At 69.2% G+C, this 47,909-nt stretch carries 44 protein-coding genes, 1 tRNA gene, 1 other RNA gene and 3 pseudogenes; 32 read left to right on the top strand and 17 right to left on the bottom strand.

The features are described from left to right. Positions 1-109 precede the first annotated feature (109 nt). Positions 110-793, bottom strand: a complete 684-nt coding sequence (locus tag ABZV40_RS01615; RefSeq protein WP_355434081.1) for a 3-keto-5-aminohexanoate cleavage protein — start codon at positions 791-793, stop codon at positions 110-112. Positions 794-921: 128 nt separating this feature from the next. On the opposite strand from ABZV40_RS01615, the gene ABZV40_RS01610 reads away from it, so the two are divergent. Then, positions 922-1,146 (top strand): hypothetical protein, encoded by a 225-nt coding sequence (locus ABZV40_RS01610; protein ID WP_355434079.1) that lies wholly within the window; start codon positions 922-924, stop codon positions 1,144-1,146. Here the strand turns inward: ABZV40_RS01610 and ABZV40_RS01605 are convergent. After that, positions 1,143-1,577, bottom strand: coding sequence for a GNAT family N-acetyltransferase (locus ABZV40_RS01605; protein WP_355434076.1), 435 nt, complete (start codon positions 1,575-1,577; stop codon positions 1,143-1,145). The two genes, ABZV40_RS01610 and ABZV40_RS01605, sit on opposite strands and share 4 nt — an antisense overlap. A 50-nt stretch (positions 1,578-1,627) precedes the next feature. Here ABZV40_RS01605 and ABZV40_RS01600 point away from each other — a divergent pair, with 50 nt between their 5' ends. Beyond that, complete coding sequence (locus ABZV40_RS01600; protein WP_355434073.1) at positions 1,628-2,047, top strand: hypothetical protein; 420 nt, start codon at positions 1,628-1,630, stop codon at positions 2,045-2,047. Positions 2,048-2,137: 90 nt separating this feature from the next. Here the strand turns inward: ABZV40_RS01600 and ABZV40_RS01595 are convergent, their stop codons facing one another. From ABZV40_RS01595 to ABZV40_RS01585, 3 genes are all read right to left on the bottom strand, one after another. Then, entirely contained in the window at positions 2,138-2,512 is a 375-nt protein-coding gene (locus tag ABZV40_RS01595; RefSeq protein WP_355434070.1) for a hypothetical protein, read from the bottom strand. 81 nt (positions 2,513-2,593) lie between these two features. Next, on the bottom strand, positions 2,594-3,364 hold the full coding sequence (locus tag ABZV40_RS01590; protein ID WP_355434067.1) for a maleylpyruvate isomerase family mycothiol-dependent enzyme: 771 nt from the start codon (positions 3,362-3,364) through the stop codon (positions 2,594-2,596). 2 nt (positions 3,365-3,366) lie between these two features. Next, positions 3,367-4,140 (bottom strand): maleylpyruvate isomerase family mycothiol-dependent enzyme, encoded by a 774-nt coding sequence (locus tag ABZV40_RS01585; protein ID WP_355434064.1) that lies wholly within the window; start codon positions 4,138-4,140, stop codon positions 3,367-3,369. Positions 4,141-4,340: 200 nt separating this feature from the next. Here ABZV40_RS01585 and ABZV40_RS01580 point away from each other — a divergent pair, with 200 nt between their 5' ends. Then, positions 4,341-6,770, top strand: coding sequence for an endonuclease/exonuclease/phosphatase family protein (locus ABZV40_RS01580; RefSeq protein ID WP_355434061.1), 2,430 nt, complete (start codon positions 4,341-4,343; stop codon positions 6,768-6,770). A gap of 18 nt (positions 6,771-6,788) precedes the next feature. Here the strand turns inward: ABZV40_RS01580 and ABZV40_RS01575 are convergent, their stop codons facing one another. From ABZV40_RS01575 to ABZV40_RS01565, 3 genes are all read right to left on the bottom strand, one after another. After that, positions 6,789-7,433, bottom strand: a complete 645-nt coding sequence (locus ABZV40_RS01575) for a GPP34 family phosphoprotein (protein ID WP_355434058.1) — start codon at positions 7,431-7,433, stop codon at positions 6,789-6,791. Position 7,434: 1 nt separating this feature from the next. Then, entirely contained in the window at positions 7,435-8,097 is a 663-nt protein-coding gene (locus ABZV40_RS01570) for a GPP34 family phosphoprotein (protein ID WP_355434055.1), read from the bottom strand. A gap of 56 nt (positions 8,098-8,153) precedes the next feature. Further along, positions 8,154-8,238: transfer RNA gene (locus ABZV40_RS01565), tRNA-Ser, on the bottom strand. A gap of 127 nt (positions 8,239-8,365) precedes the next feature. On the opposite strand from ABZV40_RS01565, the gene ffs reads away from it, so the two are divergent. From ffs to ABZV40_RS01540, 5 genes are all read left to right on the top strand, one after another. Continuing rightward, positions 8,366-8,460: signal recognition particle sRNA small type (gene ffs, locus ABZV40_RS01560), an RNA gene on the top strand. Positions 8,461-8,491: 31 nt separating this feature from the next. Further along, entirely contained in the window at positions 8,492-10,501 is a 2,010-nt protein-coding gene (locus tag ABZV40_RS01555; RefSeq protein ID WP_355434052.1) for a DNA polymerase III subunit gamma and tau, read from the top strand. A gap of 76 nt (positions 10,502-10,577) precedes the next feature. Then, positions 10,578-10,880 carry a YbaB/EbfC family nucleoid-associated protein gene (locus ABZV40_RS01550; protein WP_355434139.1) on the top strand — a complete coding sequence of 101 codons (303 nt, stop codon included), beginning with the start codon at positions 10,578-10,580 and terminating at the stop codon, positions 10,878-10,880. Positions 10,881-10,927: 47 nt separating this feature from the next. After that, complete coding sequence (gene recR / locus ABZV40_RS01545; RefSeq protein ID WP_355434049.1) at positions 10,928-11,536, top strand: recombination mediator RecR; 609 nt, start codon at positions 10,928-10,930, stop codon at positions 11,534-11,536. 41 nt (positions 11,537-11,577) lie between these two features. Next, positions 11,578-12,054, top strand: coding sequence for a hypothetical protein (locus ABZV40_RS01540; protein WP_355434046.1), 477 nt, complete (start codon positions 11,578-11,580; stop codon positions 12,052-12,054). Here ABZV40_RS01540 and ABZV40_RS01535 read toward each other — a convergent pair. After that, positions 12,033-15,311 carry a BTAD domain-containing putative transcriptional regulator gene (locus ABZV40_RS01535; protein ID WP_355434044.1) on the bottom strand — a complete coding sequence of 1,093 codons (3,279 nt, stop codon included), beginning with the start codon at positions 15,309-15,311 and terminating at the stop codon, positions 12,033-12,035. The two genes, ABZV40_RS01540 and ABZV40_RS01535, sit on opposite strands and share 22 nt — an antisense overlap. A 216-nt stretch (positions 15,312-15,527) precedes the next feature. Between ABZV40_RS01535 and ABZV40_RS01530 the strand changes: the two genes are divergently transcribed. The 6 genes from ABZV40_RS01530 to ABZV40_RS01505 all read left to right on the top strand — a co-directional run bounded on the left by ABZV40_RS01530 (position 15,528) and on the right by ABZV40_RS01505 (position 21,999). Beyond that, entirely contained in the window at positions 15,528-17,207 is a 1,680-nt protein-coding gene (locus ABZV40_RS01530; RefSeq protein ID WP_355434041.1) for an ABC transporter substrate-binding protein, read from the top strand. 43 nt (positions 17,208-17,250) lie between these two features. Then, entirely contained in the window at positions 17,251-18,255 is a 1,005-nt protein-coding gene (locus tag ABZV40_RS01525) for an ABC transporter permease (protein WP_355434038.1), read from the top strand. 5 nt (positions 18,256-18,260) lie between these two features. Next, positions 18,261-19,187 carry an ABC transporter permease gene (locus ABZV40_RS01520; RefSeq protein ID WP_355434037.1) on the top strand — a complete coding sequence of 309 codons (927 nt, stop codon included), beginning with the start codon at positions 18,261-18,263 and terminating at the stop codon, positions 19,185-19,187. 6 nt (positions 19,188-19,193) lie between these two features. Beyond that, a complete protein-coding gene (locus ABZV40_RS01515) occupies positions 19,194-20,192 on the top strand; it encodes an ABC transporter ATP-binding protein (RefSeq protein ID WP_355434035.1) in 999 nt (332 codons plus the stop codon). Between the two features lie 26 nt (positions 20,193-20,218). Beyond that, positions 20,219-21,292: an oligopeptide/dipeptide ABC transporter ATP-binding protein gene (locus tag ABZV40_RS01510; protein ID WP_355434136.1), complete on the top strand. Its 1,074-nt coding sequence runs from the start codon at positions 20,219-20,221 to the stop codon at positions 21,290-21,292. Between the two features lie 113 nt (positions 21,293-21,405). Next, positions 21,406-21,999 (top strand): helix-turn-helix domain-containing protein, encoded by a 594-nt coding sequence (locus ABZV40_RS01505; RefSeq protein ID WP_355434033.1) that lies wholly within the window; start codon positions 21,406-21,408, stop codon positions 21,997-21,999. A gap of 56 nt (positions 22,000-22,055) precedes the next feature. On the opposite strand, the pseudogene ABZV40_RS01500 reads toward ABZV40_RS01505, so the two are convergent. Next, positions 22,056-22,430 (bottom strand): annotated as a pseudogene (locus tag ABZV40_RS01500) (VTT domain-containing protein); the annotation flags it as partial. A gap of 24 nt (positions 22,431-22,454) precedes the next feature. Here ABZV40_RS01500 and ABZV40_RS01495 point away from each other — a divergent pair. The 4 genes and pseudogenes from ABZV40_RS01495 to ABZV40_RS01480 all read left to right on the top strand — a co-directional run bounded on the left by ABZV40_RS01495 (position 22,455) and on the right by ABZV40_RS01480 (position 27,000). After that, entirely contained in the window at positions 22,455-23,216 is a 762-nt protein-coding gene (locus ABZV40_RS01495) for a DUF4184 family protein (protein WP_355434132.1), read from the top strand. A 110-nt stretch (positions 23,217-23,326) separates the two neighbouring features. Next, the gene (locus ABZV40_RS01490; protein ID WP_355434031.1) at positions 23,327-24,895 is read left to right on the top strand and encodes a discoidin domain-containing protein; all 1,569 of its coding nucleotides are present in this window, start codon (positions 23,327-23,329) and stop codon (positions 24,893-24,895) included. 27 nt (positions 24,896-24,922) lie between these two features. Next, positions 24,923-26,076: pseudogene (locus tag ABZV40_RS01485) on the top strand (MFS transporter); the annotation flags it as partial. Further along, positions 26,053-27,000: a hypothetical protein gene (locus tag ABZV40_RS01480; RefSeq protein WP_355434129.1), complete on the top strand. Its 948-nt coding sequence runs from the start codon at positions 26,053-26,055 to the stop codon at positions 26,998-27,000. The pseudogene ABZV40_RS01485 and the gene ABZV40_RS01480, both read left to right, overlap by 24 nt. Here the strand turns inward: ABZV40_RS01480 and leuA are convergent. Beyond that, positions 26,990-28,780, bottom strand: coding sequence for a 2-isopropylmalate synthase (leuA, locus tag ABZV40_RS01475; RefSeq protein ID WP_355434029.1), 1,791 nt, complete (start codon positions 28,778-28,780; stop codon positions 26,990-26,992). The genes ABZV40_RS01480 and leuA overlap by 11 nt on opposite strands. 244 nt (positions 28,781-29,024) lie before the next feature. Between leuA and ABZV40_RS01470 the strand changes: the two genes are divergently transcribed. The 3 genes from ABZV40_RS01470 to ABZV40_RS01460 are packed head-to-tail and all read left to right on the top strand — an operon-like array spanning position 29,025 to position 30,138. Next, a complete protein-coding gene (locus tag ABZV40_RS01470) occupies positions 29,025-29,321 on the top strand; it encodes a hypothetical protein (RefSeq protein WP_189255883.1) in 297 nt (98 codons plus the stop codon). 18 nt (positions 29,322-29,339) lie between these two features. Next, positions 29,340-29,627: a hypothetical protein gene (locus tag ABZV40_RS01465; RefSeq protein ID WP_355434027.1), complete on the top strand. Its 288-nt coding sequence runs from the start codon at positions 29,340-29,342 to the stop codon at positions 29,625-29,627. A gap of 10 nt (positions 29,628-29,637) precedes the next feature. Then, positions 29,638-30,138 (top strand): NUDIX domain-containing protein, encoded by a 501-nt coding sequence (locus tag ABZV40_RS01460; protein WP_355434025.1) that lies wholly within the window; start codon positions 29,638-29,640, stop codon positions 30,136-30,138. Here ABZV40_RS01460 and ABZV40_RS01455 read toward each other — a convergent pair. Together ABZV40_RS01455 and ABZV40_RS01450 are read right to left on the bottom strand one after the other, a co-directional pair. Continuing rightward, the gene (locus ABZV40_RS01455) at positions 30,124-30,684 is read right to left on the bottom strand and encodes a nitroreductase family protein (protein ID WP_355434023.1); all 561 of its coding nucleotides are present in this window, start codon (positions 30,682-30,684) and stop codon (positions 30,124-30,126) included. The genes ABZV40_RS01460 and ABZV40_RS01455 overlap by 15 nt on opposite strands. Then, positions 30,684-31,907 carry a hypothetical protein gene (locus ABZV40_RS01450; RefSeq protein WP_355434021.1) on the bottom strand — a complete coding sequence of 408 codons (1,224 nt, stop codon included), beginning with the start codon at positions 31,905-31,907 and terminating at the stop codon, positions 30,684-30,686. The genes ABZV40_RS01455 and ABZV40_RS01450 overlap by 1 nt, the downstream gene beginning before the upstream one ends. A gap of 104 nt (positions 31,908-32,011) precedes the next feature. Between ABZV40_RS01450 and ABZV40_RS01445 the strand changes: the two genes are divergently transcribed. From ABZV40_RS01445 to ABZV40_RS01420, 6 genes are all read left to right on the top strand, one after another. Continuing rightward, complete coding sequence (locus ABZV40_RS01445; RefSeq protein ID WP_355434126.1) at positions 32,012-33,277, top strand: aspartate kinase; 1,266 nt, start codon at positions 32,012-32,014, stop codon at positions 33,275-33,277. Continuing rightward, positions 33,274-34,338 (top strand): aspartate-semialdehyde dehydrogenase, encoded by a 1,065-nt coding sequence (locus ABZV40_RS01440; protein ID WP_355434019.1) that lies wholly within the window; start codon positions 33,274-33,276, stop codon positions 34,336-34,338. The genes ABZV40_RS01445 and ABZV40_RS01440 overlap by 4 nt, the downstream gene beginning before the upstream one ends. Positions 34,339-34,541: 203 nt before the next feature. Next, entirely contained in the window at positions 34,542-35,084 is a 543-nt protein-coding gene (locus ABZV40_RS01435; protein ID WP_355434017.1) for a hypothetical protein, read from the top strand. Continuing rightward, the gene (locus ABZV40_RS01430; protein ID WP_355434015.1) at positions 35,081-37,084 is read left to right on the top strand and encodes an ADP-ribosylglycohydrolase family protein; all 2,004 of its coding nucleotides are present in this window, start codon (positions 35,081-35,083) and stop codon (positions 37,082-37,084) included. Before ABZV40_RS01435 ends, ABZV40_RS01430 begins: the two co-directional genes overlap by 4 nt. 9 nt (positions 37,085-37,093) lie before the next feature. Then, positions 37,094-37,825: a class I SAM-dependent methyltransferase gene (locus ABZV40_RS01425; RefSeq protein ID WP_355434014.1), complete on the top strand. Its 732-nt coding sequence runs from the start codon at positions 37,094-37,096 to the stop codon at positions 37,823-37,825. After that, entirely contained in the window at positions 37,780-39,237 is a 1,458-nt protein-coding gene (locus ABZV40_RS01420) for a gluconokinase (protein WP_355434012.1), read from the top strand. The genes ABZV40_RS01425 and ABZV40_RS01420 overlap by 46 nt, the downstream gene beginning before the upstream one ends. On the opposite strand, the pseudogene ABZV40_RS01415 reads toward ABZV40_RS01420, so the two are convergent. Next, positions 39,146-39,334: pseudogene (locus ABZV40_RS01415) on the bottom strand (hypothetical protein); the annotation flags it as partial. The gene ABZV40_RS01420 and the pseudogene ABZV40_RS01415 sit on opposite strands and share 92 nt — an antisense overlap. 98 nt (positions 39,335-39,432) lie before the next feature. On the opposite strand from ABZV40_RS01415, the gene ABZV40_RS01410 reads away from it, so the two are divergent. Next, the gene (locus ABZV40_RS01410) at positions 39,433-40,617 is read left to right on the top strand and encodes an MFS transporter (protein ID WP_355434010.1); all 1,185 of its coding nucleotides are present in this window, start codon (positions 39,433-39,435) and stop codon (positions 40,615-40,617) included. An 11-nt stretch (positions 40,618-40,628) separates the two neighbouring features. Next, entirely contained in the window at positions 40,629-41,804 is a 1,176-nt protein-coding gene (locus ABZV40_RS01405) for an MFS transporter (RefSeq protein WP_355434008.1), read from the top strand. Here the strand turns inward: ABZV40_RS01405 and ABZV40_RS01400 are convergent. Then, positions 41,780-42,832, bottom strand: a complete 1,053-nt coding sequence (locus ABZV40_RS01400; RefSeq protein WP_355434006.1) for an alpha/beta hydrolase — start codon at positions 42,830-42,832, stop codon at positions 41,780-41,782. The genes ABZV40_RS01405 and ABZV40_RS01400 overlap by 25 nt on opposite strands. Before the next feature lie 65 nt (positions 42,833-42,897). On the opposite strand from ABZV40_RS01400, the gene ABZV40_RS01395 reads away from it, so the two are divergent. The 3 genes from ABZV40_RS01395 (at position 42,898) to ABZV40_RS01385 (ending at position 44,469) form a co-directional block, all read left to right on the top strand. Then, positions 42,898-43,473, top strand: coding sequence for an NAD(P)H-dependent oxidoreductase (locus ABZV40_RS01395; protein WP_355434004.1), 576 nt, complete (start codon positions 42,898-42,900; stop codon positions 43,471-43,473). An 80-nt stretch (positions 43,474-43,553) separates the two neighbouring features. Continuing rightward, positions 43,554-43,976: an organic hydroperoxide resistance protein gene (locus ABZV40_RS01390; protein WP_355434002.1), complete on the top strand. Its 423-nt coding sequence runs from the start codon at positions 43,554-43,556 to the stop codon at positions 43,974-43,976. 16 nt (positions 43,977-43,992) lie between these two features. Beyond that, positions 43,993-44,469, top strand: coding sequence for a DNA starvation/stationary phase protection protein (locus ABZV40_RS01385; RefSeq protein WP_355434000.1), 477 nt, complete (start codon positions 43,993-43,995; stop codon positions 44,467-44,469). Between the two features lie 68 nt (positions 44,470-44,537). Here ABZV40_RS01385 and ABZV40_RS01380 read toward each other — a convergent pair whose 3' ends face one another. Then, positions 44,538-46,046, bottom strand: a complete 1,509-nt coding sequence (locus ABZV40_RS01380; RefSeq protein ID WP_355433998.1) for a trypsin-like peptidase domain-containing protein — start codon at positions 46,044-46,046, stop codon at positions 44,538-44,540. Between the two features lie 45 nt (positions 46,047-46,091). After that, positions 46,092-47,906: a prolyl oligopeptidase family serine peptidase gene (locus ABZV40_RS01375; protein ID WP_355433996.1), complete on the bottom strand. Its 1,815-nt coding sequence runs from the start codon at positions 47,904-47,906 to the stop codon at positions 46,092-46,094. Positions 47,907-47,909 lie beyond the last annotated feature (3 nt).

Here is a 47,909-nt window from a genome sequence, read left to right as displayed (position 1 = left end):
GTCCCCCGCCCCGCCTGCCCCCCTCGCGCTGTGCGGCCCTGTTTTGCTGTCGGGGCCAATCCAGATCCAGGTGGTGGATGAAGGCGCCCTTCATCGACCAGCGAGGTGCTCAGCTCGGGGCCCTGGACCTCTGGTTGCGGCGGGCCATCGCGATCAGCTCGGCGTTGTTCCTGGCGCGCCGGCCGTCCGGCATCCGCAGCGTGTCCTCCAGCCCCATGCGCACCTGGTGTTCGAGCGTCGCCGCGTAGGTGAAAACCGGCCACGCGTCGCCGTCGCGGCCGTGCAGCAGGACGGGCAGGCCGAGCGGTTCCACCTGCCGCAGCAGGGTTTCGGCGTTGTCCTGCGTTGCGGTGACGGTGATCCGCGTGGTGCCCGCCGGCAGTTCCCCCAGCTCCTCCGGCACCTCGACGACGAGCTCGACACCGACGTTGACCCGGTGCAGGGCCTGCGCCAGCTCACGCCAGCCGGGTTCGGCGACGTGGACGCTCGCGATGTCGGGACGCCCGGCGGCGAGCGGTGCCCAGCTCGCGATCAGCGTGGCGCGGTTGCCGGGGACGTTCGTCGAGATGCTGATCTCGATGCCCGGTACCGCCGCCCGCACGGTCGCGATGGTGGTGGCGATCTCGGGCCCGGCCAGCGTCGGCGCGCCGATGACGTCCCTCGGGTGGATGTGCACCGAGGTGACGCCGAGCGCGGCGACGTCGGCGGCGTCCTCGGCGAGGCGCTCGGGGGACAGCGGCAGGGCCGGGTGCTCCTCGGCTGCGCGGGAACCGTTCAGACAGGCTTGCAGCACATGTCATACGGTCCCACACAATCACCGCCACCGCGTTGCTCCAACGGCCACCTTTCTCGTCCTGCGGAAGTCGTGAACTGACCCCAGAATCTGCCGTGATCGCCCCACTTCCCGGAGGTATGAAGATCATGGCCGTCACCGTGAACCTGGACCTGCTCCTCGACAAGGCATACGAGAACCTCCCGCTCAGCGAGATCCTGGACGCCCCCGTCGACGCGCTGCAGGGCGTGAGCGCGGGCGACGCGGAGAAGCTCAAGGCCGCGTTCAACATCAAGACCGTGCGCGACCTGGGCACCAACAAGTACTTCCGGGCCGCGGTGACGTTGCTGGACCTCGAGTCCACGGCTCGTTAGAACACGATTCGGTAGGTGACGAAGGGCGTCTTCTCCGCGACCTGGTCGTAGAGCCTGCGGGCGGTCTCGTTCCACTCGCTGGTGTGCCAGTACACGCGGCAGCAGTCCTGCCGTTTCGCCCACTCCGCCACCGCCTCGATGAGCGCGCGGCCGACGCCCCGGCCGCGTGCCTCGGGGGCGGTGAAGAGGTCCTGGAGGTAGCAGACGTCCGGGCCGGACGTGCTGGGGTGCCGGAAGAAGTGCGTGATGCCGACGACCGTGTCGCCGTCGCGGGCGCACAGGGCGTGGATGGTCTTGTCCTCCTGGAACGCCTGCCACTTCTCGTCGTAGGTCTCCTGCGGCAGTGTGCGTTCGTAGAAGGTGTTGTACCCCTCGAAGAGCTCCTGCCACCGCACGCGGTCCGCGGGGCCGAGCGGGCTGATCTCGATCATGCTGATCCCTTTGTTGGTTCTTTTTGGGGTCACCCGGTTGGATGACGTCCGTGTCGACGACCCTCACCACCGAGCTGCTGCTGCACCGCGCGGGCACCAAGTCGTACTGGCGCGGCCTCACCTACCGCGACGCCGTGCTGTCCCTGCGGGTGCACAGCAGGCACGTGGCGGCTCGGGTGCGGGGCAGCGACGACGCGATGTACGTGGTGGAGCTGTCGTGGTCGGGCACGCATCTGGTGGGCGAGTGCAGCTGCCCGCACGGGACGGAGGGCTTCTTCTGCAAGCACTGCGTCGCCGTCGGGCTGGTGCTGCTGGACCGGGGCGAGACCGTACCGCCGCCGGACGCCGAGGACGTGGAGCTGCGCGACGTGCTGAGAGCGCTGCCCGCGGACGTGCTGCGCACGCTGCTGTACGAACAGGCGGCCGGTGACCTCAAGCTGCGGACGCGCATCATGTCGTCGCTGCGCTGAGCGTCAGAGCGGCATCCCGTACGCGGCGCCAGTTCCGCACCTGCAACCCAGCCGTTCGTACAACCGTTGCGCCGCAAGCATCTTCTCCGACTACGGCGTAGCAGTGGAGTTGCTCCTGTCCGGCACAGGCCTGAGGAGGTTGACGTACCAACGACCGTCGATCTTCGACACCACGATCCGCTCGTCATAGCCGGATTGGTCGGCGTTCTTCCCCTTCACGTGGGCATTGGCGAAGTCCGGACCGAACTCCTGGGTGATGTCCGCGGACTCGACCGCCAGCCCTTTGCCCCCGCGGGCCGCCAGGTAGCCGGTCACGTCATCCCGCTCGGGCTCGGGGATCACCTTGCGGAGCGCGGCTTCGTCCTTGTTGTTCATCGCGGCGAGGTAGGTGTCCACAGCCGTCTTCGGGCTTTCGGCACCGGTGTCGTCGCCACCCGAACACGCCGCCAGCACCAGCACCAGCACGGATGCGAGAAAGAAACGTGGGGGGGGCCCCCCCCCCCGCCCCGCCCTGGGGGCGAGCCCCCAGACCCCCGGCCCGTTCGGTTAGAAGCGCGCGCGACCGAGGAACTCCTTCAGCAGCGCCTCATCACCGGACACGTCCAACCCGTCCGGCCCCCGGCGCCGGTACAGCGTCAGCACCAGATCCGCGGCCGGTCCCCGGACGGTCACCGCACCGGAACCCTCGCCCTCACGAGCCACCGGCTTGTCCCCGGTCAGGTCCACGAGCCACTTCGCGTCGGCGTCGGTCGCCTCGAAGGCCAGCGTGCCGGCGCCGAGCAGTTCGGCGAACTCCGGCCGCCGCAGGAAGATCACCCGCAGGCCGACGTTCATCCACTCCCACAACCCGTCCGCGGCCACCACCGGGTCGACCTCGAACGGCAGCCCCAGCGCCTCGAACACGTCGAAGCGGTGCACCCACGTCTCGTGCGCCATCCGCCGCGCCCAGAACTGCGGTCCCGGCTCGTCGGGGAACATCACCGCGATCGGAGCGTCCGGTGACACCTCACGCATCGCCGCGGCCAGCAGGTCCGCGCCCTCGGTCAGCCAGGGGCCGAGCTGGGTGGCCGTTTCGCCGGCGTACTCCGAGACGGAGTGCGCCTTGTTCAGCGAGCGGTCCGCGGTCGGGATCCGTTCCCTGACCAGCTGCTCGATCCAGCGGTGCGCGTAGCCGAGGTGACGCAGCAGCTGGTTCAGCGTCCAGTCCGGTGTCGCGGGCACCGGCACGCTCAGATCGGCGTCGGCCAGACCGGAAACGAGCAGCGCCGTCTGCGCAACGCCCGCGTCGAGCCGTTGCGAGTAAGTCAGCATCCCCATGGTCAAAAACGTACGCGCTCAACGAGTTCCGCGAGCAGGTCCGCGTCCCCGAACACCTCCAGGCCCTCCACCGGCCGCCGCCGGTAGACCGCCAGCACCAGTTCGACGACCGGCCCGCGCAACGCCACCGCGGCCTTCTCGTGGCCGTGCCGCACGACCGGGGCGGTGCCGGTGAGGTCGATCAGCAGCTCGGCGTCCGCGTCGGTGGCGTGCAGGTGCACCGTGTGGCCCGGCCCGAGCAACGGCGCGGTCTGCTCGGGCGTGCGGTAGAACGCGAGTGGCAGGGCCAGGCCGGCCCACTCCGCCAACGTGTCGCGGGCGACCTCGGGGTTCAGTTCGAACGGCAGGCCCAGCGCGGTCACGGCGTCCCAGCGGTGCAGGACGAGCTCGTGCGTCATCCGCCGCGACCACACCTGCGGTCCGGGGTGGCCGCCGAGCGACGCGATCATGAGGTCCGGGTCGACCTCGGACAGCGCGGCCGACAGCGAGGTGGCGCTCTCCAGCAGCCACGGCGCCAGGTCGGAGGCCTGCTCGCCCGCGTAGCCCGACACGTCCATGGCCTTGTTGCGGTCGAACGGGATCTCCGGCGTCCGGGTGCGGATCATCTCGTCGGCCCATCGCAGGGCGTAGCCGACGTGGCGGACGAGCTGGTTCACCGTCCAGTCGGGGCAGGAGGGGACCTGAACGCCCAGGTCAGCGCCTTCCAGCGCGGCGGCGAGCAGGGAAGCCTGGTGGACGATCTCGGCGCAACGGCGCTCGTAGCTCAGCAGGGACATGCCCTCAAAAGTAGGGACGCTGACCGGCGCCTGGGAGGGGCCCACCGGTCAGCGTTCCGTTTTCGAGCATACACCATGATCGAACACTTGTTCGAGTGATCATTGCTGGGCCAACCGGTTAACCGTTAGTAACAACGGCTACCAAACACCACCCGATCGAGGAAGGATGCGTCGGTCCGCCGCATTCCCTGGAGGAAGTTTTGAGACCCACCCTGCCCGGCGTCGGGACAGCGGTGGCGGCGCTCGTTTTCGCCGCCGTACCCGCCGTCGCCGCGCCCAGCCCCGACGCGCTGATCTCCGAGGTCTACGGAGGTGGCGGCAACTCCGGCGCCACGCTCAAGCAGGACTTCGTCGAGCTCGCCAACAAGGGCACGAGCCCGATCGCCCTGGACGGCTACAGCGTCCAGTACATCTCGGCGACCCCCGGCGCGACCACGCAGTGGGGCGTGACCCCGCTGTCCGGTTCGATCGCGCCCGGCAAGACGTTCCTCGTCGCCGAGGCCAAGGGCACCGGCGGCACCGTCGACCTGCCCGCTCCCGACGCCACCGGTTCACTCAACATGAGCGCCACCGGCGGCACGATCGCGCTGGTCAACGGCACTGCGGCCCTCACCTGCAAGACGGCCGCCGACTGCGCCGCCGACACGCGGATCAAGGATCTCGTCGGCTACGGCACCGCGGTCGTCCGCGAGGGCACGGCCGCGGCCGCCCTGAGCAACACCACCTCGGCGTCCCGCGGCACCGGCCTCGGCGACACCGACGACAACTCGGCCGACTTCAAGGCCGGCGACCCGAGCCCGACGAACTCGAAGGGGGAGACGCCTGGCGGAGGCACTCCTCCCAACCCGGATCCCGTGCCCGGCGACAAGCGCATCCACGACATCCAGGGCGTCACGCGCATCTCGCCGCTCCTCGGCCAGAAGGTCACCAACGTCCCCGGCGTCGTCACCGGCACGCGTGCCACGGGTGACCGCGGCTTCTGGATCCAGGACACGGTGAGCCCGGACAACGACCCGCGCACCAGCGAGGGCATCTTCGTCTACACGGCAGGCAGCGCGCCGACCGTGGCCGTCGGCGACAACGTGCTGGTCAGCGGCACGGTCGCGGAGTACCGGCCGGGCGGTGAGACGGGGTCCAACCAGACCCTCACCGAGATCGCCAAGGCCACCACGATCACCGTGTCGACGGGCAACCCCGTCCCGGCGCCGGTCGTGCTGAAGAACATCCCGGCCGGCTACCTGCCCGCGCCCGGCGGCAGCATCGAGCAGCTCCCGCTGGAGCCGGACAAGTACGGCCTCGACTACCTCGAGTCGCTCGAAGGCACGCTGGTCCAGGTCGACGACGCCCGCGTGGTCGGCCCGAGCAACGCGTTCGGCGAGGTCTGGGTGACCGTCAACCCCGACCAGAACCGCAACGAGCGCGGCGGCACCACCTACACCGGTTACGACCAGCCCAACAGCGGCCGCCTGAAGATCAAGGCCACGCCGATGCCGGTCTCCAACGTCGGTGACGTGTTCGCCGGCGCGACCGTCGGTGCCATCGAGTACACGAACTACGGCGGCTACACGCTGGCCGCGTTGTCGTTGGGCCGGCACGTCTCCGGCAACCTGCAGCGCGAGATCACCGCGCCGCAGAAGGAGAGCGAGCTCTCCGTCGCGACCTACAACGTCGAGAACCTCGACCCGTCCGACCCGCAGGAGAAGTTCGACCGGCTCGCCGACGGCGTCACGACCAACCTGCGCAGCCCGGACGTCGTTGTGCTGGAAGAGATCCAGGACAACAACGGCGCGGTCAACGACGGCACCGTCGCGGCCGACCAGACGCTGCAGAAGTTCTCCGACGCGATCGTCGCCAAGGGCGGCCCGCGCTACCAGTGGCGCCAGATCGACCCGGAGAACCTCAAGGACGGCGGCGAGCCCGGCGGCAACATCCGCGTCGGCTTCTTCTTCAACCCGCAGCGGGTGTCCTTCGTGGACCGTCCCGGCGGCGACTTCAAGACCCCGGTCGAGGTCGTGAAGAAGAACGGCCGTGCCGCGCTGTCCATCTCACCCGGCCGGGTCGACCCGCTGAACGACGCGTGGGCGAACAGCCGCAAGCCGCTCGCCGGCGAGTTCAAGTTCCGCGGCCGCACGGTCTTCATCGTCGCGAACCACTTCAACTCCAAGGGCGGCGACGAGGCCATGCACGGCCGCAACCAGCCGCCGACCCGTTCCTCCGAGGTGCAGCGCACCAAGCAGGCGACGGCGCTGAAGGCGTTCACCGAGCAGATCCGCGCGATCGACAAGGGCGCCAACGTGGTCCTCGCGGGCGACCTGAACGACTACCAGTTCTCGCCCGCGGTGAAGACGCTGACCGGCGACGGCAACCTCAAGGCGCTGATCGAGACACTGCCAGTGAGCGAGCGGTACAGCTACGTCTTCGAGGGCAACTCGCAGACGCTGGACCACCTGTTGATGAGCAAGAACATCACGCGCTTCAGTTACGACGTGGTGCACATCAACTCGGAGTTCGCCGACCAGGCGAGCGACCACGACCCGCAGATCGTGCACGCCCGCCCGTCCACGGGCGACGCGAACGTCGACCGGATCGTGTTCGCTCTCGAGGACATCCTCGACTGCCTGAAGAAGTGACCGCTCGTCGCCGCCGCGTCATCCACCCGATGACGCGGCGGCGGCAGCAGCGGCCGCCGCCGCGACCCCGGCCTGAATCGCCTCGACCGCCCGGCGCACGGCCTCGCCCGCCCAGTTGCCGGCGGCGATCTCCCTGGCCCGCCTGGTCATTTCGCGCCGATCGCCGTCGAACACCTTGGGCACCGCCTTCACCGCGTGCAGCAGCGTGATCAACGACCCGGTGCGCGCATCCGGTGCGCGGTACCCGAGCGCGACCTCGCCGGTCGCCCGCCGGACGTCGGCGAACCTGGCCTCGTCGGTGATCACGTAGCTCTTCGCCGGGAAGATCCCGAGTACCTTTCGCGGCTCCACCCGCACGACGCCCCGGCCTTCCAGCTGCGCGATGACGTTGTCCCGCAACCGTTTCCGCAGGCGTTCCACCGCCCGTTGCGGCTTCATCGGCCGGTCGAACCTCGCCACCGACTCCTGCAGCAACGGGTCCCGCAACGGCGTCGGATCGACGACCTGGACCTTCTTGCCGTTCGGCTCGAACGCGACCCGGCCCGAGTTCACCAGCTCGATGAGCACGGCACCGGCGAGCGCGTTCTCCACCGACGTCGAGTCGGCCAGCAAACGGCCGTTCTCCTTGTTGATGAACAACAACATCAGGTCTTCTGCCAGCATCTCAGCTCGAACCCCCTGCCGTTGTGATCGCGGCGGCGACTGTAGTGGCCACCATCATCGCCATGAGCGCGCCTTGGACCGCCTCCATTGCCTTCTTCACCGCAAGCCCCGCCCAGTTTCCGGCCGAGATCTCCTTCGCCCGTGCTTCCATCTCGCGCCGATCGCCGTCGAACACCTTGTGCAGCGCTTTCACCGCGTACAGCAGGGAGATCAACGCCCCGGTGCGCTCGTCCGGCGCCCGGTGGCCCAGCGCGACGTTGCCGACCGCGTCCCGGAGGTCACTGATCGCTTTCCCGTCCTGGATCACGTAACTGGTCGTGGGGAAGATGCCGAGCATCCTGGTCTTCTCGACCGACAGCACACCACGGCCTTCAAGCTGCGCCATCACGTTGTCGCGCACGTGGGTCCGCAGCGTCTCGACCGCCCGCTGCGGCTTCATCGGCCTGGTGAGCCGGCGCAGCGACTCCTGCAGGAACTCGTTCGGCAGCGGTGTCGTGTCGACGACCGAGAGCGTCTTGCCGTCCGGCTCCAACGCCACCCGTCCGGAGTCGACGAGCTCCAGCAGCACGGCACCGGCCAGCGCGTTGTGGATCGACGTCGTGTCCATCAGGACCCGGCCGTCCTCTTCGTCGAGGAACAGGAGCATGAGATCTTCGGGCAGCATGCCCCCATAACGCATCGAGGGCGCCGACCGTTGCAAGTCGGCGCCCTCGATGGGAGCGGAGGATACGGGATTTGAACCCGTGAGGGTGTTAACCCAACACGATTTCCAATCGTGCGCCCTAGGCCACTAGGCGAATCCTCCGTGGCAGAGCCTACCGGACGCCCATCACGCAACCCAAAACGGGGGTGGACGGAAGTTGTCCACAGGTGGGGACAACCCTGTGGGCAACTCGAACACACGTTCGACTCAACCTGTTCGCTACACTGGCTGCGGACCTCGTGCGGCACACATCTCGCGAACCTCCCCAGGGCCGGAAGGCAGCAAGGATAAGCGGGCTCTGGTGGGTGCACGGGGTCCCCTTTTTCTGTCGGTGGTCACCGGTACTGTCTCGGGCGTGGCGCTCGCTCTGTATCGCAAGTACCGTCCGGCCACGTTCTCCGAGGTCGTCGGCCAGGAGCACGTGACCGAACCCCTGCGCACCGCCCTGGCGGCAGGCCGGGTCAACCACGCGTACCTGTTCAGCGGCCCGCGAGGCTGCGGCAAGACCTCCTCGGCGCGCATCCTGGCCCGCTCGCTCAACTGCGTGCAGGGCCCGACGCCCGACCCGTGCGGCGAGTGCAACTCGTGCATCGGCCTGGCCCCCAACGGCACCGGCAGCGTCGACGTCGTCGAGCTCGACGCCGCCTCCCACGGCGGCGTGGAGGACGCCCGAGACCTCCGCGACAAGGCCTTCTACGCCCCGGCGGAGTCCCGCTACCGCGTCTTCATCATCGACGAGGCGCACATGGTCACCACGCAGGGCTTCAACGCCCTGCTGAAGATCGTGGAAGAGCCGCCGGACCACCTGATCTTCATCTTCGCCACCACCGAGCCGGACAAGGTCCTCCCGACCATCCGCTCCCGCACGCACCACTACCCGTTCCGCCTGATCCCGCCGGGCGTCATGCGCACCCTGCTGGAACGCAACTGCGCGGCGGAAGGCGTGGCCGTGGAGCCGGCCGTCTTCCCCCTGGTGATCCGCGCGGGCGGCGGCTCGGCCCGCGACACCCAGTCCGTCATGGACCAGCTCCTCTCCGGCGCAGGTCCCGATGGAGTGAAGTACGAGCGCGCCATCACCCTCCTGGGCGTCACCGACTCCGCCCTGATCAACGACGTGGTCGACGGTCTGGCGGCAGGCGACGGCGCCGCGGTCTTCGGCACCATCGACCGCCTGGTGGAAGCGGGCCACGACCCCCGCCGCTTCGCCAGCGACCTCCTGGACCGCCTGCGCGACCTGGTGCTGCTCTGCGCCGTCCCCGACGCGGCCGACCGCAACCTGGTCAGCGCCCCGGAAGACGAACTGGCCACCATGTCGGCCCATGCAGAGCGAATCGGCCCGGCCACCCTCACCCGCTACGCCGAAATCGTGCACACGGGCCTGGTCGAGATGCGCGGCGCCACCGCCCCGCGCCTGCTCCTCGAACTCCTGGTCTCCCGCATGCTCCTGCCGTCGGTGAGCCAGTCGGAAGCCGCACTGCTCCAGCGCCTGGAACAACTGGAACGCCGCCCCCCGGCGGCCATCGCCGCAAGCGCGGACGCGCCACCGTCCGGTGCTCCGGTCTTCACCCGCAGGTCCCAGCAACCCCAGGCAGCCGAGCCCGCGCAGCAACCGGAACCACCCCGCCCGGCCGCACCGCGGCCCGCCGCGACGATCCCGTCCCAGCCCGTGGCCCCTCCGCAAACGCATGCGGCCCCGCAGGCTCAGGCGGCCCCGGCGCCCCAGCCACCGGCGCAGCCCCAGCCGTCCGCCGAGGTGCCCGCAGAACCCGCCGCGACCGGCGCCCTGGACGCGACGGCGGTCCGCCGAGTCTGGTCGGAACTGCTGTCCGCGGTCCGCTCCTCAAGCCGCAGCACCGAGGCAATGCTGACCAACGCCATGGTCGGCGAGGTCGACGGCAACGTGGTCACCATCGCCCACACCTCGGCCCCACTGGCCCGCCGCCTGGCCGAACCCCGCAACACCGAGGCCATCGCCAACGCCCTCGCCGCAGTGCTTGGCGGCACCTGGCAGGTCCGCTGCGTCCACGGCACCCCGGGCGCCACGCCCCAAGCCGCCACCCCGCCCAAGGCTCCGCGCCCGGCCCCGACCCGCCCGAGTCAGGCCCAGGCCCAACCCGCCCGCCAACCGGAACCCCAGCGCTCAGCGGCCCCCGCACGTCCACCGGCAGACGACGTCCCTCCGCCCCCGGAGCCCCCGGAGCCCGACGAACCGCTCCCGCCGGAACCGGACGACGAAGAGGCGATGCTGGCCGAAGCGGCCCGCCCGGTGGACCCGGACTCGGTCAGCAAGGAACAGGACCCAGAAGCGGTCATGCTCAAACTCCTGGCCGACGAACTGGGTGCCCGTCCGCTGAAAAAGGCGTAGCCGGCCAAGGCCGTACGCTGGAACACACCCCAAGCGCAGCGAGAGAGGACCAGCGGTGCAACCCGGTCAGTTCGACATGCAGGCCCTGCTCCAGCAGGCCCAGAACATGCAGCAGCAGATGGCGACCGCCCAGGAAGAGCTGGCCAACACCGAGGTCACCGGCAACGCGGCCAACGGCCTGGTGACCGCGACGGTCACCGGCGGCGGCGAGCTCGTCAACCTCGCCATCGACCCGAAGATCGTCGACCCGGACGACGTGGAAACCCTCCAGGACCTCGTCATCGCCGCGATCAAGGACGCCAACACCAAGGCCCAGCAGCTGGTGGAGCAGAAGCTCGGCCCGCTGGCCCAGGGCGGCCTCGGCGGCCTGCTCGGCTGACCTGACTCCCGCGCAGCGAAGAAGACCGGCGAAGAGACGGCGAAGAAATGTACGAGGGCCCGGTACAGGACCTGATCGACGAGCTGGGCAGACTCCCCGGCGTGGGGCCGAAGAGCGCCCAGCGGATCGCCTTCCACCTCCTGGCAACCGAACCGGCCGACATCGAGCGGCTGCAGAGCGCACTCCAGAAGGTCAAGGAGGGCGTCGTCTTCTGCGACGTCTGCGGCAACGTGTCCGCCGAGACGACGTGCCGCATCTGCCGCGATCCCAAGCGGGATCTGTCGCTCGTCTGCGTGGTCGAGGAGCCCAAGGACGTCCAGGCGATCGAGCGCACCAGGGAGTTCAAGGGGCGCTACCACGTCCTGGGTGGTGCGCTTGACCCGCTCAGCGGGGTGGGGCCGGATCAGCTCCGCATCCGTCAGCTGCTCAACCGGATCGGCACGGCCACCAACGGTGTGGACATCTCCGAGGTCATCATCGCCACGGACCCCAACACCGAGGGAGAGGCCACGGCCACCTACCTGGTCCGGATGCTGCGGGACTTCCCGGGCCTGACCGTCACCAGGCTGGCCAGCGGTCTGCCGATGGGCGGCGATCTGGAGTTCGCGGACGAGCTCACCCTGGGGCGTGCGCTATCTGGTCGCCGGAGCATGTAGCAGCCGCTCCACCGCGGCTGGGCGACACCCGCCTGGTCGCGGTGGACGGTCCGTCGGGCGCGGGCAAGTCGACGTTCGCGAAGCACCTCGCCGGGCAGCTGAACGCCCAGCTGATCAAAACCGACCACTTCGCGACGTGGGAGGACCCGACGACGCGGTGGTGGCCCTCGCTCGTTCAGGCGCTCGACGCCGTGGCGAACGGTCAGGTGGGCCGCTACCGCAAAGCCGACTGGTCCCAGGGCTTTCCGCGCGTCGGCGAAGGGCCGGAAGTGGTGCTCTATCCACAAAGGACGATCATCCTGGACGGGTTCTCCTCGGCCAGGAAAGCCCTCGAACACCGCCTGAGCCTGAAGATCTTCGTTGACCACGGTGACGAGAAGGCCAGGCTGGAACGTGCGGTGGCCAGGGACGGCGAGCAGCACCGGCACCACTTCATCCGTTGGCAGCAGTACGAAAGAGGCTGGTTCGCGGTCGACGAGACCAGGGCCAGGGCCGACTACGTCGTCACTTCGAGCTGAGCCCGGACCTCCGCGGCTTCCGGTGTCCCGATCTCGCTGAACACCTCCAGCGACGTGGCCCAGTACGCCCGCGCGGCCTCGGGATCACCCAGCGCGGCCGAGGCGTCACCGGCCAGCTGCAGGGCCCGCGCGTACACCCAGCGGTGGCCTGAGTCGGAGCCGACCGAGACCGCCCGCAGCGCGCACTCCAGCGCACCGGACGCGTCGGACGTGTCGAGGTGCGTCCGCCCGAGCACGAGCAGCACCTCCATCTCCGCCAACCGGAACTGCGACCGCCCGGCCTCGACCAGTGCCGCGGACGCCGTCGACAGCGCCTCCTCGTAGCGGCCCGCCAGGCGGTACGCGGACGCGAGGCCGCGACGCGCGGAACAGGCGCCCCACGAGTAACCGGTCTCCAGGGCGATCGTCAGTGCGGACGAGAACTGCTCGATCGCCTCGTCCAGCCGGCCCGCGCCCTCCAGGGCACGTCCGAGCAGGTTCATCGCGTCGCAGACGCTCTTGACGTTCTCCAGGTCCTGCGCGATCTGCATGGCCAGGGACGCTTCGACGGCCGCTTCGTCGAACCGGCCGCGCATGATCAGCGTGATGGCCATGCCCTCGTGCATGGTGTGGCCGAAGTTGCGGGCGGCCGCACGTTCGTACAGCTCGCTCGCGCGCAAGAAGTAGGACGCGCCGGTGTCCGGCTCGCCGCGCCACGCGTGCACCTCGCCCAACGCGCGCATGGAGTTCGCCTGGGTGATCCACGAGTCGATGCGCGTGCCGGCTTCCAGTGCTTCCTCGAACGTCGCGGCGGCGCGGTCGAGCTGGCCCAGCTGCATGTACACGCCACCGAGGTTGAACAGGGCGTTGGCCTGCACCTGGAAGGCACCGATCCGGCGGGTGATCACCAGCGCGCGTTCGAGGTGGTCGGCGGCGTGTTCGAGCTCGCCGAGGTCGATGTAGACGCTGCCGGCGTTCGACAGCACCGCGGCCTCGGCCTCGGGCAGGTCGATGTGCTCCTGCAGCGCGATGGCCTGCTGGTAGTAGCCGAGCGCGTTGCGGTGCTGGCCCGTCACCCAGTACAGCGTGCCCAACGACGACAACATCGCGAGCTGTCCGAGCTCGTCCCGCGGCGCACGTGCGCCCAGCAGCCCGGCCTTGGCGGTCTCGCGCCACTCTGCGGTCAGGCCCTGCGTGTAGAAGTAGCCGCGCAACGCGTCGGCCAGCTGCCACGGCGAGTTCTCCGGATCGCGCTCGACGACGTGCGCGACCAGTGCCACGAGGTTGGCGCGCTCGACGTCCAGCCAGGTCAGCGCCTCGGTGGAGGTGGCGAACGTCCGCGGCACCACGCCGTCCAACGGCGCCGGGCGCGGGAAGCGGAACAGCGTCGACTTCATCGCGGCGGTGGCGTTGTCGACCGAGCGCACCGCCCAGTCCAGCAGTCGCCGCAACGCGAGCCGCGCGTCCGCGTGGCCGTCGTCGAACGCGAGGCGCTCGGCCGCGTAGTCGCGCAGCAGGTCGTGGAACTGGTAGCGGGACGGCGCGTGGTTCGAGATCAGGTTCGCGGTGGCGAGGCGGTCCAGCCGGCGCCGGGCGTCCTGAGTGGTCAGTCCCGACAGCGCCGCTGCCATCTCCGGGGTGAAGTCCGTGCCGGGAACCAGCGACAGCAACCGGAACATCTGCGCCAGCTCGGGCTTCAGCGCCGTGTAGGAGAGGTCGAACGCCGCGTGCACCGCGACCCGTTCGTCGCCCTCCACGGCCAGCGCCGCGAGCCGGTTGCCCGCCCGCAGCTCCTCCACGTAGTCCGCGATGGACAGTTCCGGGCGCGACACGAGGTTCGCCGCGGCGATACGCAAAGCCAATGGCAGATGCGCGCACAACGCCGACAGCTCCAGGGCGGCGGCCTCCTGGGAGGCCACCTCGTCCGCGCCGAGGATGCCCGCGAGGAGGGCCTTGGTCTCGTCCCAGTCGAGCACGTCCAGCCGCACGTTCGAGGCGGCGTGCGACACGGCCAGACCGCGCAGCGTGTCGCGTGAGGTCACCAGCACCGCGCACCCCGGCGAACCGGGCAGCAGCGGCCGGATCTGCTCGGCCGACGACGCGTTGTCCAGCAGCAACAGCACGCGCTGACCGGTCAGGGTCGACCGGAACATCGCCTCCTGCTCGTCCTGGTCGAGCGGCACCTGGTCGGGCTCGGTCCCGAGCGCGCGCAGGAACCGCGGCAGCACGTCCACCGCGCTCAACGGCGGTCCGGGCGCGTATCCGCGCAGGTTGACGTACAGCTGACCGTCCGGGAAGTCCGCCCGCATCCGGTGCGCGGCGTGCACGGCCAGCGCCGTCTTGCCCACGCCGGGCGGTCCGGCCAGCGTGACGACCGGGACGCCCTGGGCGGTCCGCAGCAGCGCGATGATCAACGACACGGCCTCGTCGCGGCCCACGAAGTCCGGGATGTCCGCGGGCAGCTGCGACGGCACGACCCGTTCGGGCTTCGAGGCCACCACCGGCGCGCCGGACGACGCCGCGGCCACCGCGTCGATCGACCCGGACAGCACCTGGCCGTGCACGCGCCGCAGCTCGTCACCGGGGTCGATGCCCAGCTCGTCGCCGAGCAACCGGGAAACCCGCTGGTAGGCGGCGAGCGCCTCGCTCTGCCGGCCGGACCGGTACAGCGCCACCATCAGCTGCGCCCAGAACCGCTCGCGCAACGGGTGTTCGCTGGTCAGCCGGGACAGCTCCGCGACCAGCTCGCCGTGGCGGCCCAGTTCGAGGTCGACCTCGACCCGGCGCTCCAGCACGTGCAGGCGGCGTTCGTTCAGCCGTGGCACCTCGTCGCGGTGCAGGATCTCCGACGGCACGTCGACCAGCGCCGGACCCCGCCAGAGTCCGAGCGCGGCGGCGAACGCGGCCGAGGCGGCCTGCAGGTTCCCGGCGGCGCGCTCCTGTTCTCCCTGGTCGATCAGCGGCTCGAAGCGCATCAGGTCGATCGTCTTCTCGTCGACGTCGATCAGGTACCCGTCCGGCACGGTCCTGATCGGCACCGACGGCCCGAGCAGCTGTCTCAGGCGCATGACGTAGGTCTGCAAGGTCGCGCGAGCCCTGGCCGGCGGGTCGTCACCCCACACGTTGGCGGCGAGCTCGTCCACGGACACCGAAGTGCCCGCACGCAGCAACAACGACACCAGCAGCGCCCGCTGACGTCCGGCGCGGACCAGCAGTGGTTCGGAGTCGAGGAGGACCTGGAGGGGGCCGAGCACGCGGAACTCGACCTGCCTGCTCATGCGACCTCCTCCGCGTGTCGTTGTTGTTTCTACAGCCTAGGAGAGCGTTCGACGCATCTGCCGTGCTCACGTTGGGTCAGCGAACGTGCGCCGGACGTATCAGAATGCCTGGTCTAGTGGCCGGATCGTGACCTGAGTTAACACGGGAGGGGTATGTACAACGGTTATGGTCGGCGACCACACCGTGAGATGTGCGGATTGTCCAAGGGGTGTTTGATGGTCCACTCAGTAACGGCTCGCCGCCGTTGGGTCGCCGCGATCGGCTTCCTCAGCGTCGGCGCGCTGGCCCTGTCCGGTTGCGCGCAATCGCAGCGCGACACCGGTGGCGGCGGTAAGCAGGGCGGCACGCTGACCTTCGGTGCCGCTGGTGCGCCGAAGCTCTTCGACCCGTTCTACGCGACGGACGGCGAGACCTTCCGGGTCTCTCGCCAGATGTACGAGGGCCTGGTCGGCTTCAAGCCCGGCACCGCCGAGGTCGAGCCCGCGCTGGCGACCAAGTACGAGCCCAGCGCCGACGGCAAGACGTGGACGTTCACCCTGCGGGAGGGCGTGAAGTTCCACGACGGCACCGCCTTCAACGCCGAGGCCGTCTGCTTCAACTTCGAGCGCTGGTACAACCAGAAGGGCCCCGCGCAGAGCGACGCCGTCTCCCAGTACTGGCTGGACAACTTCGGCGGTTTCAAGGACACGCCGGACAAGCCCTCGCTGTACAAGTCCTGCACGGCCAAGGACGCCAAGACCGCGGTCATCGAGCTGAACGAGGTCACCTCGCAGTTCCCGTCGGTCCTCGGCTTCACGTCGTTCTCCATCTCCAGCCCGGACGCGCTGAAGAAGTACGACGCGGACAACGTCCAGGCCGCCGGTGACGCGTTCACCTACCCGGCGTACGCGAACGAGCACCCGACCGGCACGGGCCCGTTCAAGTTCAGCAAGTACGACAAGGCCAACAACACGGTGGAACTCGTGCGCAACGAGGACTACTGGGGCACCAAGGCCAAGCTGGACAAGATCGTCTTCAAGATCATCCCGGACGAGACCGCCCGCAAGCAGGCGCTCAAGGCCGGTGACATCGACGGCTACGACCTGCCGAACGCAGCTGACTGGGCCGGTCTGAAGTCCGACGGCTTCAACGTCGCCATCCGCCCGGCGTTCAACGTGTTCTACCTGGGCATCAACCAGAAGAACAACCCGAAGCTCGCCGACCTCAAGGTCCGCCAGGCGATCATGTACGGGATCAACCGCGAGCAGCTGGTCAAGTCGCAGCTGCCCGAGGGCGCCAAGGTCGCGACGCAGTTCATGCCGGACACGGTGAACGGCTACAACAAGGACATCAAGGCCGTCGGCTACGACCCCGAGAAGGCGAAGTCGCTGCTGAAGGAAGCCGGCGCGGAGAACCTCAAGCTGAAGTTCTACTGGCCGTCCGAGGTCACCCGCCCGTACATGCCGTCGCCGAAGGACCTGTTCGGTGCGATCTCCGGTGACCTGGGCAAGATCGGCATCACGTTCGACGTCGTCACCAAGCCGTGGAACGGTGGTTACCTGACCGACGTCGACAACCACGTCCCGGACCTGTTCCTGCTGGGTTGGACCGGTGACAACGGCACCGCCCACAACTGGGTCGGCACGTTCTTCGGCCGCACCGACAACCGCTTCAGCACCGGCGTGTCGGCGTGGGGCAAGACCCTCGCGGACGACCTGGCGAAGGCCAACTCCGAGCCGGACGAGGGCAAGCGCACCAAGCTGTACGAGGACATCAACAAGCGGATCATGGAGGAGTACCTCCCCGCGATCCCGATCTCCCACTCCCCGCCCGCTCTGGTGTTCAAGTCGGACATCAAGGGTGTCGTTCCGAGCCCGTTGACCGACGAGAAGTTCGGCTCGGCCTCCAAGGGCTGAGCTGAACTAGCTCCCACCACAAGAGAACAACGGGGTAGCTCAAGTGCTCCGCTACACGATTCGACGGCTGGTTCAGCTGGTCGGCGTGGTGCTGGTGCTCTCGCTGTTGCTCTTCGCGTGGTTGCGACTTCTCCCAGGAGGGCCGGTTTCGGCCCTCCTGGGAGAACGCGCTACGCCGGAGTCGCGCGAGGCCCTCACCAAGCAGCTCGGCCTTGATCAGCCGATCTTCCTGCAGTACTTCAAGTTCCTCGGTCGTGCGGCGACCGGTGACTTCGGCGTCTCCACCGGCGTCCAGCCGGGTGACTCGGCGCTCGACATCTTCCTGCAGCGGTTCCCCGCGACGATCGAGCTCAGCTTCTTCGCGATCCTGATCGCGATCGCGGTCGGCGTCCCGCTCGGCTACCTCGCCGCGAAGCGCCGCGGCGGCTGGTTCGACAACTTCAGCGTCATCGGCTCGCTGATCGGTGTCGCGGTGCCGGTGTTCTTCCTCGCCTACCTGCTCAAGGACGTGGCGTCGTCGGCGCTGGGCCTGCCGTCGCAGGGCCGCCAGGACGCCATCGACGCCACTCGCGTCACCGGGTTCTTCACCCTCGACGGCATCATCACCGGCGAGTGGGACGCGACGCTCAACGCGTTGGAGCACCTGATCCTGCCGGCGATCGCGCTGGCCACGATCCCGTTCGCGGTGATCTTCCGGATCACCCGCGCGGCCGTGCTGGACGTGCTCGACGAGGACTTCGTGCGCACCGCGGAGTCGAAGGGCCTCACCGCACCGGTGATCCGCCGCCGGCACGTGCTGCGCAACGCGATGCTGCCGGTCGTCACGACGATCGGTCTGCAGACGGGTGCGCTGCTCTCCGGCGCGGTGCTCACCGAGAAGGTGTTCTCGTTCGCCGGTGTCGGTCAGGCGCTCGCCATCGGGTTCGAACGCCGTGACTACCCGGTGCTGCTGTTGTTGATCATCATGGCCACGATCGTGTACGTCGTGGTCAACCTGTTGGTCGACCTCTCGTACGCGCTCATCGACCCGCGCATCAGGACGAGGTGAGCGCCGTGGTGCTCGGACTTCCATCGAAGAAGGAAAAGATCGACGGCATCGCCGAGAGCGCGGGTGTCTCGCTCGCCGCGAGCGCCTGGAAGAGGCTGCGCCGCAGTCCGGTGTTCATCACCGGCGCGGTGATCATCGGCATCTTCGTCGCGTTGTCGCTGCTCTCGCCGTGGATCGCCCCGCACGACCCGTCGGACAAGATGCTGATCGACCAGGTCGTCAAGGCGCGCAACGAGATCCCGCCGCCGCAGCCGGGCCACCCGCTCGGCGGTGACCTGCAGGGCCGTGACTTCCTGTCGCGCCTGCTGGTCGGCTCGCAGCAGACGCTGGTCGTCGGTGTCGGTGCGACGCTGATCGGCCTGACCGGCGGCCTGATCCTGGGCACGCTCGCGGGCGCGATCGGTGGCTGGGTCGACTCGGCCGTCATGCGGCTCGTCGACGTCATGCTCTCGCTGCCGTCGCTGCTGCTGGCGTTCTCGATCGCGGCGATGTTCGCCAAGCCCAGCCAGTTCACCGTGATCCTCGCGGTCGCGATCGTGCAGATCCCGGTGTTCGCCCGGTTGCTGAGAGGCTCGATGCTCGCGCAACGGCACAGCGACCACGTGCTGGCGGCGACCGCGCTCGGCGTGAAGAAGGGCGCGATCGTGTTCCGGCACATGCTGCCGAACTCGCTCAGCCCGGTGATCGTGCAGTCCACGCTGGTGCTGGCGACCGCGATCATCGAGGCGGCGGCGCTGTCGTTCCTCGGCCTCGGCAACCCGGACGACCGGATCCCGGAGTGGGGGCAGATGCTCGGCGACGTGCAGAACGTCTTCGACACGCATCCGCAGCTCGCCGCGTACCCGGCCGTCTGCATCATCATCGTCGCGCTCGGCTTCACCCTGATGGGCGAGACGCTGCGCGAGGCCCTCGATCCGAAGAACAGGCGGTGAGTCGTCGTGGCACTGCTCGAAGTTCGTGACCTCACCGTCGTTTTCCAGCGCAGGGGCGAGGAGCCGTTCCGCGCGGTCGACGGCGTCAGCTTCGACGTCGAGCCCGGCCAGACCGTCGGTCTCGTCGGCGAGTCGGGCTGCGGCAAGTCCGTGACATCGTTGGCGATCATGGGCCTGTTGCCCAAGCGCGGCACCAAGATCTCCGGCACGGTGTCGTACGACGGCGTGGACCTGCTGAAGCTCTCCGACAAGGAGATGCGCGACCGTCGTGGCCGCGACCTCGGCATGGTCTTCCAGGACCCGCTGTCGTCGCTCAACCCCGTCGTCCCGATCGGCCTGCAGGTCACCGAGGTGCTCGAACGGCACCGCGGCATGCCCCGCAAGGAGGCCATGACCGAGGCGAAGGACCTGCTCGACAAGGTCGGCATCCCGGACCCGAACCGGCGGCTCAAGGAGTACCCGCACCAGCTCTCCGGCGGCATGCGGCAGCGCGCGTTGATCGCGATCGCGCTGGCGTGCCGGCCGAAGCTGCTGATCGCGGACGAGCCGACGACGGCGCTGGACGTGACCATCCAGGCCCAGATCCTGTCGTTGATGAAGGAACTGGTGCAGGACCTCGGCACCGCGCTGGTGATGATCACCCACGACCTGGGTGTCGTCGCCGGGCTGTGCGACGAGGTGAACGTGCTGTACGCCGGCAAGGTGGTCGAGAAGGCCATGCGGCACAAGCTCTTCGCCGAGCCGCGCCACCCGTACACGCACGGTCTGCTGGCCTCGATCCCGCGCCTGGACGCGGCCCCCGGCGAGAAGCTGACGCCGATCAAGGGCTCCGTCGCCGACAACATCCCGTGGGCGCAGGGCTGCGCGTTCGCACCCCGTTGCCCGAACGCGCTGGACGTCTGCCGCACGGAGACGCCGGCCGAGGAAGACCAGCTGGGCCGTCTGCTCCGCTGTCACAACCCGGTGGTTCCGGGAACTCCCGCCGCCGAGGAGGTGCCGGTGTGAGCGAGACCCTGGTGTCCGTCCAGGACATGAAGGTGCACTTCCCGATCAAGCGCGGCGTCTTCTTCGACAAGACCGTCGGCCACGTCTACGCGGTCGACGGCGTCGACCTGGAGATCAAGCGGGGCGAGACCTACGGCCTCGTCGGCGAGTCCGGCTGCGGCAAGTCCACCCTCGGGCGGGCGATGCTGCGGTTGAACGAGCCGACCGCGGGCAAGATGGTCTTCGACGGGCAGGACTTCTCGGCCCTCAAGGGCGAGGACCTGCGCAAGATGCGGCGCCGGATCCAGATGGTGTTCCAGGACCCGCTGTCCTCTTTGGACCCGCGGCAGTCCGTGGAGTCGATCCTGGTCGAGGGCCTGCGGGCGCACGACCTGGACAAGGGCAAGGAGTCCACGTCCAAGCGGCTGCGCGAGCTGCTCGCGGCCGTGGGCCTGCCGTCCACCGCGCTGCGCAAGTACCCGCACGAGTTCTCGGGCGGTCAGCGCCAGCGCATCGGCATCGCCCGCGCACTGGCGCTGGAGCCGGACCTGATCGTCGCCGACGAGCCGGTGTCCGCGCTGGACGTGTCGGTGCAGGCGCAGGTCGTCAACCTGCTGGAGGAGCTGCAGGAGCAGTTCGGCCTGACCTACCTGGTGATCGCGCACGACCTCGCCGTCGTGAAGCACATCTCCGACCGGGTCGGCGTGATGTACCTCGGCGGCCTGGTCGAGGAGGCCACCTCCGAGGACCTCTACGCCGAACCGCTGCACCCGTACACGCGGGCGCTGCTGTCGGCGATCCCGGTGCCCGACCCGGTGGTCGAGGACCGGCGCGAGCGGATCCTGCTGGCGGGCGACCTCCCGTCGCCGGCCAACCCGCCGTCCGGCTGCCGGTTCCACACCCGGTGCCCGTGGCGGCAGGCGTCCCGCTGCGACACCGAACGCCCGGCGCTGCGCGAGCTCAAGCCGGGGCACAAGGTGGCGTGCCACTACGCCGAGCAGATCATGTCCGGCGAAATCCAGCCGCACGAGGTGAAGCCGATCCTCATCGAGGAGGACGACGGCATCTCGCCGGACGTCCCGCTCGTGGGACCGGCATCCGTCACCGAGGCGCTCAGCTAGCCGTCCGGGACGACACGCGGGGCCCTTTCGTGCGTTCCAAGCGAACGAAAGCTCCCCGCGTGTCTCACCCCAGTGGCTACTGGGGCTCTAGTGGGTGATGCTCCAGTGTTCTGGTGGACAGTCGTGGGGCGATCTTGCTGAGGGCCGCGGAGATCGCGTCCGTCGAAGGGCTCGAAGGGGTCACGATCGGACGGCTCGCGGTCGAGCTCGGCATGAGCAAGAGCGGCATCTTCTCGCACTTCGGTGCCAAGGAGGAGCTGCAGATCTGCACGGTGCACGCCGCCGCGGAGATCTTCGCGCGGGAGGTGGTGATCGCCGGTGGTTCCGTGGTGGACCTGTGCGAGCGCTGGCTCGACTACTCGAAGCGCCGCGTGTTCCCCGGCGGCTGCTTCTTCGTCGTGACGCGCTCGGAGTTCGCCGCCCGTCCCGGCCGCGTGCGCGACGCGTTGATGCTCTTCAACCTGCGCTGGATCTCACTGCTGGAACGGCTGTGCGGGGACGCGCAGATGGCGTTCGAAGTGGACGCTCTGCTGGCCGCTGCCGACCGTTTCGCGGTGCTCTACGACGACGCTTCGGCGTACGAGAGAGTGCGGTTGGCGTTGCGCGCACGGATCGCCATGCCGACGGGGATGGAGATGAGCGTGGCCACCCCGAACGACAGCAGCATCGCGAGCCAGGCCTCGTCGACGATCTGGCCGCCGACGTAGCCGACGGTGGCGGGGTAGAGGCTCCACAGCGCCGACCCGATCGCCGCGACCGGCACGAACCGCCGCAGTGGCCACTTGAGCGCCCCCGCGAGCAACGCGCCCACGATGCCGCCCGCCGGCAGGAACCGCGCCGCGATGAGGATGCTCTCGCCCTTGGACCCGAGCTGGTCCGCGGTCCACACGACCATGGCCCGCGCCCTGGCGTTCTTGTTGACCTTGTCGAGGGCCTTCATCCCCATCCGGCGGCCAGCGCTGAAGTTGATCATGTCGCTGGCCAGGCAGCCGGCGGCGGCGACGAGAACCACCAGGTACAGCGGAACCTCACCGGACGCGGCCAGGACACCGGCGCCGATGAGCACGGCCTCCGTCGGTGCCAGCGGCACGACGGCGACCAGGAACAGCACGACGAGACTGGCGGCTGCGGTGCTCATGATCGGTGAACGTACGTGACCGAGATGAACAATCCCGACCTGGGTGTTTCTTCAGCGCACCCACAGGGGGAAGTCGATCTACGCTGGGTCGTGCCGTTCACGCTCGCGCATCCCGCCGCGGTGCTCCCGCTGCGCCGGTACCTCTGGTTGCCCGGACTGGTCGCGGGAGCGATGGCACCGGACCTGGGCTACTACCTGCCGGTCGTGCGGACTCACGACGTGCTCGGCGGATCGCTCGCGGCGGTGGTGTTGCTGCTGGTCGGGCGCCTGCTGCTGCCCTCGGTGATGGGGTTGGCACCCGAGTTCGCGCGGGCACGGGTGTCCCGTCCGGGAGAGTTCCGCCGGCCGGTCACGCGGGCGTTGTCCATTGTGGTGGGAGTCCTCACGCACCTGCTGTGGGACGCCTTCACCCAGACCGACGGCTGGTTCGTGCAGCGGTGGGACTGGTTGACCGTCTCGGTCGTCGGTCCGCACCGGCTCTACAACGTGATCGGGTACGTGTCCTCGCTCGGCGGCATGGCGTTGCTGGCCCGGGCGGCTGCGCGCTGTCCGAAAGGGCATGACTGGCCGGCCCGTACCGGGAATTCCCGGTACAAGTTCTGGATCTTCATCGCCCTGGTCGCGGTGATCGGCGTGACCTGGTCTTTGTCTGATCCTGTCAGCCAGATCAGTCTTTATGACTGGGTTCGCCGCTTTCTGCTGGGTCTGGTTCAGGGTGCGGGCGTCGCGATCGCTGTCCACGCCGTGCTGTGGCGCTTCAGCCAGTCACGGAATGACAGGCGATGACTGCTCGCACACCGGCTTGACCTGCTTCTTCGCCCGTCATTAACCTCCGAGCTTCAATAGGAAAGCTTGTTTACCAATCCTTCGCCGCCGCCCTCGCCCAGGAGGACGAAGTGATCAGAAAACACACCCGCACGGGTATCGCCCTGGCGCTGTTAGCGCTGGTGATGCCCCAGATCGCCGGGTCGGGTACAGCCAACGCGGCCGACACCCTGCTCTCCGCCAACAAACCCACCACCACGTCGTCCATCGAAGCGGAGACCTTCGGTGGCGCGAACGCCGTCGACGGAGATCCGACCACTCGCTGGGCGAGCCTCGAAGGCCACGACCCGGAGTGGATCGCCGTCGACCTCGGCGGCAACTCGACCATCTCCAGGGTCAAGCTCACCTGGGAGGTCGCGTACGCCTCCGAGTACAAGATCCAGACGTCCACCGACGGTTCGACGTGGAGCACCAAGAAGTCCCTCACCGGTCAGAACGGTGGCGTCGACGACATCAGCATCGCGACGAGCGGCCGCTACGTGCGGATCTACGGCACCAAGCGCGGCACGCCGTACGGCTACTCGCTGTACGAGCTGGAGGTCTACGGCAGCAACCCCAACGGGGACAACACGCCGCCGACCGCGCCCACCAACCTCGTGAGCACCGGCACCACGTCGAGCTCGGTGAGTCTGCAGTGGACGGCCGCGACCGACAACGTCGGCGTGACCGGCTACGACGTCCTGCGGGGCGGCAGCGTCGTCGGCACGACCGCCGGCACGTCGTTCACCGACACCGGCCTCGCGTCGGGCACGCAGTTCACCTACACCGTCCGCGCCCGTGACGCGGCGGGAAACCTCGGGCCCGCGAGCAACGCGGCGCAGGCGACCACCCAGCCCGCCGCCCCCGGCGAGAACATCACGGTCGTCGTCGCCGGCGACATCGCCTCGCTGACGAACAACGAGCACTACGAGACCGCGAAGCTGATCGACCAGATCAAGCCGAACCACATCCTCACGGTCGGCGACAACCAGTACGACAGCGGCAAGCTCTCGGAGTTCCTGGCCCACTACGACAAGTCGTGGGGCAAGTACAAGAGCATCACCCACCCCGCCACGGGCAACCACGAGTGGGAGGACAACCTCAACGGCTACAAGTCGTACTTCGGCGCTCAGGCCTTCCCGAACGGCAAGCCGTACTACACCTGGGACGCCGGCCAGTTCCACTTCGTCGCGGTCGACTCGAACCCGATGTACGACAACGGCAGCGACTCGACGCAGCTGAACTGGCTGAAGGCCGATCTCCAGGCCAACACCAAGCCCTGCGTCGTCGGCTACTGGCACCACCCGCGGTTCAACTCGGGCAAGTACGGCGACCTGTCCCAGGTGTCCCCGTACTGGAACGCGTTCGCCGACGCCAAGGCCGACGTCGTGTTCAACGGCCACGACCACCACTACGAGCGGTTCTCGCCGCTGAGCAAGACCGGTGCGGTCGACACGGTGAACGGCATGCGGGCCGCGATCGTCGGCATCGGCGGTGACTACCTCTACGACGAGCGCACCCCGCGCCCCGGCGTCGAGAACTACTTCGCGGACAGCCACGGCGTCATGAAGCTCACCCTGTCCGGCGCCTCCTACTCGTGGGAGGTCATCGACACCGCCGGCAAGGTGCGCGACAAGGCCGGTCCCTTCAACTGTCGTTGATCACTTTGGCTGCCGGCGGAGGCCGTCGTGTACATCGCAACCGCTCGACAAGCTCCAGCCGCGGGTGGCACCGGCAGGATCGCGGCGAACGTGCTCGCGCTGGGCGCGGTTTCCCTGCTCACCGACATCTCGTCGGAGATGGTCACCGCGATCCTGCCGCTCTACCTCGTGCTGGGACTGGGGTTCTCCCCGCTGCAGTTCGGTGTGCTCGACGGCATCTACACCGGCGTGACGGCACTGGTTCGCGTTGCCGGCGGACACGCGGCAGACCGCTGGCAACGGCGCAAGCTCGTCGCCGGGCTCGGGTACGGGATCTCGGCGCTGGGCAAGCTCGGCCTGCTCGCCGCCGGGACCTCGGCCGGTGCGATGGGGCTCGTGCTGGCCGGGGATCGAACCGGCAAGGGCTTGCGCACCGCGCCGAGGGACGCGCTGATCACGTTGAGCAGCGAGCCCTCGGCGCTCGGACGCGCCTTCGGTGTCCACCGTGCCATGGACACCGTCGGCGCGTTCCTCGGCCCGCTGGTCGCGTTCTGTCTGTTGTGGACGCTGCCGGCTCGGTACGACGTGGTGTTCGTCGTCAGCTTCTGCTTCGCGGCTGTCGGTTTCCTGGTGCTCGTTCTGTTCGTCCGTGATCACCGCGACGTGCTGCCACGCGTCGCGGTGTCGCTTCGGAGCGCCTTCGGGTTGTTGCGGTCCAGGCCGTTCCGGCGGGTCTGCCTGGTCGCGTGCGGCCTCGGGCTGCTGACGCTGGGAGACGGGTTCGTCTACCTGTTGCTGCAGAAGAAGCTGAACGTCGAGGTCGCCTACATCGCGTTGCTGCCCCTCGGCACGGCCGGCGTGTACCTGCTCGCCGCCGTGCCGATCGGCGCGCTGGCCGACCGGGTGGGGCGGTGGCGGATCTTCCTCGCGGGCCACCTCGCGCTGCTCGGCGCGTACCTGCTGTTCTTCGGTGCGTCCGGAATCCCTTTGCTGGTAGGGGTTCTGCTGCTGCACGGGTTGTTCTACGCGTGCACCGACGGCGTGCTGATGGCCGTCGCCGGGCCGATGGTGCCGGAGGAGCTGCGCACGTCCGGTCTGGCCCTGCTCCAGACCGGCCAGGTGCTGGCCCGTGCGTGTTCGTCTGTCCTGTTCGGCGCTCTTTGGACGTGGTTCGCTTGATGAGGATCCTGATCGTCGTCGCGGCCGTGATCGTTCTGGGCATCGGTGCGACCGCGTACGCGCTGCGCTCACCGGACGAGGTTGTCGTCGCAACGGAAGCGGGACCGGTCGAACTGACTCCCGGCAGGCTGCTGTTCGTGGACGACGCCAGCGGCAAGGTGGCTTCCGTGCCGTTGTCCTCACCCGCCGGTCCCCGTCGGGTGAGTTCGTTGTCCTGCAAGCGTTTCTACACGGCCGCGCGGCAAGGGCTGTGCCTCGCGGACGCGTCGCGGCCGATGCCGGGTGCGACGGCGGTGTTCGTCGACCAGGCGTTGACCGAGCGGCGGCGGGTGGAGGTGGCGGGCGTGCCGAACCGCGCCAAGCTGTCGGCGGACGGACGGATGGCGTCGTGGACGACGTTCGTGACCGGTGACTCGTACGCGCAGTCGAACGCGTTCTCCACGCGCACCGGGATCTTCGACACCCGGACCGAGGAGTACGCCAGCAACATCGAGGGCCTGCGCGTCGAGGGCAGGAAGATGACCAACGACATGAACTACTGGGGCGTCACGTTCACCTCGGACGACCGCCTCTTCTACGCCACCCTCGGCGTCGGCGGGAAGACCTACCTCATCCAGGGCGACGCGGTCGACAAGTCCGCGAAGGCGTTGCGGGAGAACGCCGAATGCCCGTCGCTGTCACCGGACGGCAGGCGCGTGGCGTTCAAGAAGCGGGTGCCCGGCGACGGCGCGCGGCCGTGGCGGGAGCACGTGCTGGACCTGAGCACGATGGTGGAGACACCGCTGGCCGAGACGCGTGGGATCGACGACCAGGTCGTGTGGCTCGACAACGACACCATCGCCTACGGCCTGCCGGGTGAGGGCATCTGGGCCGTACCGGCGAACGGGGAGGGCGCGCCGCGGCAGCTGGTGCCGCACGCGTCCTCCCCGTCGCTGGTTATCGGTTAGCCCTGTTGACGGCCGACACGATCGCGCGGAACGAGGCGGCGACCGTGGAGCTGTCGATGCCGACGCCCCACAGCACCCGGTCGCCCACCGCACATTCGAGGTAGGCGGCGGCGCGGGCGTCGTCACCGGCGGACAGCGCGTGCTCGGCGTAGTCCAGCACCCGCACGTCGTAGCCCACCGACGCGAGCGCGTCGACGAACGCGGCGATCGGACCGTTGCCGGACCCGGTGATCTCCTGCTGCTCGCCGTCGATCAGCAGCGTCGCGGTGATCTCCTCGTGCCCGCTGCCGTCCGACGACGCCTTGTGCTTGAGCAGGTACAGCGGCACCCTGCCGTGCAGGTACTCCTCCGCGAAGGCGTCCCACATCTCCTTCGGGTTGATCTCGCCGCCCTGCGTGTCGGTGACCTCCTGGATCACCTTCGAGAACTCGATCTGCAGGCGCCGCGGCAGGTCCAGGTGGTGCTCCTGCTTCATGAGGTAGGCGACGCCGCCCTTGCCGGACTGCGAGTTGACCCGGATGACGGCCTCGTAGTTGCGGCCGACGTCCTTCGGGTCGATCGGCAGGTACGGGACCTCCCACGGGAAGTCGTCGACGTGCTGCCCGGCGTCCTTGGCGTCGGCCTCCAGGGCCTCGAAGCCCTTCTTGATCGCGTCCTGGTGGGAGCCGGAGAACGCGGTGAACACCAGGTCGCCGCCGTAGGGGTGGCGCTCGGGCACCGGCAGCTGGTTGCAGTACTCGACCGTGCGCCGGACCTCGTCGATGTCGGAGAAGTCGATCTGCGGGTCGATGCCCTGGCTGAACATGTTCATCGCCAGCGTGACCAGGCAGACGTTGCCGGTCCGCTCACCGTTGCCGAACAGGCAGCCCTCGATCCGGTCCGCACCGGCCAGGTAGCCGAGCTCCGCCGCGGCGACACCCGTGCCGCGGTCGTTGTGCGGGTGCAGGCTCAGGATGATCGAGTCGCGCCGGTCGAGGTTGCGCGACATCCACTCGATGCTGTCCGCGTAGACGTTCGGGGTGGCCATCTCCACGGTCGCCGGCAGGTTGATGATCAGCGGCTTCTCCGGCGTGGGCTGGATGACCGCCGTGACGGCGTTGCAGACCTCCAGGGCGTACGTGAGCTCGGTGCCGGTGTAGGACTCCGGGCTGTACTCGTAGCGGAAGTCGGTCTCCGGGTAGTCCTTCTCCTGTTCCTTGGCGAACTTCGCGGCGTCCACGGCGATCTTCTTGATGCCTTCGCGGTCGCTGCGGAACACCACCCGGCGCTGCAGGATCGACGTCGAGTTGTAGAAGTGGACGATCGCCTTGTTCGCGCCGCGCAGCGACTCGAACGTGCGCGCGATCAGCTCCTCACGGCACTGCGTCAGCACCTGGATGGTGACGTCGTCCGGGATCGCGCCGTCCTCGATGATCTCGCGGACGAAGTCGAAGTCGGTCTGGCTGGCCGCGGGGAAGCCGACCTCGATCTCCTTGAAACCCATCCTGACCAGCAGGTCGAACATCTTGCGCTTGCGCGCCGGCGACATCGGGTCGATCAGGGCCTGGTTGCCGTCGCGCAGGTCCACCGCGCACCACAGCGGAGCCTTCTCCACGCGTTTCGTCGGCCAGGTGCGGTCCGGTACGTCGACCACTTCGACCAGCTCGTGGAACGGGCGGTAGCGGTGGAACGGCATGCTGCTGCCCAGCTGGGGGTTCCACTTCGGCTGGGAGTCCGGGGCCGGGCGCGCGGGCTTGCGGATGCGGCTGTTACCGGAGGTGTAGGCGTCTGGAGAGGTCATTTTGGGTGCTCCGTGCTGGTCGTGATGGAAACGACCGGCGGCAACGCTGAATCCCGCGACGGGGGGCCGGTCTGATCAGACCCCGTCACGGCAGCGAAGCAGGAGGGAACGCCACACGCTGCACAGAGTAGCCACAGATCGGGGCGGGACGGAACCGCGTCGCCCGGATCGTGGGACGGGACGCGGTGCGGGTGGTGGTCAACCTGCAAGTTTCGCGGCGCTCTGAACTGGGAAAAGTTCAGGCATGTCCAGATTACGTACGACCAGTGGCCGCGGCACGGCTTCACGCGTGATCAGCGGCATCGGTGTGGTCTTCGCCCTGATCGAGATCCTCTACATCCTGATGATCGTGCTCGGTGCGAACCAGGCGAACGCCTTCTTCAAGTTCATCCAGTCGCTCGCCGAGCCGCTCGCCCTGTTCTTCCCCGGCCTCTTCAACACTGGCAACTACAACGTCGACGTGCTCCTGAACTACGGTCTCGCCGCCGTGTTCTGGCTGGTCGTGACCGGCATTCTCGCGCGTGCGGTATCCCGTTACTGAGTAGTACATTCCCGGCCTATGCGTACGCGTGCGGTCGGGATCGCGGCAGGTGTCGTCAGCTGGGTCGGCCTCGCGCTGGCGGTCGTGCTCGTCGTTCACGTCGTGCTGACCGTCGGCGGGGCCAACCCCGGCAACCCCATCACCACCACGGTGCGGGAGGTGGCCGAGCCGGTGGCGCTCGCGTTCAAGGACCTCTTCTCGCCGCCGGACGCGAAGCTGGGGGTCATCGTCAACTTCGGGCTGGCGGCGTTGTTCTGGCTGGCCGTTCGAGCGATCGTCCTGAAGCTCGTGAGGCGCCTCAACTAGGTTCGAAGGCATGGCGCGCGACGACTTCTGCAACAACTGCGGCACGGCGTATGCGGATACGCGGAGTTACCCGCGCACGTGTCCGAGTTGCACGCACGTGGTGTGGGCCAACCCGGTGCCTGTCGTGGTGTTGCTGGTGCCGGTGAAGGACGGGCCGCGCACCGGGTTGCTGACGGTGCGGCGGGCGATTCCGCCGGTGGGGGAGCTGGCGTTCGTCAGCGGGTTCATGGATCGCGGGGAGTCGTGGCAGGAGAGTGCCGCGCGCGAGCTCGAAGAGGAAGCCGGGCTGCGGGTCGATCCCGGTGAGCTGCGGCCGTTGTACTTCGTGTCGACGCCGGACGGGGCGACGGTGTTGTTGTTCGCGACGGCGCCCGAGATCAACGCTGAGGACATGCCGCCGTTCGTGCCGAACGAGGAGGCGTCGGAGCGGAAGGTCATCTTCGAGTGCGTGCCGTTGGCGTTTCCGCTGCACAACGAGATCGCCACGAAGTACTTCCTAACCGAACAGTGACTGGCCCCAGGTGCCGGTGAAGACGGTTTCGGCGAGCGGGTGGCGCCGGCGTTCGCGCTGCTCGCGGACTTGCAGGTCCTCCGGGAGGTCTTCCAGGCGGCCCGGGCGGCCGATGGCCATGGCGACGAGCGGGCGCACGTCGGCGGGCATGGCGAAGGCCTCGTGGGCGGCCGCCTTGTCGAAGCCGCCCATCATGTGTGCGATCAGGCCCAGGTCGACGGCCTGCAGGGCGATGTTCTCCATGGCCAGGCCCAGGCCGAACTCGACGTTCGGGAGGTCGCCGCGGTCGTCCGCGGTGATCACGCAGCCGATGAGGAGCACGGAGGCGCGGAAGGCCCAGGTCTTGTTGCCGGGGCGGAGGGTGTCGAGGATCGCGTCGAACGTCGGCGTGCCGCGGTGGCCCACCACGAAGCGGGCCGGTTGGCTGTTGCCGTGGGACGGGGCCCAGCGGGCCGCTTCCAGCAGGGTGCGCAGCTCGTCGTCGGAGACGCTTGCGTCAGGGGAGAAGGCTCGCGGGCTCCAGCGCTGGGCGATCAGCTCGTTCATCAGATCGCATACTGCCAAACGGCCAGCGAGTAGGCACCGAACCAGGCGCTGAACAGGGTGGCCAGGCCGAGCACGGTCAGCACGGTGGACAGCCGGCGGCGGGCCAGGACCAGGGCCAGCGGGATCAGCAGCGTGAAGGCCGGCAGCAGCAGGCGCGCCTTGGAGTTCATCAGGCCGTTCGAGCCGAGGTCCATGACCAGTACGCCGATGCCGTACACGATCAGCGGCCACTCCAGGCGGCGCTGGAAGGCGTAGAAGACCAGGACGATCGCCGCGATCAGCAGCCAGACGGTGCCCGTTTCGAGTTCCGAGCGAGGGTTGCCGAGGTGCTCGAAGGCGAACTTGAGGGTGGCGGCGCCGCCGTCGAACTTCGAGTTCCAGCCGCGTTGCTGCACGCCGAACCAGCCCGCCAGGTCGCCGGTGCGCACCGCCACCCAGCCCAGGTAGCCGAGCAGGCCCAGCGGGGCGACGAGGCCGCCGACCCACGCGCGCCAGTCGTGCCGGTCGGCGACGATCGCCACCAGGGCCGCGAGCACGACCGCCGCGATCAGGGCGGCCGCGGTGGGGCGGACCAGGCCCGCGGCCGCGCAGCAGACGCCCGCGAGGATCCAGCGCTTGCGCACCACACCGACCAGGGCCCACGCGGCGAACGCGCAGAAGGTCGCCTCCGAGTAGGTCATCGACAGCACGACGGCCATCGGGGAGGCGGCGAACAGGGTGACCAGGACCAGGCCCGCCGCCGTGGAGCCGGTGCGCACCGTGCGGCCGAGCACGAACAGGGCGTAGGCGCAGAACAGGCCGCTGATCACGCTCACCGCGAAGCCGGCGCCCTCCACGCTCACGCCCGGCAGGCCGTGCACCCACCTGACCAGCGCCGGATAACCGGGGAAGAACGCGAGCGGGGTCTCGGCGGTGCGCCTGCCCGCCGCGTCGGCCAGGCGGGACGGGACGTCGTTGTAGCCGCCGGCGGCGATGCCGAGGAACCACTCGCCGTCCCACGACCTCAGCTCGCCCATCGCGGTCATCGCCGAGCCGCGCAGCTCGTTCTGGTAGTCGACCACGAGCTGCAACACGTACACGCCGACCTGTCGCACGAACAGGTAGATCAGCGCCGGGACCGACCACAGCGCGGCCGGATGTTCGAGCGCCGCGGCCAGCCGTGAGCGCGCACCGTTCTCATGCACGGCCTCTGGGGCCTCCACGTCAAAGGCGGTCGACGACACCCGGACAGAGTAGTCACGCGTGTCACGGCTCCAGAGTCTCACCAGGTGGTCCGGGTAGGCTGCCTACGACGTGCAGTTTTAGTCGCGTGAAGGAGGTCAGGTCGGTGGCGCTCGTCGTCCAGAAGTACGGCGGTTCATCGGTTGAGAGTGCCGAGCGGATCAAACGCGTGGCCGAGCGCATCGTCGCGACCAAAAAGGCGGGGAACGACGTCGTTGTCGTCGTGTCCGCCATGGGTGACACGACCGACGAGCTGCTCGACCTCGCCCGCCAGGTCTCCCCGGTGCCGCCGGCGCGTGAGCTCGACATGCTGCTCACGTCCGGTGAGCGGATCTCGATGTCGCTGCTCGCCATGGCGATCCACTCGCTCGGTGCCGAGGCCCGCTCGTACACGGGCTCGCAGGCAGGCGTGATCACGACGGCGGTGCACGGCAAAGCCCGCATCATCGACGTGACGCCGAGCCGCATCCAGGACGCCACCTCCGAGGGGGCCATCGCGATCGTCGCCGGCTTCCAGGGCGTCTCCCAGGGGTCGAACGAGATCACCACGCTCGGCCGGGGCGGCAGCGACACCACCGCGGTGGCGCTCGCGGCCGCGACCAAGGCCGACGTGTGCGAGATCTACACCGACGTGGACGGCGTCTACACCGCCGACCCGCGCATCGTGCCGAACGCGAAGAAGCTCGACACGATCACGTACGAGGAAATGCTCGAGATGGCCGCGTGTGGCGCGAAGGTGCTCATGCTCCGCTGCGTGGAGTACGCCCGCCGCTACAACGTGCCCGTGCACGTCCGCTCTTCGTTCAGCAACAAGACCGGAACGATCGTGTCCGGTTCAGTGGAGGACCTTCACGTGGAACAGGCGATGATCACCGGCGTCGCGCACGACCGGTCTGAAGCCAAGATCACCGTTACCGCCGTCCCCGACCACCCCGGCATCGCGGCCAGGATCTTCCGCGTCGTCGCGCAGGCCGAGCTCGACATCGACATGGTCGTGCAGAACGTCTCGCAGGCCGCGTCGGGCAAGACGGACATCACGTTCACGCTGGCCAAGGTCGACGGCCCGCGCGCGGTGGCGGCACTGGAGAAGGCCCGCGGCGAGATCGGCTTCGACCAGGTCCTCTACGACGAGCACGTCGGCAAGGTGTCGCTGATCGGCGCGGGCATGCGCTCGCACCCCGGCGTCACGGCGACGTTCTGCGAGGCGCTGGCCACGGCCGGCGTCAACATCGACATCATCTCCACCTCGGAGATCCGCATCTCGGTCATCTGCCGCGACACCCAGCTCGACGACGCCGTCCGTGCCCTGCACGACGCGTTCGAGCTCGGTGGCGACGAAGAGGCCGTCGTCTACGCAGGGACTGGCCGATGACCGCGCCTGTACTCGCGCTGGTTGGCGCGACCGGTGCCGTGGGCACCGTGATGATCGACATCATGAACACCCGCTCCGACTTCCCGTGGGGCGAGGTCCGGCTGATCGCGTCCCCGCGCTCGGCGGGCAAGAAGATCAGCGTGCGCGGCCAGGAGCTGACGGTCGTCGCGCTGTCGCCCGAGGCGTTCGACGGCGTGGACATCGCGATGTTCGACGTGCCGGACGAGGTCTCGGCCGAGTGGGCACCGGTCGCCGCTTCTCGTGGCGCCATCGCGATCGACAACTCCGGCGCGTTCCGGATGGACCCGGACGTGCCGCTGGTCGTGCCCGAGGTCAACGCGGACCAGATCGACAACCGCCCGCGCGGCATCATCTCGAACCCGAACTGCACGACGCTGTCGATGATGGCGTCGCTCGGTGCCCTGCACCGCGAGTTCGAGCTGAAGGAACTGGTCGTGGCCTCCTACCAGGCCGCGTCCGGTGCGGGTCAGTCCGGCATCGACCGCCTCTACGCCGAGATCAGCGCGCTGGCCGGCAAGGAGGCGGGCGTCGTCGCCGGTGACGTGGCCGAGGCGCTCGCCGCCGCCGGTCTGTCCGCCGCCGACTCGCCGTTCCCGGCTCCGCTGGTGCTGAACGTGGTGCCGTGGGCCGGTTCGCTCAAGGACGACGGCTGGTCGTCGGAGGAGCTGAAGGTCCGCAACGAGGCCCGCAAGATCCTCGGCATCCCGGACCTGAAGGTCTCGGCCACCTGCGTGCGCGTCCCGGTCGTCACCACGCACTCGCTGTCGGTCCACGCGACGTTCGCGCGCGAGGTCACGGTCGAGGCGGCGCACAAGATCTTCGAGGCCCAGCCGACGATCGTGCTCGTCGACGACCCGGCCGCGAAGCGCTTCCCGACGCCCGCCGACGTGGTGGGCGGCGACCCGACGTACGTGGGTCGCGTGCGCCAGGCGCTGGACTTCCCGAACACGCTGGACTTCTTCGTGTGCGGTGACAACCTGCGCAAGGGTGCCGCGCTGAACACCTACGAGGTCGCGGAAGAGCTCGCGAAGCGCCTCTGAGCGCCCTGCAGAGGTCTTGTCCGCAACTCGTCTGCCGGGCAGTTACGTGGATGAAGGGCTCCTTCATCCACGTCAGGTGGAGGAAGGAGCCCTTCATCCACCTCGGCAGATGGCAGCAGATGGCGAGTTGCGAACTCGGCTTCCCGTCACCTGCTCAGAAGTAGAACTCCCGCCGCCGCCCGGCCTGTTATGGTCGGGCGGCGATGGGGGAGATCGAATGGATCAGGCCGCCCCGGCTGAGTCAGGTCGTGGCCGCCTATCAAGGCTTTGCACACGGCGCGGGTGTCCGAACAGGACTCGTCGACCAGCTGGTCGCGTGTTCGGCGGAGGATCCCGCGGCCGCGCTGGCGGAGTGGGCGGCCAAGCCCGCCGTGCAGCCGGACCTGGTGTCCCGGCAGGTCACCAACAGCCGCCGGACCACCTCACAGGGGCCTGGCGCGTTGATCTGGGCGCTGCCCGCCGCCGTGCGACGACTCGAAGCGGACCGGATCCGCGAGCTGGTCGCGCTCACCCACGGCGAGGACTCGCCGGCCGCCGATGCCGTGATCGCACTGGCCGAGCACCTCTTCACACCTGAGCAGCTCGATCCCCCCGACGCCGACCCGTGCACGGCCGCCGGTGCGCTGGCGCAGGCCGTTCGTGGCGAGGGACGTGGTGTCGCGCGGGCGATCGCGGGTGCTCTGCGGGGCGGACCGGAGCACGAGATCGGACGCGTGGCCGAAGAGCTGTACCGGAGGTCGTGGTGAACCGCGAGGAGGCGCTCGCGCTGGCCGCGCCGTGGATCGCCGAGCGGGGCGAGGACTTCCGCATCGACGAGGACAGCGTGTTCCGCACGCGGGACGGCTGGGAGATCGGCTACGCGGTGCCGAGCGAGGACGGCCGTGTCCGATCGGGCGGCCGCTGGCCCAAGCAGGGCGTCGAGGTGCACGTGCTGGGCACCACGTCGGTCATCGAGGACGGCAACGTCAGGGACCGCCCGTGGGAGGCGCGGTTCGACCCCGAGCTGATCACGTTGCCCGGCATGCGCACCGACCCGAACTTCACCGCCGTCGCCGGGTGGATCGCGAAGGACGGCGGCGAGTTCCACGCGAACCCGGCGCACGTGCCCGGACCTCTCGCGTCCGGCGACCCTGTGCCGCTGACCCCGATGGAACGGTTCCTCGACTACGTCGACCGCGGTTGGTACCAGCTGGACCAGTTGGGGCACAACGGTTTGCACGGCGAGGTCCTCATCCCCGGCGAGGTGTCGGCGACCCGGTTCGACTTCCCGGACGTCCAGCCCGTCTTCACCAGGCCGGACCTCATGCCGGACGGCACGACGGCCTGGACGCGGGTCGGGCTGAACACCTTCATCACCAAGGTCTTCAGCAGGGACTTCTCCGGCACGCGCCCGGAGAAGCTGCACATCAACCCCGGCCACCGCCACGACACCGAGCTGGACCTCCGGATCTTCCCCGACGAGGCCGCGCAGCACCTGCGGATGTGCGACTGCGGGCGGTACGGCAGGTTCGTCGTCGAGCACTCACCGTGGCTGAGCAGCGCCGACATCCAGGCGCTGAAGCGCATCGCGAGCGTGCCGCCCGTCGACGTGGTGCCGGTGCGCACACTCAAGATCGAGTTCACCCTGGGCATGGACGACCAGGGCCGCCGGTTCCTCGTGCGGGAGCCGGAACCGAAGCAGGACAACGGAAAGCTGCGCGGCTGCCTGATCGGCGGGGCGATCGGCGACGCGTTGGGCGCCAACACCGAGAACCTGCCGATGGAGGTCGTCTACGAACGGCACGGCCCGGACGGCATCACGGACCTGCCGGACGACCCGGCGATCACCGACGACACGCAGATGACGCTGTTCACGTTCGAAGCGGTGATCAGGGCGCACGCGCGCAAGCGGATCACCGGCACCGCGGACGTGCTGGAAACCCTGCAACACGCCTGTCAGCGGTGGCTGCACACGCAGAAGACGCCGTGGGAGAAGGCCCGCGGCCCGCTGTCCACTCTGGACGAACCGGACGGCTGGCTGATCGGCCACCGCGACCTGTTCCGCATGCGGGCGCCGGGTTTGACCGTCACGTCGGCGTTGCAGCAGTACGCCCGCACCGGCGTGATGGCCACGAGCAGCAACCCCGCCAACAACTCCAAGGGCTGCGGCGGTGCCATGCGCGTCGCCCCGATCGCCTTCTACGCGGACGACGCCCAGCAAGCCTTCTCGTTGGCGAAGTACGCCGCCGAGCTCACTCACGGCCACCCGAGCGGCTACCTGTCCGCGGGGTTCCTCGCGGTGTTGGTTTACGAAGCGTTGCAGGGCAAAGGACTGCTCGAAGGCGTCGACTCCGCGATGAAGGAGATCGTCCGGCACGAGGACCACGAGGAGGTCGTCGCCGCCGTCGAGCACGCCGTCGAACTCGCCGCTCTCGGCGACCCGAGCGTGGCGCGCGTCGAGGAGCTCGGGCGTGGCGGTGTCGGTGACACGGCTCTCGCGATCGCGCTGTACTCGGCGTTGGTGACCGACGACCCGAACGAGGCGTTGCTGATCTCGGTCAACCACGGTGGCGACAACGACTCGACGGCGTCGATGTGCGGCAACCTCGTCGGCGCGCTGCACGGCGTCGACAGGATCCGCACCGACTGGGTCGAGCGCGTCCAGTTCCGCGAGGTCATCGACCAGATGGTCGAGGACTGGGCCGCCGAGACCGGGCCGAACCCGCCGATGGCGCAGGAGTGGTTCACCCGCTACCCGCCCTCCTAGGCTGACGTCATGGCGGAGAGCGACGAGCAGTACGACGCGCTGGGCGCGGTCTACGAGCGGGCCAAGCACATCCCGACCGGGCTGGCCGAGCGCGCCACGTTGCTGTCCGCGGTCGGTGACCTGCGCGGGAAGTCCGTGCTGGACGTGGCCTGCGGCACCGGCTTCTACGCGCGGCTCTTCCACGACCTGGGCGCGGCCCGCGTCGTGGGCGTCGACTCGGCCGGCGAGATGATCGGTTACGCCCGGTACGTCGAGGAACGCGAACCGCGCGGCATCAGCTACGAGCAGCACGACGCGACCGCGCTGCCGGTGCTCGGCGAGTTCGACGTCGTGACCGCAGTCTGGTTGCTCGGCTACGCGGACGACGAGGCCGCGCTCGACGCCATGATCGGCAATCTCACCGCGAACCTCGTGGCAGGCGGGCGGCTCGTCGTGCTGGTGCCGAACCCGGAACCGGACTGGGAGCTGTACGCGGAGTACGGCCGTTACGGCTACAAGATCACGCCGACCGGTCCGATGAACCTGAAACAGCCGGTCACGGTGCACGTGCTGGGCGACCCGCCGTTCGACTTCGACTCCTTCTACTGGGAGCGCGGCGCGTTCGACGGCGCGCTGACCCGCGCGGGTCTGACCGGCGTGACCCGTCAGCCGACCGTGACCCCGGACGAAGGGAAGTTCTGGGACGCGCTGCGGAAGTGCCCGAGCTTCGGCGTCTTCACGGCAGTGCGGGCCGGCTCGTGATCGTGCTCGCGGTGGACCTCGGCACCACGGCCACCAAGGTCGTGGCGGTCGACGCCCAGGCCCGTGTCGTGGCCTCGACCGAACGCGGCTACCCGATGCGCACGAGCGGCGCCGAAGCCACCCACGATCCGTTCCAGGTGCTCAACGCCGCCCTCGACGCGTTGGCCGAACTGGCGTCCGACGACGTCCGCGCCGTCGCCCTGACCGGTGCCATGCACTCGATCATGGGGCTCGACGCCGACCTGCGCCCGGTCACGGAGTCGTTGAGCTGGGCCGACAACCGCGCGGTCGAGCAGACCGAACGCCTGCGCGGCACGCCGGAAGGCCGTGAACTGCACCAGGCGACCGGCACGCCGATCCACTCGTTCACGCCGCTGATGAAGCTCGCCTGGTTCCACGAGAACGGTGTGCGCGCCGCGAAGTGGTGCGAGATCAAGGACTTCGTGCACCTGCACCTGACCGGCGAGCTGCTCAACGAGCACTCGTGCGGTTCCGGCACGGGACTGATGAACATCCACACGCTGCAGTGGCACGAGCCGTCGCTGGAGTTCGCCGGCGTGACGGCCGACCAGCTGCCGCCGCTCGTCGAACCCACGCACTCCACGCCGCTGAAAGCCGAGATCCCCGGGCTGCGCAAGGGCATCCCGGTGATCATCGGCGGCGGTGACGGCCCGCTCGGCAACCTCGGCGTCGGCGCGGCCACGCCCGGTGCGGGTGCGGTCTCGCTCGGCACCTCGGGCGCACTGCGCGTGGCGCAACGAGGTCCGGGCGTCGACGAGGAAGGCCGCACCTTCAGCTACGCCATCGCCGAGGGACTGTGGGTGCGTGGCGGTGCGATCAGCAACGGCGGTGTCGTCGCGCAGTGGGCCGCCGAGACGTTCGGCATCCCGGTCGGCGACCTGCTGGGCCGGGCCGCCGCGGTCGACTCGGACGGCCTGGTCGCCCTGCCGTACCTGCTCGGTGAACGGGCGCCGTGGTGGGATTCGACCGCGCACGCCGCGTTGCTCGGCCTTCGACGCGAACACACCCCTCAGCAGATCACCAAGGCTCTGGTCGAGGGTGTGTGTCAGCAGCTGGCGCTGGTGCTGGACGCCGTCCCGAACGTCGAGTCGTTGCGGATCACCGGCGGCGCCTTCCGCGCCCCGATCTGGGCGCAGACCCTGGCCAACACCCTCGGCATGCCGTTGCACCTGACCGAGGACAGCGGAGGCTCCGCGGTCGGCGCCGCCCTGGTGGCCTGGCGCGCCCTGGACGTGATCCCGGAGCTGACCGTCGACCTGGTGCGGCCGATTCAAACGATCACACCGGACGAGGACGCCATCAGGCGGTATGCGTCGGCACGGCCGTTCGTGGCGAAGGCGTACCGGGCGCTGGAAGAGCTGTACAGCGAGGGCACCGGCCCCAGAACGTGACCTCGGCACGTTCCACGTGGAAGCCGGCGAGCTCGACCGCCGGGGTGAAGACGCAGTCCACGTCCTCGACCCGGCCGCATTCGCGACACACGAGGTGGTCCAGTGCAGCCACGGTCATCACCCTAGTCCTGCGATCTTGAACACATCAAGAAAACGAAGGGTTAAACGTTTTGCCACGCGAGTGAGGATGACCGCGTGGATCTCGCCCCCTTCAAACACGTCCTCATGCTGCCCAGAGTTCGCCCGCTCGCGCTGTTGATGTTCTTCGCGCGGATGCCCCCGGCAGCGACCGGCGTGATCCTCACGCTGCACGTCGCGGTCACCCTGCACCAGGGCTACGGGGCCGCGGGCCTGGTGGGGGCGGCCGGCACGGTCGGCATGGGGCTGGGCGCGCCGTTGATGGGCAGGCTGGTCGACAGTCGCGGTCTGCGGTCGATGCTCGCTCTGAGCGTCACGGCCAGCACGGCCTTCTGGCTGACCGCGCCTCTGATGAGCTACTGGACGTTGCTGGTCAGCTCGTTCGCCGTCGGTCTGCTCGGCGTGCCGATGATGTCGATCGGCCGCCAGATGATCACCGCGCTCGTGCCGGAGAACCAGCGGAGGGTCGCGTTGTCGGTCGACTCGATCTCGGTCGAGCTCTCGTTCATGGGCGGGCCCGCGCTGGGCGTGTTCGTCGCGACGAAGTTCTCGACGGACACCGCGTTGGTGTTCATCGGCGTGTCGATCCTGGTCGCGGGCGTGCTGCTGTACTGGGCGAACCCGCCGATGGTGCACGAGGACGAGGTCGTCGGCGGCCCCAAGCCGCGCGTGTCCGAGTGGCTGCGCGGCCGGATCGTCGCCGTGCTGGTCGTGTGCATCGGCGAGACCATCTGCCTCGCGGGCATGGAGGTGTCGGCGATCGCGTCGCTGGAGCACATCGGCAAGGCGGGCTGGCTCGGCGTCGTGTTCTTCGCGATGTGCGCCGCGTCCATCGCAGGCGGACTGGTCTACGGCGGGGTGAAGCGCGTGCCGAGCGTCCTGGTGCTGCTCGTGGTGATGGCGGTGTGCGAGATCCCGGTCGGGCTGGGCGACGGCAGCATCCTCTGGCTGTGCGTGCTGCTCATCCCGATGAACCTGGTGTGCGCGCCGCTGATCGCCGCCACCGGTGAGCAGATCAGCAGGCTCGCACCACCCGCCGCGCGCGGGCTGGCGATGGGGTTGCAGGGGTCGGCGTTCACCATCGGCGGCGCGATCGGTTCACCGCTCGCGGGGGTCGCGATCGACAACGGCGGCGCTCCGGCCGGTTTCGCGATCGTCGGTGTGGCGGGGCTGCTCGTGGCGGGCGTCGCGTGGGTGCTCGCGCGGCAACGCCAACAGGTAAATCCGTTGCCAGTCGGGTGACGATGAGGGGCGTGAACCTCGCCCCCTTCAAACACGTCCTCGCGCTGCCGCGGGTACGTCCCCTGATGTTGCTGATGCTGTTGGCGAGGATCCCCCCGACGGCGGCGGGCGTCACGGTGACGCTGCACGTCGTCACCACGCTCCACCAGGGCTACGCGGCGGCCGGCACGGTCGGTTTCGCGACCATGGTCGGCATCGGCCTCGGGTCACCGCTGATGGGCAAGCTGATCGACAGCAAGGGCCTGCGGGTCACGCTCGCGCTGAGCCTGCTCGAAGGCGTGTTCTGGGTGACGGCGCCGCTGATGAACTACTACGTGCTGCTGGTGCTGGCGTTCGCCAACGGGCTGGTGGCGGTGCCGATGATGTCGATCGGCCGCCAGGCGTTGACGGCGCTCATCCCCGAACCGCAACGACGTCCGGCCTTCTCGCTGGACTCGATCTCGGTCGAGCTGTCGTTCATGGTCGGGCCCGCAGCCGGTGTGCTGATCGCCACGAAGTTCTCGTCCGGCACGGCGCTCGTCGCGATCGGTGTGGCGATCCTCGTGGCCAGCGCGGTGCTGTTCGCGGTGAACCCGCCGCTGGTGCACGAGGACGAGGTCGTCGACGGTCCGCAGCCCCGGCTCACGCAGTGGTTGCGCGGCCCGGTCCTCGCGGCGCTGATCATCCCGTTCGGCGCCACCATGACGTTGTCGGGCATGGAGATCGCCTCCATCGCGTCGCTGCAGCGCGTCGGCGAGCAGAGCTGGCTCGGCCTGATCTTCGTGGTGATGTGCGCGGCGTCGGCCCTCGGCGGACTCGTCTACGGCAGCCTGAAACGGGTGCCGGGCGGTGTCGTCCTGCTCGCGGTCATGGCGTTGCTGGAGCTCCCGGTCGGACTGGGCGACGGCAACGTGGCACTGCTGGCCATCGCGCTCGTTCCGATGAACTTCGCGTGCGCGCCGACGATCGCGGCCTCGACCGAACTGATCAGCAGGCACGCGCCCGCGTCCGCCCGCGGACTCGCCCTGGGCCTGCAGGGCTCCGCGTTCACGTTCGGCGTCGCCGCCGGTCAGCCGCTCGCGGGGGTCGCCGTGGACCACAGCGGACCCCCGCTCGGCTTCGTCGTGGCGGGGCTGGCCGGACTGACGATCGCCGGTCTGGGCTGGGTGTTGTCGCGGGAGCGTCAGGCGGTCTCGGTCACGTCCTGAGCGGAGTTCGCGAGTGCGAGGCCGGTCCGCAGCGCGCCCACGGCCTCGGACACGGCCTCGCGGAAGATCCCGCCGACCCCGAGCACGTTCGCGAAGCCGTGGAACAGGCCCTCGTGCCGGCGCAGCACGACCGGCACGCCCTCGGCGGCCAGGCGTTCCGCGAAGGCCTCGCCCTCGTCTCGCAACGGGTCGTAGCCCGCGGTCGCGATGTAGGTGGGCGGCAGGTTCGAGAGGTCGTCCGCGAGCATGATCGACAGGCGCGGGTCGTGGCGGTCCTTGCCGCCCGCGCTGTACTGGTCGAGGAACCAGTCCATCTTCTCGTCGGTCAGGAAGAACCCGTTGCCGAAGATCTCCCGCGACCGGCGGCGCACCGAGGCGTCCACGCCGGGGTAGAAGAGCAGCAGGAACGCGAGGTCGACCTCGGCGCCGTGCGCGGTCACCGCGGCCAGGTTGCCGCCGGCGCTGTCACCGCCGAGCGCGATCCGCTTCGCGTCGATGCCCAGGTCCTCCGCCTTGGCCACGGCGTAGCGCAGCACCTCGGCGGCGTCGTCGGCCGCGGCGGGGAACGGCGCCTCGGGAGCGAGCCGGTAGTCGGCCGCGAGCACCCGGACACCGGCCTCCCTGGCGAGGAACCGGCACAGGTTGTCGTGGCTCTCCAGGCTGCCGGTCACCCAGCCGCCACCGTGGTAGAAGATCAACAACGGCGATCCGGTGGCCAGGCCGTCCGGCGTGTAGAGCCGTCCGGCGAACTCGCCGATCGTGAGCTCTCGCGTGCCGACCCCGGTGATCTTCGGACCGGCCACGAGCTTCGAGCTCAACTCCAGGTCGAGGCGGCTCGCCGATGCTGACTTCGTGCGCCAGTCCGTCCCGGACAGCTGCTGGAGCCTGAGCAGCAGCTGCGCTTCCGGGTGCAGGTCCTGACCGTCCAGACGGATCGGGGTACCGGCGATGAGGCGGCGCACGGGGCCGGGGAGACCGAACGCGAAGCGCAGAGCGCCGGCCAGCAGGGCCGTCTGGAAGTTCGACATGTGTTTCACGTTACTAGCGAGTAGTGCTGGATCTCCAGGTAGCTGGAGGTGGAAGGATCGATGTCATGACGGTGACGGTGGTGGGCATCGGGGGCTCGATCAGGTCCGACTCGCAGTCCGAGCGCGCACTGCGGGTGGCCCTGGAGGGTGCACGCGAACTCGGTGCGGAGACGATCCAGTACAGCGGGCCCGAGCTGATGCTGCCGTTCTACGACCCGTCCGTGCCGGAACGGACGGACGTCGCGCTGCGCATGGTCGAGGACCTGCGGCGCGCCGACGGCGTGATCCTCGTGTCGCCCGGCTACCACGGCACCGTGTCCGGCCTGGTCAAGAACGCCCTCGACTACGTCGAGGACCTGCGTGACGACGACCGCCCGTACCTCGACGGCCGCGCGGTGGGCACGATCACCGCCGCGTACGGCTGGCAGGCCGCGGTGAACACGCTCGCCGCGGTCCGTTCCATCGTGCACGCGCTGCGCGGCTGGCCGACCCCGCTCGGCGCCGCGATCAACTCCGCGCAGGTCAAGTTCGACGGCGACGGCGCCTGCTCGGACAGCGACGTCGACCGGAACCTGCGGGTGATCGGCCGCCAGGTCGTGGAGTTCGCGCTGCGCCACGCGTCTCAACTCGACGTGAACTGACTCACGATCGGGCAGATAAGTCGTGTGCGATCCGTTCTAACCGGTGGGTAACAAAGCCCACTGACTCAAGGGAGAGCGGAATGGAAGCGCTGTACACGGCTGAGGCGACTGCTTACGGCGAAGGCCGCAACGGCGAGGTCCGGTCCTCCGACGGCGTGATCGACGAGGTGCTGTCGGTGCCGAAGGAGATGGGCGGCCCCGGCGGTGACGCGACCAACCCCGAGCAGCTCTTCGCGGCCGGCTACGCGGCCTGCTTCAACTCCGCTCTCGCCGCGGTCGCGCGTGCGGGCAAGATTCAGCTCGCTTCTTCTGAGGTAACCGCCAAGGTGGGGATCGGCCCGAACGGCGCAGGCGGCTTCCAGCTGGCCGTCGAGCTGGCGGTGAACATCCCCGGATTCGACCAGGCGGTCGCGGAGAAGCTCGTCGAGCAGGCCCACCAGGTCTGCCCGTACTCCAACGCGACGCGCGGCAACATCGAGGTGGCGCTCACCGTCACCGTCTGAGGAGGCGCGTAGGACCATGGCCAAGAACCCGATCACCAGCCCGCTCGCCGATGGTGACCGCGACGCGGTCGGCGCGGTGTTGCAGGCGGCACTCGTCGACCTCATCGACCTGTCCCTGATCGGGAAACAGGCGCACTGGAACGTGATCGGCAAGAACTTCCGCAGCGTCCACCTCCAGCTCGACGAGCTGGTCGCGCTGGCGCGCAACGCCGCCGACCAGGTCGCCGAACGAGCCGCCGCTCTCGGCGTCACGCCGAACGGCACGGCGAAGACCGTCGCCGCGTCGTCCGGCGTGCCCGAGATCGAGACCGGCTGGCTGAAGGAGGACCAGGTGGTCGCGTCGATCACTGCTTCCCTGGCTTCGCTGATCTCTCGCATGCGTGCCCGCATCGACGAGACCGACAAGCCCGACCTCGTCACCCAGGACCTGCTGATCGGCATCACGCAGGAGCTGGAGCAAGCACACTGGATGTGGCAGGCCCAAGCCGCCTGACCTGCTTTCCACACGCGGGGACCTTCCGTGCGCCAGGAGTGCACGAAAGCTCCCCGCGTGCACTCGTCTTACGGCGCGACGAGCTGGATTTCGCGGTGCAGCTGACCGTCGACGTCGGGGTAGAAGCTCACCTCGCCGTCGCTCCACCGCACGATGATGCCGTTGCCGCGCCCGGCGGTGACGGTCGCGTGCGTCCACAGGTCGTTCGGCGCCTGGACCTGGTGCTCCTGGCCGAGACCGGCGGAGGCCACGTCGCCGTAGATCGTGAACTCGCCGTCGCTCCAGCGCACCAGCAGGTCGGGCGTGCCCGAGCCGGTCCAGTTGCCGCCGGAGATCGTCTGGGCGTGCGTCCAGGTGCCGTTCGGCGCGACGAGCTGGCGCTCCGAACCGAGCTTGTTGGCGGCGATGCCCTGGTAGAGCGTGGTTTCGCCGTCGTTCCACACGACCACGAGGTCACCGCCGAGCCCGGCGATGTAGGAGGCGTGGTCCTTCCACAGGGCGTTGGGCGCGGCGAGCTGGACCTCGTTGTGGAAGCCGCTCTTGTCGACGGATCCGTAGTAGGTGACCTCGCCGTCCGACCACGTCACGACGAGCCCGTTCCCGACCGTGGCGATGCCCTTGGCGTGCGTCCAGATGCTCTGCGGAGCCGCGAGCTGCGTCTCGCCGACGAACGGCTTCTGCGGGTCGGACGTGGATCCGCCCTGGTAGAGGGTGACCTCGCCGTCGCTCCAGCGGACGATCATGTCCAGCTGGGTGCTGCCGGTGAAACGGCCGGACGTGATGAGCTGCGCGTGCTTCCACGTCGAACCGCTGCCCAGCGGGTAGCCCAGGTTGCCGTTGCTCGGCGGCACGGGTGCGCCGACAGCCTTGTCGTACAACGCCTTGACGCGGTTGTCGAAGCGGACGCTGTAGTTGCGCGGGTCGGTGGGCGGCAGGTCCTGGCCCTTGCCGCCGATGACGCCGATCAGCTCCTTGGTGCCGCGCAGCACCCACGGGCCGCCGCTGAACCCGCCGGGAATGCCCAGGCACTGCAGCGTTTCCCAGTACTGGCCGTCACGGGACGCGCTGCTGTCGCACAGGTACGGCTTGTCCTTGGCGGACGGATAACCGAAGACGGTCATGTCCGCGGGCAGGGTCGCGTCGACGTGGAGGTTGAGCGAGGAGCCCGTCACCTCGGCGACGTTCTTGCCGTTGCGCGGCTGCAGCACGACGAAGGCGTAGTCGTAGGGCGAGCCGGCGCCGTTGATGTCGTGGTTGTCCTTGTAGCCGTCGTCGACGTAGATCGCCGCCGACTGCCACGTGCCGTACGGCGCCTGGCCGTCGTGGTAGCCGGGGCTGAAGAAGACGTTGCGCTTGCCGTAGACGCAGTGCGCGGCGGTGACGATCACGTTGCCGCGGGGGCTGCTGACCACGCTGCCGGAGCAGTGGTGGTCCTTGGGGTCGCCGGAGTTCGACAGCGAACCGATCTCAGGCCTGGGTGTGGTGACCTGACTTTGCGGCGTGGCCGCTTCCGCGGCCTGCACCGGCAGCAAGAACGCCACCAGCGCGAGAGCCGCTCCCCAGTGAGCTTTCCTCATGGTCGCGACACTACGGAGGCGCTGGTGACGTTTTGCTGACTTCGGTCACATCTCCAGGTGCCTCCTGGCGAAGTCGACCTCGGCCGCCGTCTGCCGCATGGTCTCGGCGACCACCAACGAACCGTGGCCGGCGTCGTAGCGGTACATCTCGTACGTGTGGCCACGAGCCGCAAGCGCGTCGAGGTAGTTGTCGATCTGCCGGATCGGGCAGCGCGGGTCGTTCTCGCCCGCGAGCACCAGCACCGGCGCGGTCACCTGCTCGACGTAGGTGAGCGGCGAGCACTCCTGGTAGAGCTCGGGCAGCTCGTCCGGTGAACCGCCGAACAACGCGCGGTCGAACGCCCGCAGCGGCTCCATCTCGTCCTCGTACGCGGCGAGGTAGTCCGCCACCGGGACGCCCGCGATGCCGACGGCCCACCGTTGCGGCTGCACGCCGATGCCGAGCAGGGTCAGGTAGCCGCCCCACGACGCGCCGCTCAGCACCGACTTCGACGGGTCGGTGAGCCCGGACTCGACCGCCCAGTCGTGCACGGCCGCGATGTCCTCCAGCTCGGTCAGACCCGGCCTGCCCTCGATCGCGTCACGCCACTTCGAGCCGTAGCCGCTGGAACCGCGGTAGTTGACGTGCACGGTCGCGAACCCGGCGTCCAGCCAGACGGCCCGGTACGCCGAGAAGCGGTCCTCGTCGGAGGAGTGCGGGCCGCCGTGGATCAGGAACACCGTCGGGAACGGGCCCTCGCCTTCCGGCTTGGACACCAGCGCGTGCACCTCGCCGACGAAGACGTCCTCCAACGGCGCCGAGGTCGCGGCACGAGCGCCCTGCGGCTCGACCAGCACCCGTTCGGTGCCGTCGGTGGCCAGCGCGCGGATCACCGTGGACTTCTCCGCGGACGACCACGAGTACTCGACCGTGCCGTCCGGCCGCACGCCGGCGGAGCCGATCACGCCGGGCGCGGTGTCCAGGGTGGACAGTTCGCCGGTCGTGAGGTCGTAGCGGTGCACGGTGTTGCGGGCGTGGTGGGTGTGCACGATCAGCAGCGCGGACGCGTCCGGGTACCAGTCTGCGGCCACCTCACCCGGCAGGTCGAGGACGACCTCGGTCTCGGTGTCGGCGGCGACGTCCCAGATCAGCAGCTCCTCGCGGCCGCGCCGCTCGTGCAGCACCAGCAGCCGCTGGTCGCCGCGCACCGGGCTGAACGAGATGGCGTCCAGGCCCTTGCCCTTGCCGTCCCACTTCTCGGCGACCGTCCGGCCGTCGGCGGCGCTCAACGCGCGCAGGGCCATGTGCCGGTTGTCGCCGTGCTCGGAGTGCGCGATCACGACCAGCGACTCGTCCTTCGACAACGCGGTCACGCCGGCGTCGTTGACGTGCTGGTAGATCACCTCGGCGGGGCCACCGGCACGCGACAGCCAGACCGTCGTGCCGTCGTCGGTCGAGGCGGCCACGGCCACGACGTCGCGGCCGAGCTCCAGCCCGGCGGGGTAGCCGGCGTGGACGTTCGCGACCGCGGGCTCGGCCTTGCTGCCGTCGGGCGTGAACGGTTCGCGCACCCAGACGCCGAACTCGTCGCCGTCGTGGTCGTCGAACCACCAGATCTCGGTGCCGTCCGGGTTCAGCGTGCCGTGCGAGGTGCCGTTCGGGCGGTCCGTGACCTTGCGGTGCTCGTCCTTCGCCCGGTCCCAGGCGTAGATCTCCCACACGCCGCTCGCGTTGGAGACGTACAGGGTGCGGTCCGGTGCGTCGTCCGCCCAGCTGGGCAGGCTCATCCGGGGAGCGGTGAACCGCTCGCGCCACCGGGTCTCGGCGGCCGGATCGTCGAAGAGCTGGTCCGGAACGTTCGGAGCAGGGTGCGTTGTCACGCC

Source organism: Lentzea sp. NPDC004782 (assembly GCF_040609115.1).
In the GTDB taxonomy this organism is placed as follows: domain Bacteria; phylum Actinomycetota; class Actinomycetes; order Mycobacteriales; family Pseudonocardiaceae; genus Lentzea.
Note: the sequence above shows the minus strand (reverse complement) of the source record. Positions and strands in the feature narration are given on the sequence as shown.

What these genes read in the sequence shown, in the direction of transcription:
- ABZV40_RS01610 (WP_355434079.1), top strand. Translation starts at nt 922, where the DNA reads ATGGCCGTCACCGTGAACCTGGACCTGCTCCTCGACAAGGCATACGAG.
- ABZV40_RS01605 (WP_355434076.1), bottom strand. Translation starts at nt 1,577, where the DNA reads ATGATCGAGATCAGCCCGCTCGGCCCCGCGGACCGCGTGCGGTGGCAG.
- ABZV40_RS01590 (WP_355434067.1), bottom strand. Translation starts at nt 3,364, where the DNA reads ATGGGGATGCTGACTTACTCGCAACGGCTCGACGCGGGCGTTGCGCAG.
- ABZV40_RS01585 (WP_355434064.1), bottom strand. Translation starts at nt 4,140, where the DNA reads ATGTCCCTGCTGAGCTACGAGCGCCGTTGCGCCGAGATCGTCCACCAG.
- ABZV40_RS01575 (WP_355434058.1), bottom strand. Translation starts at nt 7,433, where the DNA reads ATGCTGGCAGAAGACCTGATGTTGTTGTTCATCAACAAGGAGAACGGC.
- ABZV40_RS01570 (WP_355434055.1), bottom strand. Translation starts at nt 8,097, where the DNA reads ATGCTGCCCGAAGATCTCATGCTCCTGTTCCTCGACGAAGAGGACGGC.
- ABZV40_RS01550 (WP_355434139.1), top strand. Translation starts at nt 10,578, where the DNA reads ATGCAGGCCCTGCTCCAGCAGGCCCAGAACATGCAGCAGCAGATGGCG.
- recR (WP_355434049.1), top strand. Translation starts at nt 10,928, where the DNA reads ATGTACGAGGGCCCGGTACAGGACCTGATCGACGAGCTGGGCAGACTC.
- ABZV40_RS01535 (WP_355434044.1), bottom strand. Translation starts at nt 15,311, where the DNA reads ATGAGCAGGCAGGTCGAGTTCCGCGTGCTCGGCCCCCTCCAGGTCCTC.
- ABZV40_RS01530 (WP_355434041.1), top strand. Translation starts at nt 15,528, where the DNA reads ATGGTCCACTCAGTAACGGCTCGCCGCCGTTGGGTCGCCGCGATCGGC.
- ABZV40_RS01510 (WP_355434136.1), top strand. Translation starts at nt 20,219, where the DNA reads ATGAAGGTGCACTTCCCGATCAAGCGCGGCGTCTTCTTCGACAAGACC.
- ABZV40_RS01495 (WP_355434132.1), top strand. Translation starts at nt 22,455, where the DNA reads ATGAACAATCCCGACCTGGGTGTTTCTTCAGCGCACCCACAGGGGGAA.
- ABZV40_RS01480 (WP_355434129.1), top strand. Translation starts at nt 26,053, where the DNA reads ATGAGGATCCTGATCGTCGTCGCGGCCGTGATCGTTCTGGGCATCGGT.
- leuA (WP_355434029.1), bottom strand. Translation starts at nt 28,780, where the DNA reads ATGACCTCTCCAGACGCCTACACCTCCGGTAACAGCCGCATCCGCAAG.
- ABZV40_RS01470 (WP_189255883.1), top strand. Translation starts at nt 29,025, where the DNA reads ATGTCCAGATTACGTACGACCAGTGGCCGCGGCACGGCTTCACGCGTG.
- ABZV40_RS01465 (WP_355434027.1), top strand. Translation starts at nt 29,340, where the DNA reads ATGCGTACGCGTGCGGTCGGGATCGCGGCAGGTGTCGTCAGCTGGGTC.
- ABZV40_RS01460 (WP_355434025.1), top strand. Translation starts at nt 29,638, where the DNA reads ATGGCGCGCGACGACTTCTGCAACAACTGCGGCACGGCGTATGCGGAT.
- ABZV40_RS01455 (WP_355434023.1), bottom strand. Translation starts at nt 30,684, where the DNA reads ATGAACGAGCTGATCGCCCAGCGCTGGAGCCCGCGAGCCTTCTCCCCT.
- ABZV40_RS01440 (WP_355434019.1), top strand. Translation starts at nt 33,274, where the DNA reads ATGACCGCGCCTGTACTCGCGCTGGTTGGCGCGACCGGTGCCGTGGGC.
- ABZV40_RS01435 (WP_355434017.1), top strand. Translation starts at nt 34,542, where the DNA reads ATGGGGGAGATCGAATGGATCAGGCCGCCCCGGCTGAGTCAGGTCGTG.
- ABZV40_RS01425 (WP_355434014.1), top strand. Translation starts at nt 37,094, where the DNA reads ATGGCGGAGAGCGACGAGCAGTACGACGCGCTGGGCGCGGTCTACGAG.
- ABZV40_RS01400 (WP_355434006.1), bottom strand. Translation starts at nt 42,832, where the DNA reads ATGTCGAACTTCCAGACGGCCCTGCTGGCCGGCGCTCTGCGCTTCGCG.
- ABZV40_RS01395 (WP_355434004.1), top strand. Translation starts at nt 42,898, where the DNA reads ATGACGGTGACGGTGGTGGGCATCGGGGGCTCGATCAGGTCCGACTCG.
- ABZV40_RS01390 (WP_355434002.1), top strand. Translation starts at nt 43,554, where the DNA reads ATGGAAGCGCTGTACACGGCTGAGGCGACTGCTTACGGCGAAGGCCGC.
- ABZV40_RS01385 (WP_355434000.1), top strand. Translation starts at nt 43,993, where the DNA reads ATGGCCAAGAACCCGATCACCAGCCCGCTCGCCGATGGTGACCGCGAC.
- ABZV40_RS01380 (WP_355433998.1), bottom strand. Translation starts at nt 46,046, where the DNA reads ATGAGGAAAGCTCACTGGGGAGCGGCTCTCGCGCTGGTGGCGTTCTTG.